This is a genomic window from Azonexus sp. (assembly GCF_049652925.1).
Lineage (GTDB): Bacteria > Pseudomonadota > Gammaproteobacteria > Burkholderiales > Rhodocyclaceae > Azonexus.
Window position 1 is genome coordinate 453157 of sequence record NZ_JBASFI010000040.1, and the last position, 54627, is coordinate 507783.

At 60.1% G+C, this 54627-nt stretch carries 59 protein-coding genes and 2 riboswitches (2 of these 61 cut by a window edge); of the genes, 29 read left to right on the forward strand and 30 right to left on the reverse strand.

From position 1 onward, the window contains the following. Positions 1–762, forward strand: partial view of a PHA/PHB synthase family protein gene (locus WBK19_RS20830; protein WP_511292981.1) — the 3' end only. The gene continues 1074 nt to the left of window position 1, outside the view; 762 of the gene's 1836 nt are visible here — the last part of the coding sequence; its start codon lies beyond the left edge, outside the window; the stop codon is at positions 760–762. A 111-nt stretch (positions 763–873) separates the two neighbouring features. Next, positions 874–1158: a MoaD/ThiS family protein gene (locus tag WBK19_RS20835; protein ID WP_511292982.1), complete on the forward strand. Its 285-nt coding sequence runs from the start codon at positions 874–876 to the stop codon at positions 1156–1158. Positions 1159–1224: 66 nt separating this feature from the next. Here WBK19_RS20835 and ubiT read toward each other — a convergent pair whose 3' ends face one another. From ubiT to ubiU, 3 genes are read right to left on the reverse strand one after another with little or no spacing between them, the layout of a single operon-like run. Continuing rightward, a complete protein-coding gene (gene ubiT / locus WBK19_RS20840; RefSeq protein ID WP_511292983.1) occupies positions 1225–1680 on the reverse strand; it encodes a ubiquinone anaerobic biosynthesis accessory factor UbiT in 456 nt (151 codons plus the stop codon). A gap of 2 nt (positions 1681–1682) precedes the next feature. Further along, on the reverse strand, positions 1683–2585 hold the full coding sequence (locus WBK19_RS20845; protein WP_511292984.1) for a U32 family peptidase: 903 nt from the start codon (positions 2583–2585) through the stop codon (positions 1683–1685). 13 nt (positions 2586–2598) lie between these two features. After that, on the reverse strand, positions 2599–3606 hold the full coding sequence (ubiU, locus tag WBK19_RS20850; protein WP_511293096.1) for a ubiquinone anaerobic biosynthesis protein UbiU: 1008 nt from the start codon (positions 3604–3606) through the stop codon (positions 2599–2601). A 199-nt stretch (positions 3607–3805) separates the two neighbouring features. Between ubiU and WBK19_RS20855 the strand changes: the two genes are divergently transcribed. Next, a complete protein-coding gene (locus tag WBK19_RS20855) occupies positions 3806–4708 on the forward strand; it encodes an ATP-binding response regulator (protein WP_511292985.1) in 903 nt (300 codons plus the stop codon). Here WBK19_RS20855 and WBK19_RS20860 read toward each other — a convergent pair. Genes WBK19_RS20860 through WBK19_RS20885 form a run of 6 tightly spaced genes read right to left on the reverse strand, consistent with a single transcriptional unit; the run spans position 4705 to position 11283 of the window. Beyond that, positions 4705–5715: a septal ring lytic transglycosylase RlpA family protein gene (locus WBK19_RS20860; protein WP_511292986.1), complete on the reverse strand. Its 1011-nt coding sequence runs from the start codon at positions 5713–5715 to the stop codon at positions 4705–4707. The two genes, WBK19_RS20855 and WBK19_RS20860, sit on opposite strands and share 4 nt — an antisense overlap. After that, entirely contained in the window at positions 5712–6824 is a 1113-nt protein-coding gene (gene rodA, locus WBK19_RS20865; protein ID WP_511292987.1) for a rod shape-determining protein RodA, read from the reverse strand. The genes WBK19_RS20860 and rodA overlap by 4 nt, the downstream gene beginning before the upstream one ends. Continuing rightward, positions 6821–8731 (reverse strand): penicillin-binding protein 2, encoded by a 1911-nt coding sequence (mrdA, locus tag WBK19_RS20870; protein ID WP_511292988.1) that lies wholly within the window; start codon positions 8729–8731, stop codon positions 6821–6823. The genes rodA and mrdA overlap by 4 nt, the downstream gene beginning before the upstream one ends. Positions 8732–8749: 18 nt before the next feature. After that, on the reverse strand, positions 8750–9271 hold the full coding sequence (gene mreD, locus WBK19_RS20875) for a rod shape-determining protein MreD (protein WP_511292989.1): 522 nt from the start codon (positions 9269–9271) through the stop codon (positions 8750–8752). Continuing rightward, positions 9271–10209 carry a rod shape-determining protein MreC gene (gene mreC / locus WBK19_RS20880; RefSeq protein WP_511292990.1) on the reverse strand — a complete coding sequence of 313 codons (939 nt, stop codon included), beginning with the start codon at positions 10207–10209 and terminating at the stop codon, positions 9271–9273. Before mreC ends, mreD begins: the two co-directional genes overlap by 1 nt. A gap of 30 nt (positions 10210–10239) precedes the next feature. Then, positions 10240–11283: a rod shape-determining protein gene (locus tag WBK19_RS20885; protein WP_494649312.1), complete on the reverse strand. Its 1044-nt coding sequence runs from the start codon at positions 11281–11283 to the stop codon at positions 10240–10242. A 101-nt stretch (positions 11284–11384) separates the two neighbouring features. On the opposite strand from WBK19_RS20885, the gene gatC reads away from it, so the two are divergent. Genes gatC through gatB form a run of 4 tightly spaced genes read left to right on the forward strand, consistent with a single transcriptional unit; the run spans position 11385 to position 15127 of the window. Next, positions 11385–11672 (forward strand): Asp-tRNA(Asn)/Glu-tRNA(Gln) amidotransferase subunit GatC, encoded by a 288-nt coding sequence (gene gatC, locus WBK19_RS20890; RefSeq protein WP_511292991.1) that lies wholly within the window; start codon positions 11385–11387, stop codon positions 11670–11672. Further along, complete coding sequence (gene gatA / locus WBK19_RS20895) at positions 11669–13123, forward strand: Asp-tRNA(Asn)/Glu-tRNA(Gln) amidotransferase subunit GatA (RefSeq protein WP_511292992.1); 1455 nt, start codon at positions 11669–11671, stop codon at positions 13121–13123. Before gatC ends, gatA begins: the two co-directional genes overlap by 4 nt. A 2-nt stretch (positions 13124–13125) precedes the next feature. Then, positions 13126–13659, forward strand: a complete 534-nt coding sequence (locus WBK19_RS20900; protein ID WP_511292993.1) for a hypothetical protein — start codon at positions 13126–13128, stop codon at positions 13657–13659. A gap of 13 nt (positions 13660–13672) precedes the next feature. Further along, entirely contained in the window at positions 13673–15127 is a 1455-nt protein-coding gene (gene gatB / locus WBK19_RS20905; protein WP_511292994.1) for an Asp-tRNA(Asn)/Glu-tRNA(Gln) amidotransferase subunit GatB, read from the forward strand. On the opposite strand, the gene WBK19_RS20910 is transcribed toward gatB, so the two are convergent. Further along, entirely contained in the window at positions 15128–15823 is a 696-nt protein-coding gene (locus WBK19_RS20910; RefSeq protein ID WP_511292995.1) for a hypothetical protein, read from the reverse strand. It abuts the gene before it with no gap. Beyond that, on the reverse strand, positions 15765–16406 hold the full coding sequence (gene pyrE, locus WBK19_RS20915) for an orotate phosphoribosyltransferase (RefSeq protein ID WP_511292996.1): 642 nt from the start codon (positions 16404–16406) through the stop codon (positions 15765–15767). The genes WBK19_RS20910 and pyrE overlap by 59 nt, the downstream gene beginning before the upstream one ends. 47 nt (positions 16407–16453) lie before the next feature. Between pyrE and WBK19_RS20920 the strand changes: the two genes are divergently transcribed. The 5 genes from WBK19_RS20920 to WBK19_RS20940 all read left to right on the forward strand — a co-directional run bounded on the left by WBK19_RS20920 (position 16454) and on the right by WBK19_RS20940 (position 18636). Then, on the forward strand, positions 16454–17233 hold the full coding sequence (locus WBK19_RS20920) for an exodeoxyribonuclease III (protein WP_511292997.1): 780 nt from the start codon (positions 16454–16456) through the stop codon (positions 17231–17233). Between the two features lie 75 nt (positions 17234–17308). Then, positions 17309–17623, forward strand: coding sequence for an ElaB/YgaM/YqjD family protein (locus tag WBK19_RS20925; protein WP_511292998.1), 315 nt, complete (start codon positions 17309–17311; stop codon positions 17621–17623). 4 nt (positions 17624–17627) lie between these two features. After that, positions 17628–18035 (forward strand): phage holin family protein, encoded by a 408-nt coding sequence (locus WBK19_RS20930; protein ID WP_511292999.1) that lies wholly within the window; start codon positions 17628–17630, stop codon positions 18033–18035. Further along, entirely contained in the window at positions 18032–18325 is a 294-nt protein-coding gene (locus WBK19_RS20935) for a YqjK-like family protein (RefSeq protein WP_511293000.1), read from the forward strand. The genes WBK19_RS20930 and WBK19_RS20935 overlap by 4 nt, the downstream gene beginning before the upstream one ends. A gap of 14 nt (positions 18326–18339) precedes the next feature. Further along, the gene (locus WBK19_RS20940; RefSeq protein ID WP_511293001.1) at positions 18340–18636 is read left to right on the forward strand and encodes a hypothetical protein; all 297 of its coding nucleotides are present in this window, start codon (positions 18340–18342) and stop codon (positions 18634–18636) included. Here the strand turns inward: WBK19_RS20940 and WBK19_RS20945 are convergent. From WBK19_RS20945 to metX, 3 genes are read right to left on the reverse strand one after another with little or no spacing between them, the layout of a single operon-like run. Then, entirely contained in the window at positions 18620–19888 is a 1269-nt protein-coding gene (locus WBK19_RS20945) for an AmpG family muropeptide MFS transporter (RefSeq protein ID WP_511293002.1), read from the reverse strand. The genes WBK19_RS20940 and WBK19_RS20945 overlap by 17 nt on opposite strands. Further along, positions 19888–20487: a methionine biosynthesis protein MetW gene (gene metW, locus WBK19_RS20950; protein WP_511293003.1), complete on the reverse strand. Its 600-nt coding sequence runs from the start codon at positions 20485–20487 to the stop codon at positions 19888–19890. Before metW ends, WBK19_RS20945 begins: the two co-directional genes overlap by 1 nt. Next, positions 20484–21608 (reverse strand): homoserine O-succinyltransferase MetX, encoded by a 1125-nt coding sequence (metX, locus tag WBK19_RS20955; RefSeq protein ID WP_511293004.1) that lies wholly within the window; start codon positions 21606–21608, stop codon positions 20484–20486. The genes metW and metX overlap by 4 nt, the downstream gene beginning before the upstream one ends. A gap of 261 nt (positions 21609–21869) precedes the next feature. On the opposite strand from metX, the gene WBK19_RS20960 reads away from it, so the two are divergent. Together WBK19_RS20960 and WBK19_RS20965 are read left to right on the forward strand one after the other, a co-directional pair. After that, a complete protein-coding gene (locus tag WBK19_RS20960; RefSeq protein WP_511293005.1) occupies positions 21870–22478 on the forward strand; it encodes a PilZ domain-containing protein in 609 nt (202 codons plus the stop codon). Beyond that, complete coding sequence (locus WBK19_RS20965) at positions 22475–24550, forward strand: TonB-dependent receptor plug domain-containing protein (RefSeq protein WP_511293006.1); 2076 nt, start codon at positions 22475–22477, stop codon at positions 24548–24550. Before WBK19_RS20960 ends, WBK19_RS20965 begins: the two co-directional genes overlap by 4 nt. Before the next feature lie 16 nt (positions 24551–24566). Here WBK19_RS20965 and WBK19_RS20970 read toward each other — a convergent pair whose 3' ends face one another. The 9 genes from WBK19_RS20970 to bluB are packed head-to-tail and all read right to left on the reverse strand — an operon-like array spanning position 24567 to position 32913. Then, positions 24567–26654 (reverse strand): EAL domain-containing protein, encoded by a 2088-nt coding sequence (locus WBK19_RS20970; RefSeq protein ID WP_511293007.1) that lies wholly within the window; start codon positions 26652–26654, stop codon positions 24567–24569. After that, positions 26651–27553, reverse strand: a complete 903-nt coding sequence (locus WBK19_RS20975) for an ABC transporter substrate-binding protein (protein WP_511293008.1) — start codon at positions 27551–27553, stop codon at positions 26651–26653. The genes WBK19_RS20970 and WBK19_RS20975 overlap by 4 nt, the downstream gene beginning before the upstream one ends. A 53-nt stretch (positions 27554–27606) precedes the next feature. Next, positions 27607–28197, reverse strand: coding sequence for an SCO family protein (locus WBK19_RS20980; RefSeq protein ID WP_511293009.1), 591 nt, complete (start codon positions 28195–28197; stop codon positions 27607–27609). Continuing rightward, on the reverse strand, positions 28194–28529 hold the full coding sequence (locus tag WBK19_RS20985) for a hypothetical protein (RefSeq protein ID WP_511293010.1): 336 nt from the start codon (positions 28527–28529) through the stop codon (positions 28194–28196). The genes WBK19_RS20980 and WBK19_RS20985 overlap by 4 nt, the downstream gene beginning before the upstream one ends. Before the next feature lie 57 nt (positions 28530–28586). Next, positions 28587–29378: a cobalamin-binding protein gene (locus WBK19_RS20990; RefSeq protein ID WP_511293011.1), complete on the reverse strand. Its 792-nt coding sequence runs from the start codon at positions 29376–29378 to the stop codon at positions 28587–28589. After that, positions 29375–30265, reverse strand: a complete 891-nt coding sequence (locus WBK19_RS20995; protein WP_511293012.1) for a cobalamin-binding protein — start codon at positions 30263–30265, stop codon at positions 29375–29377. Before WBK19_RS20995 ends, WBK19_RS20990 begins: the two co-directional genes overlap by 4 nt. After that, positions 30262–31254: a threonine-phosphate decarboxylase CobD gene (gene cobD / locus WBK19_RS21000; protein WP_511293013.1), complete on the reverse strand. Its 993-nt coding sequence runs from the start codon at positions 31252–31254 to the stop codon at positions 30262–30264. Before cobD ends, WBK19_RS20995 begins: the two co-directional genes overlap by 4 nt. Then, positions 31247–32161 (reverse strand): adenosylcobinamide-phosphate synthase CbiB, encoded by a 915-nt coding sequence (gene cbiB, locus WBK19_RS21005; RefSeq protein WP_511293014.1) that lies wholly within the window; start codon positions 32159–32161, stop codon positions 31247–31249. Before cbiB ends, cobD begins: the two co-directional genes overlap by 8 nt. Next, positions 32158–32913: a 5,6-dimethylbenzimidazole synthase gene (gene bluB, locus WBK19_RS21010; protein ID WP_511293015.1), complete on the reverse strand. Its 756-nt coding sequence runs from the start codon at positions 32911–32913 to the stop codon at positions 32158–32160. The genes cbiB and bluB overlap by 4 nt, the downstream gene beginning before the upstream one ends. A gap of 41 nt (positions 32914–32954) precedes the next feature. Then, positions 32955–33137: riboswitch (cobalamin riboswitch) on the reverse strand. A 163-nt stretch (positions 33138–33300) separates the two neighbouring features. On the opposite strand from bluB, the gene WBK19_RS21015 reads away from it, so the two are divergent. Further along, entirely contained in the window at positions 33301–34776 is a 1476-nt protein-coding gene (locus WBK19_RS21015; RefSeq protein WP_511293016.1) for a cobyric acid synthase, read from the forward strand. Positions 34777–34790: 14 nt separating this feature from the next. On the opposite strand, the gene WBK19_RS21020 is transcribed toward WBK19_RS21015, so the two are convergent. From WBK19_RS21020 to cobU, 4 genes are read right to left on the reverse strand one after another with little or no spacing between them, the layout of a single operon-like run. Continuing rightward, entirely contained in the window at positions 34791–36158 is a 1368-nt protein-coding gene (locus WBK19_RS21020) for a response regulator (protein ID WP_511293017.1), read from the reverse strand. Then, positions 36158–36766: an ATP-binding protein gene (locus WBK19_RS21025; RefSeq protein WP_511293018.1), complete on the reverse strand. Its 609-nt coding sequence runs from the start codon at positions 36764–36766 to the stop codon at positions 36158–36160. Before WBK19_RS21025 ends, WBK19_RS21020 begins: the two co-directional genes overlap by 1 nt. A 37-nt stretch (positions 36767–36803) precedes the next feature. Further along, positions 36804–37229: a Pvc16 family protein gene (locus WBK19_RS21030; RefSeq protein ID WP_511293019.1), complete on the reverse strand. Its 426-nt coding sequence runs from the start codon at positions 37227–37229 to the stop codon at positions 36804–36806. A gap of 50 nt (positions 37230–37279) precedes the next feature. Beyond that, positions 37280–37837, reverse strand: coding sequence for a bifunctional adenosylcobinamide kinase/adenosylcobinamide-phosphate guanylyltransferase (cobU, locus tag WBK19_RS21035; protein WP_511293020.1), 558 nt, complete (start codon positions 37835–37837; stop codon positions 37280–37282). Between the two features lie 28 nt (positions 37838–37865). Then, a riboswitch (cobalamin riboswitch) is annotated at positions 37866–38031 on the forward strand. An 80-nt stretch (positions 38032–38111) separates the two neighbouring features. Here cobU and cobT point away from each other — a divergent pair. The 5 genes from cobT to msbA all read left to right on the forward strand — a co-directional run bounded on the left by cobT (position 38112) and on the right by msbA (position 43017). Beyond that, complete coding sequence (cobT, locus tag WBK19_RS21040; RefSeq protein WP_511293021.1) at positions 38112–39164, forward strand: nicotinate-nucleotide--dimethylbenzimidazole phosphoribosyltransferase; 1053 nt, start codon at positions 38112–38114, stop codon at positions 39162–39164. Further along, positions 39161–39916 carry an adenosylcobinamide-GDP ribazoletransferase gene (locus WBK19_RS21045; protein ID WP_511293022.1) on the forward strand — a complete coding sequence of 252 codons (756 nt, stop codon included), beginning with the start codon at positions 39161–39163 and terminating at the stop codon, positions 39914–39916. The genes cobT and WBK19_RS21045 overlap by 4 nt, the downstream gene beginning before the upstream one ends. 138 nt (positions 39917–40054) lie before the next feature. After that, positions 40055–40663: a DUF938 domain-containing protein gene (locus WBK19_RS21050; RefSeq protein WP_511293023.1), complete on the forward strand. Its 609-nt coding sequence runs from the start codon at positions 40055–40057 to the stop codon at positions 40661–40663. Beyond that, on the forward strand, positions 40648–41190 hold the full coding sequence (gene cobC, locus WBK19_RS21055) for an alpha-ribazole phosphatase family protein (RefSeq protein WP_511293024.1): 543 nt from the start codon (positions 40648–40650) through the stop codon (positions 41188–41190). Before WBK19_RS21050 ends, cobC begins: the two co-directional genes overlap by 16 nt. Before the next feature lie 33 nt (positions 41191–41223). Next, positions 41224–43017 (forward strand): lipid A export permease/ATP-binding protein MsbA, encoded by a 1794-nt coding sequence (msbA, locus tag WBK19_RS21060; RefSeq protein ID WP_511293025.1) that lies wholly within the window; start codon positions 41224–41226, stop codon positions 43015–43017. Here msbA and WBK19_RS21065 read toward each other — a convergent pair. Both WBK19_RS21065 and WBK19_RS21070 read right to left on the reverse strand, forming a co-directional pair. After that, positions 42980–43975: a glycosyltransferase family 2 protein gene (locus WBK19_RS21065; protein WP_511293026.1), complete on the reverse strand. Its 996-nt coding sequence runs from the start codon at positions 43973–43975 to the stop codon at positions 42980–42982. The two genes, msbA and WBK19_RS21065, sit on opposite strands and share 38 nt — an antisense overlap. Beyond that, positions 43972–45042, reverse strand: a complete 1071-nt coding sequence (locus tag WBK19_RS21070; RefSeq protein WP_511293027.1) for a glycosyltransferase family 4 protein — start codon at positions 45040–45042, stop codon at positions 43972–43974. Before WBK19_RS21070 ends, WBK19_RS21065 begins: the two co-directional genes overlap by 4 nt. Before the next feature lie 127 nt (positions 45043–45169). On the opposite strand from WBK19_RS21070, the gene rfaQ reads away from it, so the two are divergent. From rfaQ to WBK19_RS21100, 6 genes are all read left to right on the forward strand, one after another. Continuing rightward, the gene (rfaQ, locus tag WBK19_RS21075) at positions 45170–46273 is read left to right on the forward strand and encodes a putative lipopolysaccharide heptosyltransferase III (RefSeq protein WP_511293028.1); all 1104 of its coding nucleotides are present in this window, start codon (positions 45170–45172) and stop codon (positions 46271–46273) included. Then, a complete protein-coding gene (locus WBK19_RS21080) occupies positions 46263–47474 on the forward strand; it encodes an O-antigen ligase family protein (protein ID WP_511293029.1) in 1212 nt (403 codons plus the stop codon). Before rfaQ ends, WBK19_RS21080 begins: the two co-directional genes overlap by 11 nt. Further along, on the forward strand, positions 47471–48088 hold the full coding sequence (locus tag WBK19_RS21085; protein ID WP_511293030.1) for a CatB-related O-acetyltransferase: 618 nt from the start codon (positions 47471–47473) through the stop codon (positions 48086–48088). The genes WBK19_RS21080 and WBK19_RS21085 overlap by 4 nt, the downstream gene beginning before the upstream one ends. 61 nt (positions 48089–48149) lie before the next feature. Continuing rightward, complete coding sequence (locus WBK19_RS21090) at positions 48150–48803, forward strand: class I SAM-dependent methyltransferase (protein WP_511293031.1); 654 nt, start codon at positions 48150–48152, stop codon at positions 48801–48803. 40 nt (positions 48804–48843) lie between these two features. Continuing rightward, entirely contained in the window at positions 48844–49650 is an 807-nt protein-coding gene (locus WBK19_RS21095) for a glycosyltransferase family 2 protein (RefSeq protein ID WP_511293032.1), read from the forward strand. Between the two features lie 6 nt (positions 49651–49656). Beyond that, a complete protein-coding gene (locus WBK19_RS21100; RefSeq protein ID WP_511293033.1) occupies positions 49657–50535 on the forward strand; it encodes a glycosyltransferase family 2 protein in 879 nt (292 codons plus the stop codon). Between the two features lie 22 nt (positions 50536–50557). Here WBK19_RS21100 and polA read toward each other — a convergent pair whose 3' ends face one another. Further along, positions 50558–53278, reverse strand: a complete 2721-nt coding sequence (polA, locus tag WBK19_RS21105; protein WP_511293034.1) for a DNA polymerase I — start codon at positions 53276–53278, stop codon at positions 50558–50560. Between the two features lie 3 nt (positions 53279–53281). Between polA and WBK19_RS21110 the strand changes: the two genes are divergently transcribed. The 3 genes in view from WBK19_RS21110 to WBK19_RS21120 are tightly spaced (at most 30 nt apart) and all read left to right on the forward strand, a layout consistent with a single transcriptional unit that may run on beyond the window. Beyond that, positions 53282–54010, forward strand: coding sequence for an LOG family protein (locus WBK19_RS21110; protein ID WP_511293035.1), 729 nt, complete (start codon positions 53282–53284; stop codon positions 54008–54010). Positions 54011–54040: 30 nt separating this feature from the next. Next, a complete protein-coding gene (locus WBK19_RS21115; protein ID WP_226403369.1) occupies positions 54041–54370 on the forward strand; it encodes a DUF2782 domain-containing protein in 330 nt (109 codons plus the stop codon). 3 nt (positions 54371–54373) lie between these two features. Continuing rightward, a protein-coding gene (locus WBK19_RS21120; protein ID WP_511293036.1) for a homoserine kinase crosses the window boundary here: on the forward strand, positions 54374–54627 show its start. It continues 673 nt past the right edge of the window; the window shows 254 of its 927 coding nt (coding positions 1–254); its start codon is at positions 54374–54376; its stop codon lies beyond the right edge, outside the window.

Consider the following 54627-nt stretch of genomic DNA (forward strand, 5'->3'; position numbering starts at 1 on the left):
GCCACCTTCTTCACGACCATGCTCGATTTCTCCGAGCCGGGCGAACTGGGCATCTTCCTTGACGAAGGTGCGGTTGAAGGTCTCGAAAAACGCATGGCCGAAAAGGGCTTCCTCGAAGGCTCCGAAATGGCCGGCACCTTCAACATGCTGCGCGCCAACGACCTGATCTGGTCCTTCGTGGTCAACAACTACCTGATGGGCAAGGATCCGTTCCCGTTCGACCTGCTCTACTGGAACTCCGATTCGACCCGCATGCCGGCCGCGATGCACAGCTTCTACCTGCGCAACATGTACCTCGCCAACCTGCTCAGGGAAGCGGGCGGCATCACGCTCGGCGGCGTCAAGATCGACATCAGTAAGGTCAAGACACCGTGCTATTTCATCTCGACCATCGAAGACCACATCGCACCGTGGAAGAGCACCTACATGGGTGCCCGTCTGCCGTCCGGCAACACCAAGTTCGTCCTCGGTGGCTCGGGCCACATTGCCGGTATCGTCAATCCGCCGGTTGCCAACAAGTACGGTTTCTGGACCAATGACGCGACCGATGGTGATCTGCCGGAAAGCCCGGAAGACTTCCTGGCCGGTGCCACGCAGAATGCCGGTTCGTGGTGGACGCACTGGAACCAGTGGGTGACCAGCCTGCCGGGTGGCGATGCCAAGGTCAAGGCACGCAAGCCGGAAGACGGTACCCTCAAGGTCATCGAAGATGCGCCGGGTTCCTACGTCAAGTTCCGTCTTGATACGCAGAAGAAAAGCTGAGGGCGGTATCGCCTGAAGAACCCGACGGGAGGCTGCGGCCTCCCGTTTTTATTGGGCGAACCATGCTTGTTCCGGCCTGTCTTACAAACACAGACCGCGAGGAAGCCCATCATGTTCGATTCTCCCGTCGTATCCGTTCATATTCCGCAGGCGCTACGCAGTTTTGCCGGTGGCCAGCATGAAATCATGGCCAGTGGCGACACCGTGGGCGAAGTGCTTGAAGCCGTGGGGCATGAGTACCCGGCAATTCGTTCGCATCTGATGTCGGCGGAAGGTGATTTGCAAGCCGGCGTCGCCGTCTTTCTCGGGCCGCGCAGCATTCGTGAAATGCAGGGCCTCGAGACCCCCATCGAACTGGCCGAAACGCTCAGTATCGTGCCGATCAGCGGTGTTTAGCGGTTTTCGATTTTGACCGAAATTTCCGGTTGACCGTGGGAGTGCGGTCGGCCGGAGCTGCCTCGTCTAGTGGCGAAAAACCGGCAGTCTGGCCGAGAATTTCGGCCATTCAACCGCGTCGAGCATGTTCTTGACGATCAGGCCAAGCTCGGTGTCGCCGGTAATTTCCAGTTCGCGGTTGAAGAACAGCGTATCCGGATCTTCCTGACGGGAAAGCAATTGCAGGTAGGCCGACAGATTGGCGGCAAAAGCCAGATCGGGTTCCCGCTGCGGCTTGAAGACCGGGCGGAACAGGCCGTTGGCGTAGGTATATGAAGCCTCGCCGCCGGTATCGAGGACGCGGACGCGAAACAGCTTGTCTTCGAGCAGGGCCAGTTCGCTTTCCGGCAGCAGTTTCATTTTGAGCGCGGCGTTGAGGCCGGCGACCAGTACCAGCGCATGCGGCCATTGCGGCAGCTTGTGGCCAAGATTGGCGACGAAGCTGGGCAGGCGGAATTTGGGGATGGTGAAGCTGCCGTTCATGTTCATGCTCCGAGTTGTGCCAGCGCTTGCGTGTGATGCTGGACTATACCCGCATCGCCGAACCAGTAGCCATCGACCAGACCGCTGCTGTTCCAGTCCCGGCTATCGACGTTCACCGGCTCGCCGCGTCGCGCTGTATCGAAAGCAGTGATGATGGCGTTGATGTGATCCTTCTGCGGGCTGATGCGCACGATGTCGATGCCCATTTTCAGCATCTCCGGGATTTCGTGCAGCAGGTTGTAGCTTTGCGCCGACATGGTCTGGATGCCGTTGATGCAGAGAAAATCCTGGCCTTCGCGCGTCTTGAGGGTTAGCCCTTCGGCGTGGTCGAGGCACTTGAACTGGCAGTCGTCCTTGTTCAGGTCGTAGTGGCGAGCGGTGAAGCAGCGGGCCGAGAAGGCCAGCGGTATCTTGCCGAAGGCGAAGACCTCGGTTTCGACGCCGGCCGGCTTGCTGGCATGCAAGGCTTCGATCATCGCCCGCGTGCCTTCGAGCGGCGGCACCCAGCGTTTCAGGCCAAAACGGGCAAAGGTGGCGAGCGTCGTCTCGTTGTAAATATTGAGGTGCGGGCCGGCGACGAAATCCTGGCCGTGCACGAGGTTGACCGCGCCGAGATCGTTGGCTTCGAGCTTGCAGCCTGACTCGTCGATCAGCCGGCGCAGCGCCTTGAGGTCGCTTTCCGATTCGAGCAGGGCCTGGGCCGAAACGACGACCTGCTTGCCGGCATCGGTCAGGTCACGGGCCAGGCCGATCCAGTCGGTGGTGCGCAGCTGCTGGCGGCGCGAGCAGACGACTTCGCCGACGTAGATGATGTCGAGGGCCGGGTTCTCGGCCATTTCGGCGTAGAACTCCATTACCTCGGCCTTGGGCCAGAAATAGAGCAGGGGTCCGAGCGAGAGTTTCATGCTGCGTTGTCCTTCAGCGCCATGGCCGGTTGTAGGCGCCGAGCGTTGCCTGGCTGCCTTCGGAAACTTTGGAAAGCTCCGCCTGCCAAGCCGGTTTGACGTGGAAGCGCTCGCTGCCGTCGCGCAGCGAATCGAGCGCGGCGCGTAGCGTGCTAGTGACCTGGGCGACATAGGTCGGGCTGCGCTGGCGGCCTTCGACCTTGATGGCGCGGACGCCGATCTTGATGATGTCGGGCAGGATTTCCAGCACATTGAGGCTGGTCGGCTCTTCCAGCGCGTAATAGGTTTCGCCCTGGACTTCGAAGCGGCCCTTGCATAGCGTCGGATAACCGGCCGGCTCGTCATCGCCGAAACGGTCGATGAGCACGCCGTTGAGTCGGGTTTCCATGGCGCCCGGCTTCTTGTCCCATTTGACGTACTTGGCCGGCGAGCAGGCGCCGACGGTGTTCGGCGATTCGCCGCAGGCATATGAGGAAAGCCAGCAGCGTCCCTCGTTCATGACGCACAGGCTGCCGAAGCCGAAGACTTCGATTTCGACCGGGGTGTTCTTGATGACGTTCTCGACCTGAGCCAGGGTCAGGACGCGCGGCAGTACGGCGCGCCGGATGCCGAATTCGCGCTGACAGAAATTGATCGCTTCATAGCTCGTCGCCGAGCCCTGCACCGACAGATGCAGACGCTGGCGCGGGTGACGGTTGCGGGCGTAGTCGAGCAGCCCTATGTCGGCCAGAATGATGGCGTCGACGCCCTGATCGACAGCGGCATCGACGGCCTTTTGCCAGTCGGCGACGCGGCCGGCCTGAGGAAAGGTGTTGATGGCGAGCAGAATTTCGCGACCCTTGGCGTGGGCGTAGCGAATGCCGTCGGCCATGGTCTTGGCGTCGAAATTCAGGCCGGCGAAATTGCGGGCGTTGGTGTCGTTCTTGAAGCCGAGATAGACGGCATCGGCGCCGTTGTCGACGGCAGCCTTGAGGGCCGGCAGGCTACCGGCCGGGCAGACGAGATCGGGCAGGGAGGTCATCTGGGACATCCGGAATATCAAGCGCGCGAGTATAGCCAGCCGCGCACTTTTGCCATTGATCCTGGTCAAAGGGATGGCTCATGCTAGGATCACACCTCGCGGATGACCTGTTTGCCTGCGGTGAGCAGCATTCAAATGCGCGATGGGTTTGGCCGGTGGCGGCCGGGAAAAGTGAAGGCTGATGCGGGAAGGCTGATGCATGGATAAGGAACGTGTTCTCGTCGTCGATGACGAACAGTTGAACCTGTTCATTATTGAAGAGTTTCTTGAGCAGGTGGAGATATCGCTCGAGATGCACAGCGATCCGCTGGCGGCGTGGGCCAGCCTGATCGCGCCGGAGAGCAATTTTTCGCTGGTCATTCTCGACCGGATGATGCCCGAGCTGGACGGCATGGAATTCTTGCGGCGCATGAAGCGCGAGGCGCGCTTTGCCGATATTCCGGTCATCATGCAGACTGCGGCGTCGTCGCCGGACCAGGTGCGGGAAGGTCTCGCAGCGGGCGCTTACTACTACCTGACCAAGCCGTACGAGCCGGAAGCGCTGATTTCCATCGTTCGCGTGGCGATGGAAGATCGCCGGGCGCGCAGCCAATTGCGCAACCGGGCGGCCCGTCTGGAAGAAGCGCAAAAGCTCATTCGTACGGTTGAATATCGCTTCGTCACGATGGACGACGTTACCAGCCTGATCCCCGTCCTCGCTGCCATGTGTCCGGTGCCCGACGTGGTTGCCCCCGGGCTTTCCGACTTGATGGTCAATGCCGTCGAGCACGGCAACCTTGGCGTCAGTTATCAGGAAAAGTCGCTGCTCAAATGGGAGGGTGACTGGGAGGCGGAAATTACCCGACGGCTTGCCTTGCCACAGTTTCGCGAGCGTTTCGCGACGATTCGGCTGGAGCGCACAGCGGAGTCCGTGGTGTTTACGATCACCGATCAGGGCCATGGTTTTGACTGGAACAAGTTCCTGACTTTCGATCCGGAGCGGGCTTTTGACCCGAATGGCCGGGGTATTGCCATGGCCAGGATGATGAGTTTTTCCAGCCTCGAATATCAGGGCTGCGGTAACGTGGTGGTCGCCACGGTCAACAACGTGGTTGATGCCTAGCGGCTGACGATGGTCGGTCGGTAGCCGAGCGCGGCGCTGATTTTTTCCGCCACGCGGTCGGCATCGCTGCGGCTGGCGTAGGGGCCAAGGTGAACGCGGTGAATGCCGCCGGCGGGATTGACCCGCATGCTTTCGGTCAACCAGTCGAGCTCGCGCACCAGATGGTTTTTGAGGTTTTCGGCGTTGTCGGCGCTGGAAAAAGCGCCGAGTTGCAGGTAGATGCCCTTGGCTACACCGGCGTCGCTGCTCGTGCTTGCTACAACCGCTGCTGGCCCCGGCTGCTCCTCGAGCGCCATACGTTTGGCCAGTAGCTCGATCTCGTCCTTTTCGGCGTTGCTGCTGGCTATCCGAGACGGCGGCGTGACCTGGGCGTAGGCAGTGCCGGCCAGCTCGCCGGGAATGATCGCTTCGACCTCGACCTGGCCGCTGCCGCCGTTGATCAGGCCGAGCTTGTAGGCGGCGGTGTAGGAGAGGTCGATGACGCGGTCGGCGTGGAAGGGGCCGCGGTCGGTAATGCGGACGATCACCGATTTGCCGCTCTGCATGCTGGTGACGCGCACGTAGGAGGGCAGGGCCAGCGTCGGGTGGGCGGCGGTCATGGCGAACATGTCGTAAGGTTCGCCGATCGAGGTCTTCTGACCGTGGAACTTCTTGCCGTACCAGCTGGCGATGCCGCGGGCCTTGTACGGTTTGAGGGCGTTGTTCGGGATGTATTCCTTGCCGAGTACGACGTAGGGTTTGGTTGCCGGCTTGTGCAGCGGTTCCCACTTCGGTTCGGCATCCGGAATGTCTTCCAGACCATCCGGAATGTCGTCGGCCGGGCCGTCATCCTTGTAGAAGCCGCCACCGCGCTTGAGGACGGCAGTCGGCTTTCTGGTCGGCGTCGGCGATTTCAAATTTGGTTGTTTTTCCCGGTCGACCGTGGAACCCTGTTGCGGGGCAGGTGGCACACTGCCGCAGGCAGCAAGCAACAAAGCGATGGTCAGCGGGACAAGCAGTCGGGTCATTTTTTGACCAGCATCCGATGGGTGTGGATCGACATCAGCATGCCAATACCGAGGAATAGGGTCACCAGCGCCGTGCCGCCGTAGCTCATGAAGGGCAGCGGCACGCCGACGACGGGCAGGATGCCGCTGACCATGCCCATGTTGATGAAGGCGTAGGTGAAGAAACCGAGCGTGATGGCGCCGGCGAGCAGGCGCGAGAACAGCGTCGGGGCGCCGGAGGCAATCATCAGGCCGCGGCCGATGAGCAGGGTGTACAGGAAAACGAGCAGGGCATTGCCGAGCAGGCCCCATTCTTCGGAATAGACGGCGAAGATGAAGTCGGTATGCTTTTCCGGGATGAATTCGAGGTGGGTCTGCGTGCCGTTCAGGTAGCCCTTGCCAAAGGCGCCCCCGGAGCCGATGGCGATGATCGACTGGATAATGTGGTAGCCCGAGCCGAGTGGGTCGGTGGTGGGGTCGATAAGCGTCAGGATGCGCTTTTGCTGGTAGTCGTGCAGCATGTTCCAGAGGAAGGGGGCGGCCGAGGCGCCGGCGACGACCAGCCCGATGATCACCTTCCACGGCAAGCCGGCGAAGAAGATGACATAAAAGCCGACAGCGCCGACCAGCAGCGCCGTACCGAGGTCGGGCTGCTTGGCAATCAGGGCGAAGGGGATGAGCAGCAGCGCGCTGGCAATCAGGTAATGCTTCATTTTGAGCACGGCTTCGTACTTCTGGAAATACCAGGCAAGCATCAGCGGCATCGCGATCTTCATGATTTCGGACGGCTGGATACGGGTGAAACCGAGCGACAGCCAGCGCTTCGCGCCGTTAACCTTGATTCCGAAGAAAAAGACGCAGATGACCAGAATGAGGCCAATGACATAGAGCGGAATGGCGAAGTTCATGAGTTTCTGCGGCGGCAGGCGCGAGACGAACCACATGACGACCATGGCGATGCCCATGTTTCCGGCCTGGGAAAGCATGCGGTGGTTGCTGTCCCAGGTGGCCGAATTGACCGTGGCCAAGCCGACACCCATGATCGCCAGCGTAATGAAAAAGAGCGGAAAGTCGATGTGGGCGATCAGCTGCTGCCAGCTGCGGCGGAGGGTGCCAACGATGTCGATCATTCTTCGTGCTCTTCCTCAATGGCCGCAGGATCTTCCGGTGCAGCACCACCCGGCAGCTTGCCGAGCAGATAGTAGTCGATGACCATGCGGGCGATCGGGGCGGCTGACTGGGCGCCAAAACCGCCATTTTCGACGAGTACGGCGAGGGCGATTTTCGGGTTGTCGGCCGGAGCATAGGCGATGAACAGGGCGTGGTCGCGCAACTCCTTCTTGGTGCTGCCTTCCTTGTACTGGGCGCCCTTCAGCGAGAAGACCTGCGCTGTCCCGGTCTTGCCGGCGGCCTCGTACGGGGCGCCGGCAAAAGCGCGGGCACCGGTACCTTCCTTGTTGACGCCAACCATGGCCCGGCGAATGACATCGACGTTGCTTTGCTTCAACTGCAGGTCGCGAATCGGCTTCGGTTCGACCTGGCGCTTTTCGCCCGTTTTCGTATCGATCAGGTAATGCACCAGATGCGGCCGGAACATCACGCCGTTGTTGGCGACGGTGGCGGTGGCCTGGGCCAGCTGAATCGGTGTGTAGGCGTTGTAACCCTGGCCGATGCCGATAGAGATCGTCTCGCCGGCATACCATTTTTGCTGCTCGGGCTTCTTGAACCGCTGTTTTTTCCACTCCTGCGACGGCAGGACGCCCTTCGATTCGCCGGAATCATCCTTGCCGAGATCGACACCAGTGCGCTGGCCGAGGCCCAGCGAGCCCATGAACTTGGAGATATTGTCGATCCCCATGTCGTTGGCCAGCATGTAGTAATAGGTGTCGCAGGAATGGACGATGGACTTGTACATGTCCACGCTGCCGTGGCCACCCTTTTTGTCGTCGCGGAAAGTATGGTTGCCGAAGGTGAAGTAGCCAGGATCGCTGATCGCCTGATTGGGCGTGCGTTTGCCCAATTCAAGGGCAGCTAGCGCCATGAACGGTTTGAAGGTTGAACCCGGCGGATAGGCGCCGTTGATCGCCCGGTTGACCATCGGCTTGTCCGGGTGCTCGTTGAGTTCCTTCCAGTTGTCGGGTGTGATGCCGTCGACGAACAGGTTGGGGTCGTAGGTCGGTGTCGAGACAAGGGCGAGGATGCCGCCGGTCTTCGGATCAATGGCAACAAGGGAACCCTTGCGGTCGCCGAAAGCCTGCTCGGTGATCTGCTGCAACTTGGCATCCAGGGTCAGGGCCAGGTTGTTGCCGGACACCGGCGGAATCCGTTTCAGGCTGCGCAAGGCGCGGCCACCGGCATCAATTTCGACTTCCTCGTATCCAGTTTCGCCGTGCAGTTCGAATTCGTAGTGTTGCTCCAGGCCAGTTTTGCCAACGTGATCGGTACCCTTGTAGTTGGGTTGTCTTTCCGATTCTTCGATCCATTTCAGATCACGCTCGGTGATCCGGCCAATGTAGCCGATGGCGTGCGAGGCGATAGCGCCAAGCGGGTATTGGCGGAACAGCCGGGCCTTGACCTCGACGCCGGGGAAGCGATAGCGATGGGCAGCAAATTTGGCGACTTCGCCATCGGTCAGGCGCGTGCGAATCGGGATCGATTCGAAATTCTTCGCCTCGTCAAGCAGGCGCTTGAAGCGCTTGCGATCCTTTGACTGGATGTCGATTACTTCGGCAAGTGCATCGATGGTGGCTTCCAGGTCGCCGGCTTGGGAAGGGGTGATTTCCAGCGTAAAGGCTGAGTAATTGTGGGCCATGACCACCCCATTGCGGTCAGTGATGACCCCGCGGTTGGGGACAATGGGGATCAGTGCAATGCGGTTGTCTTCGGCCCGTGTCTGGTAAAAATCGTGCTGGATGACCTGCAGCCAGACAAAGCGGCCGAGCAACAGGCCGAAAGCCAGCAAGACGCAGATGGCGGCAATGCCCAGGCGAAAGCGAAAACGGTCAACATCGGCTTCCGGATTGGTGAAATGGGACACGTACTGCCTGCCTCGGACTTAAATCGGGCGATTGGGGTCCTGCTCGACCGGCCGGTACTGGGGCAGGAGCAGGATGAAGGTTGCCGGAATCCAGAGCAAGGTCGCCACAACGGGACCGATAAAATAGCCCCAGCCCGGAAAATCGGCGCCGACAGCGAGGCGCATCAGGGCCTGGAAGATTTGGGTGGCAACCAGCAGAGGCAGCACCTGCAAAGCCTGCTGGACCAGCGGGAACCACAGGATGCGCCGTGACAGGGCAGAGGCTGTGTAGGCGAGCAGCACGTAGGCGAAGCAATGCTGACCGAGGACGGCACCATCGGCGACATCCATGAGCAGGCCGAGGACAAAGGCCCAGCCCATGCCGACGCGGCGGAATTCGCGGATGCACCAGAAGCACAGCACCAGCGCAACCCAGTCTGGAACACCCGGCCAGTGAGCCGTCGGCAGGAAATTAAGGGCGACGGCGCCGATCAGGCTGAAGAAAATGAACCAGGGCTGAACCGGCTGCAGAATGCGCGAAGAGGAAAAGGTCGGTTGCATCAGTTTCCCTTACCCATGGTTTTCTTTTTCTTGCCACCCAGTCCGGGTTTGTCGCTGCTGCCGGGCCGCCCTGTCGATTCCGGCGGCGCTGGTGGCAAGGGTTGGCGCGGGTCGAGGACCATCACCTCGCCGAAGTTTTCGACACCGGCGATCGGTACACAGAAAATGCGGGCGAATGAATAGGCGCTGTCGCGTTCGATATTGACCACCTTGGCAACCGGGAAGCCGGGCAGGTAGATACCGTCAAGTCCGGACGTGACCAGTACGTCACCGATCTGGATGTCCGCATTGGCCGGCATGTAGCGCAGTTCGAGCTGGCCGTTGCCGAGGCCGAAAACGACCGAGCGCTGGCCGCTGCGCACGATCTGCACCGGCACCACCTGATCCTTGTCGGTAATCAGCGTGATTTCGGCCGAGAACGGGAAGACGCGGGTGACCTGGCCGACGACGCCGGTTTCGTCAATGGCTGGCTGTCCGGTCACGATGCCTGCCTGCTGGCCCTTGTCGACGATAATCTTGCGCGAGAAAGGATCGCGTGCGGTGTACAGGATTTGCGTTACCTGGCCGTTGGCCTTTTCACGTTCCTTGACCGACAGCAGCTTGCGCAGCCGTTCATTTTCAGCTTCCAGTTGGGCCAGCCGCTGCAGGTTGGGAGCGGTGGTGAGCTGGGCGTGTTTCAGCTCGTTGTTTTCCTGCTGCAGGCCGCGCATGCCTTGCAGATAGCTGGCGGCATAGTCGACCAGACTGCCGGGTGTCTGGGCGACGCGCTGCACCGGGTCTACAACCAGTGCAATGCTCTGGCGGAGCAATTCAAGACTCTTGAAACGCAGGTCGACAACGAAAATCGCCAGCGAAACGGCGATGTAGAAAGTCAGAAGGGCCAGCGGCGCTGGCCCTTGCTTGAAGAACGGTGGAGGCGCGTGGTCGATGCCGGCCATCGCTCAGTCCTGTCGTGCTGCGGTCAACGGTCAGTCCGAGGCAAAAATGCTGCCCAGCTTGTCCATTTTTTCCAGAGCCAGGCCACAACCGCGGGCCACGCAGGTCAGCGGCTCGTCGGCAACGATCACCGGCAGGCCGGTCTCTTCCATCAGCAGACGGTCAAGATCGCGCAACAACGCACCGCCACCAGTCAGGACCATGCCCTTTTCGGCGATGTCGGCACCGAGTTCCGGCGGGGTCTTTTCCAGCGCCGACTTGACGGCGGAAACGACCTGGTTGAGCGGATCGGTCAGCGCTTCGAGGATTTCGTTGGAGGAAATGGTGAACTTGCGCGGAATACCTTCGGCCTTGTTGATGCCGGAGACTTCCATCTCCTTGACTTCGGCGCCCGGGAAGGCAGAGCCGATGGTTTTCTTGATGTTTTCGGCGGTGTTCTCGCCGATCATCATGCCGTAGTTGCGGCTGATGTAATTGATGATCGCTTCGTCGAGCTTGTCGCCGCCGACGCGCACCGAGCCAGCGTAAACCATGCCGCCGAGCGAGATGACGCCGACTTCGGTGGTACCGCCGCCGATGTCGACGACCATCGAACCGGTTGCTTCGGAAACCGGCAGGCCGGCACCGATCGCGGCAGCCATCGGCTCCTCGATCAGGTAAACCTGGCTGGCGCCAGCGCCGAGGGCGGATTCACGAATGGCGCGACGTTCAACCTGAGTCGAACCGGAAGGGACGCAGATGATGATGCGCGGGCTCGGGCTGAACAGCTTCGAGTCATGCACCTTCTTGATGAATTGCTTGAGCATCTGCTCGGTGACGGTGAAGTCGGCAATGACGCCGTCTTTCATCGGGCGGATGACGGTAATGGTGCCCGGTGCCTTGCCAAGCATGTCTTTGGCTTCACGGCCGACAGCCTGGATGGTTTTTTTGGCGTTGGGGCCGCCTTCGAGACGGATGGCAACGACTGACGGCTCGTCCAGGACGATGCCGCGCGCACGCACATAGATCAGCGTATTGGCGGTACCAAGGTCAATGGCGAGGTCATTCGAGAAGTATTTGCTGAGGAAACCGAACATGTATGCTCCGCTTGGGGGGTGCGGTAGAGAAAACTTTTATGATACCTTATAACGCTTTCCATTTTAAGACTTTGTGCGCTGCAATAAAGTCTCCGGACCCCATGTCGCTCACACTAGAACAGGTTAAACGCATCGCCCATCTCGCCCGAATCGAGATCAGCGATGACGAGGCACTGACCACCCAAGGTCACCTCAATGGCATTTTCCAGTTGATCGAGGAGATGCAGGCTGTCGATACCCGCGGCGTCGAACCGATGGCGCATGCTCAAGATGTCAGCCAGCGCCTGCGCGAGGATGCCGTTACCGAGGGCGACCGTCGTGCCGCCTATCAGGCCGTTGCCCCGGACGTCGAAGCCGGACTCTATCTCGTGCCGAAGGTGATTGAATGATCAACAAAAGCCTCAAGGAACTGGCGCAGGCGCTCGCCGCCAAGCAGATTTCGAGCGTCGAGTTGTCGACGCTGTTTCTTGATCGTATCGAGCGCCTGAATCCGACGCTCAACGCCTTTGTCACGGTCGACCGGGAAAAAAGCCTGAAAATGGCATTGGCCGCCGATGCCCGTATCGCCGCCGGCACGGCCGGCCCGCTGACCGGCATCCCGATTGCCCAGAAGGACATCTTCTGCGCCGAAGGCTGGACGACGACCTGCGGCTCGAAAATGCTGGCCAATTTCGTTTCGCCCTACGATGCGACGGTCATTCATAAAATGCACGCCGAAGCCGGTCTGGTTTCGCTCGGCAAGACGAACATGGACGAATTCGCCATGGGTTCGTCAAATGAAACCTCGTTTTTCGGCCCGGTGCGTAATCCTTGGGATACCAGCCGCGTTCCCGGCGGATCGTCCGGCGGTTCGGCCGCTGCCGTTGCTGCCCGTCTGGCGCCAGCGGCGACCGGTACCGACACTGGTGGCTCGATCCGCCAGCCGGCTGCGCTATGCAACCTGACCGGCCTCAAGCCGACTTACGGAGTCGTTTCCCGTTACGGCATGATCGCCTTTGCGTCATCGCTCGATCAGGGTGGCCCGATGGCGGCCAGCGCCGAAGATTGTGCGTTGTTGCTCAATACCATGGTCGGCTTCGACGAGCGCGATTCAACCTCGCTGGACCGTCCGGTTGAGGATTACACCCGCGATCTGGAAAAGCCGCTGAACGGCCTGCGCATTGGCCTGCCCAAGGAATTCTTCGGCGAAGGCTGCGATGCCGAGGTGATGGCTGCCGTGCGCGCCGCGATTGCCGAATACGAAAAACTCGGCGCCACGACCGTTGAAGTATCGCTGCCCAACTCGCATTTGTCGGTGCCGGCCTATTACGTCATAGCGCCGGCCGAAGCGAGTTCCAACCTGTCGCGCTTCGATGGCGCCCGTTATGGTTACCGCGCTCCCGAGTACGACAATCTCGAGCAGATGTACGAAAAGACCCGCGCCCAGGGCTTCGGTGCCGAGGTCAAACGGCGCATTATGATTGGCGCCTATGTGTTGTCGCATGGCTATTACGATGCCTACTACCTGCAGGCGCAACGCATCCGCCGCTTGATCGCCAATGATTTCGTCGAAGCCTTCAAGTCCTGCGACGTGATCATGGGGCCGACCTCGCCGTCGACCGCCTTCAAGCTCGGCGAAAAAGCCGCCGATCCGGTCCAGATGTATCTCTCGGACATCTACACGATTGCCGTGAATCTGGCCGGTCTGCCCGGCATGTCGATTCCCTGCGGTTTCGTCGGCGGTTTGCCGGTTGGTCTGCAATTGATCGGCAATTACTTTGCCGAAGGTGCTTTGCTCAACATAGCTCATCGTTATCAGCAGGCGACCGACTGGCATCAGCGTCGGGCGGCCATCGAATAGGCATGCTGCGGCGTCTGCTGCTTGTTGTCGTTCTGGCAGCGGCCGGTTGTGCCGAGGTCGAAAAGCAGCCGGAAATCGTTGCTGCCGAAGAGCCTGTGATCGACAAGCCGGCGGCAGAAAGCAAGGAGCCGAAGTTCAAGAACTCGACGCTCAAGTATCTGGCCAACCGTAACCTCAAACCGCAGCCGACACGACCGCTCAATGTCCGCTCGCGCTGTACGCATCGCGATGCCATTGGCACGCAGACGCGACTCGACCTGCTGGTCAAGGAAGCCCAGGTCAAGACCTTTGTCGCCCAGGTCAGCATGAAGGGGCACGGCACTTGCCGCTTTGACCTCAACGAGTTCGAGCAGATAGAAAAAATGCCGCAAGCCTTGCTGCGCCACAAGAAACAGTCGGATTGCCTGGTTCGCATGTGGGAGCAGGGGCCAAAAGTAACGATTGCATTCAACAGTTGTCCCAAGTCCTGCGATGGGCAGGCCTTCGACTATCTCTGGCCGATCATGGTCGAGGCGAAGAGCGGGCAGTGTTTCTGAAACGGAAAAAGCCATGAATCAGTGGGAAGTAGTCATCGGTATCGAAACGCACGCGCAACTGGCGACGGTTTCGAAAATTTTCTCGGGCGCCTCGACGGCCTTCGGCGCTGAGCCGAATACCCAGGCGTGTGCGGTCGACCTCGCCTTGCCGGGTGTTTTGCCGGTGCTCAACAAGAAGGCCGTCGAGTGCGCCATTCGCTTCGGCCTGGCCATTGGTGCCGAAGTCGCGCAGAAATCGGTCTTTGCCCGCAAAAACTACTTTTACCCGGATCTGCCCAAGGGCTACCAGATCAGCCAGATGGACCTGCCGGTCGTCGTTGGCGGCAACATCACGCTGCAGGTTGGCCAGGGTGACAAGGCATATGAAAAAGTTGTCCGTCTGACGCGCGCCCATCTCGAAGAAGATGCCGGCAAGTCGCTGCATGAAGACTTTCAGGGCAAATCCGGCATCGACCTCAACCGGGCCGGCACGCCGCTGCTCGAAATCGTTTCCGAGCCGGACATGCGTTCGTCCGACGAGGCTGTCGCCTACGCCAAGTCGCTGCACGCGCTGGTGCGCTGGATCGGCATCTGTGACGGCAACATGCAGGAAGGTTCGTTCCGCTGCGACGCCAACGTTTCCGTGCGCCCGAAAGGCCAGGCTGAATACGGCACGCGGCGCGAAATCAAGAATCTGAACTCCTTCCGTTTCCTCAAGGAAGCCATCGACTTCGAAGTCCAGTGGCAGATCAACGAAATCGAAGAGGGTCGCAGGATTGAGCAGGCCACCGTGCTGTTCGACCCGGATAGCGGTGAAACCCGCATGATGCGCAGCAAGGAAGACGCGCATGACTACCGCTATTTCCCCGATCCTGACCTTCTGCCACTGGTCATTTCGAGCGAATGGATTGCCCGCGTCCAGAGCGAACTGCCGGAATTGCCGGTGCAGATGCGCGAGCGCTTCGTCAGCGAATTCGGGCTGTCGAATTACGATGCGACGACGCTGACGGCAAATTCCGAAATTGCCGCTTTTTTCCAGTTGACCGTGAGAATCGCCGGAAAGCAGAACGCCAAGCCCTGCGCTAACTGGGTGATGGTCGATTTGGCTGCCCGCCTCAACAAGGATGGCAAGGATATCGCCGAATCGCCGGTGTCGGCAGCCCAACTGGCCGGTCTGATCCTGCGTATCGCCGACAACACCATCTCCAACAACATTGCCAAAAAGGTTTTCGAGGCCTTGTGGAGTGGCGAGGGATCGACGGCTGACGAGATTATCGACAAGCAGGGCCTGAAGCAGATCACCGACAGCGGCGCTATCGAGTCATTGGTTGATGAAGTTCTGGCGGCCAATCCCGCCAATGTCGCCGAGTTCAAGGCAGGCAAGGAGAAGGCTTTCAACGCCTTGGTCGGTCAGGTCATGAAGGCGGCGAAGGGCAAAGCCAATCCGCAGCAGGTCAATGACCTGCTCAAGCAGAAGCTGGCTGGCTGATCAGCGAACGGGCTGCGCCGTACCGCTTGGTGCGGGCGGCGACCGGCGGGTCAGTTCGTAATAGCGTTTGCGGTCGGCGTCATACTTGGCCTTGATAACGGCGAAGTCCCGCCTCTTGATGTCGAGCAACTCCTGCTGGAGCCTGATCTCGTGGTCAATGGCGCGCAAATCCCGCTCCAGGTCCGGCGGCAATGCTTTCTTTTTGTAGAACTCGGCCTCATCCTCAAACTTCTTGCGTTTGGTTCGCGCTTCGTCAATGCGGCCAATCGTCGCCAGAATGGCCAGGTTAACGTCAGCCTCGGCCTTGCGCTGAGCCAAATCGATGTCCTCCGGCATTGCGTAGGTATCGAGCAATGCCTGATCACGCCGCCGCTGCTCGCGACTGGCGTTTTCAAGCTGTTTGCGCCGCTGGTTTTCAAGAGCCTGTTCGGCTTTCTGTTCGGGCGTCAGCGCAGCACCAACTTCCTTGACGATATTGCCACCGCTGTCCAGCACGCGATAGGCGCGCCCCCGGCACTGCTCCGGCAACGTGTCGCCGCAGACGCGGCGACCTGTGCTTGGGTCATGGCAGCAGTAAAATTCTCCCGCCGCCTGCGCCGAGCCAAGCGAAATCAACAACAGTGGAGCAAGGAGCCATTTACGCATGGATACCGTACTGCTCCCGATAGCGGGTGACGGCATCGCGGTGCGTGGCAAATTCCGGGTGGTGGGCCAGGAAGGACATCAGGTCGCTGAGCCCGGCCACTGCGATGACCGGGATGCCATAGTCGCGCTGGACTTCCTGAACCGCCGACAGTTCGCCCTGGCCGCGTTCCTGGCGGTCCAGCGCAATCAATACGCCCGCCGGGGTGGCACCGGCTGCACGGATCAGTTCGACTGACTCGCGGACCGAGGTGCCGGCCGAAATTACGTCGTCAACGATCAGCACCCGGCCGGTGAGGGGGGCGCCAACAATGTTGCCACCTTCGCCGTGATCCTTGGCTTCCTTGCGGTTGTAGGCGAAGGGATAATTTCGGCCTCGCTGGGCCATGGCCATGGTGATCGTGGCGACCAGCGGAATGCCCTTGTAGGCCGGGCCAAACAGCATATCAAACTGGACACCGCCGGCTTCGGCGGCTTTCGCGTAGAATTCGGCGAGGCGGCCAAGCGAATTGCCGTCGTTGAACAAACCGGCATTGAAGAAGTAGGGCGAGAGCCTTCCCGCCTTGGTTTTGAATTCGCCAAAGCGCAGTACCTGGCAGCCCAGCGCAAATTCAATGAAATCCTGACGAAAATCCATATTTTTCCAATCTATCCGACCGGGAAAACCGGGCCGATCATTGCACAATGTTACGCATCATCTCCCTGAATCTCAATGGTATCCGCTCTGCCTGGAGCAAAAATGTCTTGCCCTGGGCGTCTTCTCAACACGCTGACATTTTTTGCTTGCAGGAACTGAAGGCCCAAATACCCGACTTGACTTCGGAAATGATGACTCCGGATGGCATGCAGGCCTTCTACCACTGCGCCGAGAAAAAAGGTTACAGCGGCGTCGGGATTTGGAGCAGACAGAAACCAGACCGTGTAGTCGAGGGTTTCGACGGAGGCGAGTTCGACGCCGAGGGGCGCTATATCCGGGCGGATTTCGGGAATCTGTCGGTGATTTCGCTTTACCTGCCCTCTGGTTCTTCTTCGCCTGAGCGGCAAGAAGCCAAGTTCCGCTTTCTCGAAGTGTTTCTGCCGCACATGCTCGCATTACGGGCGGAAGGGCGGGAAATAGTCCTGTGTGGCGACTGGAATATCGCGCATCAGGCTATTGATCTGAAAAACTGGAAATCGAACCAGAAAAATTCGGGTTTCCTGCCAGAGGAGCGTGCATGGCTCAGCCGGGTGTTTGATGAACAAGGTTGGGTTGACGTCTATCGATCCCTTTACCCTGAAGCTGGCGAGGCCTGTTACACCTGGTGGAGCAATCGTGGCCAGGCCTGGGCGAAAAATGTGGGGTGGCGGATCGATTACCAGATTGCCACGCCGGGTATTGCCGCTACAGCCCAGAAGGCTGAAGTCTACAAGGCCGAGCGATTCTCCGACCATGCCCCGCTATTAATTGATTACGACTTCAAATAAGCATTCATGCGAATTGATTTCGCTGCGCCGTAGGGATAATCTGTATCTCTGCTTAACTCACTAACGAGGTTAAAAATGTCCGAAGAAATGACTGCAGCCAACAAGGAAAAGTTGGTTACCGATTTGAAGGTAGTGATCTCCGACACCGAAGAGTTGCTGCGTGCCACCGCCGGTGCTGCTGGTGAAAAAGTGAGCGAACTGCGTGAACGTCTGGGTGTTCGTCTGCGCGATACCAAGGAGCGTGTTCTCGATCTGGAAGCCGCGCTGGTCGACAAAACCAAGGCCGCTGCGCGCGCTACCGATGATTTCGTACACGAAGAGCCTTGGAAAGCCGTCGGTGTTGCTGCGGCACTGGGTCTTGCCCTTGGTGTGCTGATCGGCCGTCGCTAAGCGAATGACCGAACAAGCAGGCGGTGAAGCGGGTCGCGAAGGCCTCTTCGCCGCGCTGAAAGGTAGCGTTGCGACGCTGATCGCGATCGCCAAGACGCGCGCCGAACTCTTCGTTACAGAGCTTGAGGAAGAAAAACTTCGTCTCATGTCGCTCTGGTCGAAGGCGATCGGCGCCGCGTTTATGCTCGCGGTCGGGGTTGTCTTGGCGATTTTTTGTCTGTCGCTGGCTTTCTGGGAGCACCGGGTTTTGGTGTTGGGCATCTTTGCCGTGATATTCATTGGCGGTGCCTTGTATCTGATCGCTTCCCTGAAACGGCAGACCTCTCAGCCCAGCAAAATGTTTCGGGCGAGCCTGTCTGAACTGGAAGCTGACATGGCCCTTTTGCGTCGTTATCGCAACAAGTCTGAATGAACCCGAAATTACTGGAGTTGGCTACCCGGCATGGTGCTCTCAAGGCCCGTATCGATGAGCAGCGCCGTGTTCTTGCACACCATTCAGTGCCACTTGAAGCGGCTCTTGCGCACGGCGATGCTGTCCTCAAGGGCGTAGATTGGCTCAAACACCATCCAGTTGCTGTCGGTATAGCTGTTTCGGTCGCCGTCATTGCCCGCCCGCGGCGGGCTTTGCGCTGGGCTCGGCGTGGTTTCTTTCTGTGGCGAGGCTGGCGGGCCATCCGGACTACCCTGATCGGTGCGCGTTAACCGTGGGTGAATCGGTGGGTGACGAAACCGCGCTGCCAACCTGGTGGCGTCAGATGGTTTCTTCTCAGCGGCGGCAGGCACGCAGGGTTCTGGCCGAGCTGCTTGCGACGCGCGGCATCATGCCGCTGTTGATGAAAGTGCGCAATGGTGGCCAGTGGACGCCGGATGAAAAGCTGGAACTTATCCGGCATTTGCGCCGCTTGGTCCGTCTATCGCCCTATCTGATCGCCTTGCTTTTACCGGGATCTATCCTGTTTCTGCCGATTTATGCCTGGTGGCTGGACCGGCGTCGGGTCAGGCGGGACGATTAGTATTTGCTGCGGTCTCGTTCCATGGTGCCACTTTCAGTAATAGCACCATTCCCGGAACGGCCAGTGCCGCACATAACCAGTAAAAACTGCTCCAGCCCAGCGTTTCAACCAGCCATCCGGCCGAGGCATTGATGAAAGTGCGCGGCACGGCGGCCAGGCTGGTGAAGAGCGCCATCTGTGTGGCTGTGTAGGCCGGGTGGGTCGAGCGTGCGATGTAGGCGACGAAGGCTGCGGTTCCCAGACCGACGCCCAGTGCCTCGAGGCTGATGACAAAGGCTAGCGCGATGCGCTCTTCGGCGCCGATGTTGGCATAGTGTCCTTGCGATGCCAGCCAGGCAAAGCCGAAAATGGATACCAGTTGTACAGCGCCGAACAGCCATAGTGCCCGGTTGATGCCCAGTCGTATCATCCACAAACCGCCGAGCAGGGCGCCAATTACGGCTGGCCAGAGGCCGGCATGTTTGGCGATGAGGCCGATGTCAGTCTTGGTAAATCCCATGTCGAGATAAAACGGAGTGGCCAGCGCCGTGCACAGGCTGTCCCCGAGTTTGTAGAGGAAGATGAAGCCGAGAACCATCAGTGCTCCGCGCCAACCTTGTCGCCCGATGAATTCGTGAAACGGCTCTGTAACTGCCTGGCGCAGGGTTTTGGGAGCCCCCTTGATGAGTGGTTCGCTGACCAGCCAAGCCATCACCATGCCGGGGATCATGAAGGCGCCGGTTATCCAGAAGACTTCGTTCCACGGCAGGCGATCTGCAAGAATCAGCGATAGCGAACCGGGGATCAGGCCGGCAATACGATAGGCGTTGACGTGAACTGCATTGCCAAGGCCCAGTTCGTTATCATTCAAAATCTCGCGTCTGAAGGCGTCGACCGCAATATCCTGGGTGCCCGACAGGAAGGCGAGCAGCGCGGCGAGCCACAGGATCGGCCAGATACTTTCTTTGGGATCGAGCCCACCGAGCGAACCGATAACGAACAGCAAGGCAATCTGGGTCAGCAGCATCCAGCCCCGGCGCCGGCCAAATCCGGGAACGCTGAAGCGGTCAAGGAGCGGCGACCAAAGAAATTTCCAGGTGTAGGGGAACTGAATCAGGGCAAAAAAACCGATGGTCTTCAGATCCACGCCTTCGCTGCGCAGCCAGGCTGGCAGCAGGTTTAGCAAGAGGTAGAGTGGTAGTCCGGAACTGAAGCCGGTAAAGATGCAAATCAGCATCTTCCGGCTGAGCAGAGCGGCAAGCCAGGTTGGCATCAACGGTTTTGCGTCAGGCGATAGACTGCCAGGCTGCCGAGAAAATTGACCTCGCTGGTAACAGGATTGCCTTCTTCGTCAAGAACACTGCGTTCGCGGATGATCAGTCCCATTTTGTTGCACAAGTCCTCGAAATCGAGAAGGGTGAAGAAGCGCACGTTGGGCGAGTCGTACCACTGGTAAGGAAGATCCTCGGAAACCGGCATGCGGCCATCAAGTACCGAACGCAGGTTCTTCCAGTAGGCAAAGTTGGGGAAAGAGACCACTGCCTCCCGCCCGACGCGCAGCATTTCGCGCAGGATTCCCTCAGTGTGACGAACGGTTTGCAGTGTGCGGGACAGCACGACGTGGTCGAAAGCCTGATCGGCAAACTCGTCGAGGCCGCGCTCCAGGTTGCCCTGAATAACATTGATGCCGTTCTTGATGGCAGCGAGCACGTTGGCATCATCGATTTCGACGCCGACACCCTGCACTCCGCGCAGGTCGATCAGATGTTTGAGCAGCGTGCCGTCGCCACAGCCAAGATCGAGCACACGATGGCCAGGCTCAATCCAGCCAGCGATCAGTTCGAAATCAGGGCGCCCCAGGGTATGCGTCATAGCTTGATATTCCGCAGATAGGCATCGACCACGCCGTGATAGTGGGCGTCTTCCATCAGGAAAGAGTCGTGACCGAAATTGAGGTCGATTTCGGCATAGGAAACATTGCGTCCATTGGCCAGCAGGGCAGCGACAATCTCTTTCGAACGCGCCGGGGTGAAGCGCCAGTCAGTCGTAAATGAGGCAATCAGGAAGTTTGCCTTGCTGCGTGCCATGGTGGCAATCAGGTTGCCGTTGTCCTCTCGCGACGGGTCGAAATAGTCGAGCGCTTTGGTCATCAGCAGATAGGTATTGGCATCGAAGTAGCCGGCGAACTTGTCGCCCTGGTAGCGCAGATAGGATTCGACCTCGAATTCGACATCAAAACCGAATGAAAACGCACTATTCCGCAGTTCGCGGCCGAATTTTGCACCCATCTGGTCGTCGGAGAGATAGGTGATGTGCCCGAGCATCCGGGCCAGGCGCAGGCCGCGTAGAGGTCGCGTGTTGTGTTCATAGTAATTGCCGCCATGGAAATCCGGGTCGGTCAGGATGGCCTGGCGGGCGACATCGTTGAAAGCAATATTTTGCGCCGACAGCTTCGGCGCAGCCGCGATGACGATTGCATTACGCACCCGCTCCGGGTAGGTGATACTCCAGCGCAACGCCTGCATGCCACCCAGACTGCCGCCCATGACGGCGGCCCAGTTGTCGATTCCAAGCCGGTCGGCCAGTCTGGCCTGGGCGTGCACCCAGTCGTTGACTGCAACGATCGGAAAATCGGCTCCCCATGGTTTGCCGGTGGCCGGATTGATCGAGGACGGCCCGGTCGAGCCATGGCAACCACCCAGATTGTTCAGGCCAACGATAAAGAATTTGTCGGTATCCAGTGGTCGCCCAGGGCCGATGATGTTGTCCCACCAGCCGATATTTTCCGGTTGGTCAGCGTAATAACCAGCGACATGATGATGGCCGGAAAGCGCATGGCAGACCAGGATGGCATTCGACTTTGCGGCATTTAGCGCGCCATACGTCTCATACACCAGGTCGTAGGCCGGCAAAACTCCGCCGCTGCGCATATGCAACGGCTGGTCGAAGTGAGCGCGCTGTGATTCGACGGCGCCGACGGATTGTCCTGGCATGCTGTTCCTGAATACAAAAACCCAGTTGGCCTTAAACGTGAACTCGTCGGGCGAACTGGGTGGTTCCCGTTTTAGCTGAATTTATTTGGCGCCCGCAATCAGAGCTCAAATCGGCGCAGCTGGAGTGTTTCCAGCGTCGGGAGACAATACCGAGCAGGGCGCAAAAAGTCAATGTGACGATCTGCTTATGCAATAGGTGGTAGCGTGCTCAACATTTGATAAAATCCCAAGAAAACAAATTTCTAGAAAGCTTTGGCCACAATGCTGGATCAACGGCGGCATCAACGGATTCGTTTCGGCAACTTGCCTAAAGTCAGGATTGGCTTCGGGGGGGCGATTGGCGAAGGGCTAATCGAAAATCTATCCCTGTCCGGACTAATGGTGCGGACGGAGATGCCGCTCGAGATTTCGCACAACATCGGTTGTGAATTTCGGGTTTTTGGCTCGCCGTTGATTGACGTTCCGGCTGCGGTTGTCAGCCGGGTCGGCAATATGTTTGGCGTTCGCTTCCAAACCGGGCCGATCAATCAGATTCTTATCGACGATGCCATCAACGCAGCATTGGCCTCGGGGAATGCCTCGATTCTCGGCGTTCGCGAGCTAGGGGGGAAAAAAATCATGCGCATTACTGGCGGCCTTGGTAACTCCCTGCGCAATGATTTCATGCATGCCTTAACGAGGGTAGGGGTCGACGAAATTGACCTCGAGGGCGTTACCGTGGTCGATCAGGCAGGATTGGCCTTGTGCCTGGTTGCCTGTAACCGGCATGGGGTAAAGCTCGGCGCGCAGTCTCAGTGTTTTTCCGAGGCCTGGAAGCTGGCTTTGGCGGTGCCGGGTGAGATCGAAAAAATGGAGACGCCGGGGTTGTGACCGGTAAGACAGGCAAATTACCATGCGCATCGTTGGCTATCGTGCTGGCGGGGGCGGGGATGAGCGGCAATGCCTGGTCGGTTGACGAGGATGCTTATTTCAGCGAGTTGCCGATCGTGGCATCGGTCAGCCGCTTGCCACAGAGACTGGCGGATGCCCCTGCTGCGGTCACGGTTGTCGACCGCGACATGATCAAGGCTTCCGGGGCGCGCGATCTGAACGATATTTTCCGCTTGGTGCCAGGCTTCCAGACCTATCCGAACAACACCGAGGCCGCGCGGGCAACCTATCACGGTCTGGGCGATGGCGATTACGCGCCCCGGGTTCAGGTGCTCATTGACGGGCGTTCAATGTTGTCGCCGCTGTTCGGGAGTGGCGTCAATTGGGCCACGTTGCCGGTCGCGCTGGAGGATATTGAGCGGATTGAGGTCGTGCGCGGCACCAATGCTGTCTCCTATGGCAGCAATGCCTTTCTTGGTGTTATCAATATCATCACGGTTGATCCTGCGCTGGTTCGGGGAACATCTGTGTCCACCAATTACGGCAACCAGAATGTCCGCGACTACACATTCAGGATGGGCGGCAAGATCGGCGAGGTTGGGGATTTTCGTTTTACCTATCGACATCAGAATGATGATGGGCTAACCGACCGGCACAACTGGATTGACTCCTACAGGACTCGATTGTTCGATTTTCGTGCGGATTTTGTCCTGAGTGAAAGAGATAGTCTGCAATTCAGCGCAGGGCAAATCGAAGGTGTTACGCAGAGTGGCCGACTGGACAAGGCAACATTGTTGCCGGATCCGACGAATCCCTTTCGTGACGTGAAGCAAACTGATAGTTACGCCCAACTATTGTGGCGTCGTGCCCTGTCGAGCGATTCGGACATTCAGTTACGCTATTCGTACGTGAATGATGAGTCTACTGACGCATTTGTTGTTGCTTTGCCAACTTTGGCGCCCGTAAACGTCAATCAGTCCGGTGATCAGGGAACGCGGCACGAAATCGAGTTGCAGCACAGTTTGCATGCTTTCGAGACTGCGCGATTGGTCTGGGGGGGGAGTTGGAGAGCCGACGCGCTGCGCTCGGAGTGGACGCTGCGTAATCAGGGAACCGTGCGGCGCGATGTCGGACGAATTTTCGGCAATGTCGAATGGAAACCGGTTAAGTGGTTTACCGGTAACGTCGGCCTTGCCGGCGAGAGCGACTCGTTGGCCGGGGCGCATGTATCGCCCCGGATCAGTACCAATTTTCATTTCAATAACCAAAATACTGTGCGCCTCGGCGTTTCACGCGCCTATCGCACCGGGAGTATCCAGAACTATCGCGGGCACGAGGAAACGCCGATTCCGAATGTGGGCCCCTACCGCCCATACTATGAGTTCGTCTATCGAGGAACTCCGGATATGGCGGCGGAGCGGCTCGATACGCTGGAGATCGGTTATCTGGGTGACTGGCGCGACTGGCGCTCCAGTCTTGATGTCCGGCTGTTTAGTGAGAGGGTTTCAAATCGTCTGTACAGGATGGATTTGGGGGCCGGCGATCAGGATGTCCCAAAATCGACAGTGCCGATTCAGGATGTCCGGATTGCAGGTCTGGAGTACCAGTTCAAATGGCAACCGTTTGAGTCGACACGCCTGGTGTTAAATCAGACATTCGCGCGAATCACCAGTGATTTTCTGGCATCGGCACTGGCGTACCCGAATTCCGAGCTGTCTTCTTCTCCGAAACGGCTTGATGTGGCCGAGTTTACGGAAAATTCAATGCCCAGCCGTGCAACATCATTGATGTGGATGCAGAAATTACCGCTGGGTCTCGAGTTTTCCCTGATGGGCTACGCGCAGCAGGCCATGCAATGGTCGAGCAACACCGTATCGCTCAAGTACCGTCGGTTGGACGCCCGCTTGGGTTACCCGTTTCGCGTTGGGGCAATCGGCGGTGAACTCGCTCTGACCATTCAGAATCTGAACGGTGCGCACAACGAGTACAAATCACCAAAACCCACCGACAGCCAGCTTGATGGACGCATTGTCGAGCGTCGTCAGTGGGTCAGCCTGCGTCTCGATTTCTGATGGGGTTTCTGGCGGGCTAGGCGGAGCGCATGACTGCGCCCTCGAGCCAGACGTCAAAAGGTTCGCTCGGGGCGATGGCCTTGCCTTCGGCAAAATCGACTCCCAAGCTGCGAAGTTGTTCCAGCGTATCCAGATCGTCAACACCGTCGGCGATCGTGTGGATGTTCTGATCTGCGGTAATTTCCTGAACAGCCCGCAAAAGTGCCGTGGAGGCTCGATTTCCACCCAGTTCGCGGGTCAGGCTCCTGCTGAGTTTGACGTAGCTCGGTGTGATGCTGCGCAAATGGGTGAATGATGACAAGCCACCACCGAAATCGTCCAGGCCAATCTGGCAGCCAAGGGCACGCATCTGGCGGGAAAACTCCATGGCTTGGCTGGTGAGGAGCGTCAGTGTGTCTTCGGAAAATATGAAGCACAGCCTGTTTCCCGGCAAGTTGCGGCTACTCAGGCTGCGCGTGATGAACTCGACTGTTTCGCGGTTGCCAACGGAGGCGCGGGAAAGAGGGACAAGGCAGTGCAGCTGTTTTTGCTGATTCTTGGCGCGCGACAGTGCCGCGATGGCCGTTTCGATCAGCCGTTGGTCAATGGCCGGTGCGAGATCGTAACGCTCAGCCGCATCGCTTAGTGCAGCGAGCGTCACTGGTGGCTGGCCGGGCTCGTTGAGGCGTGCCGTCAATTCGACGAGATGGTTGCCTGACGGATGTTGCAGGGCGCGCAAGGGCATGGCTTCGACAAGAAGCCTGTCATCGGCCAGGGCGCTGGCAATGCGGCTGGCCCAGTTGGCAGTTTCCTGGCGACGATCGGGGATGAGCTGTGCCTCCTGTTCGCAAACGCGGTTACGACCGCTTTCCTTGGCCCGATGGCAGGCGGCATCGCCGGCGGCGAGCACTTCATTGATGTTGCGAACTTTGCGGTTGACCGTGGTCAGTCCGATGCTGGCGCCGATCGCGAAGACCTTGTCCTGCCAGATAAAGCGGTAGGCCGCGGCGAGGCCACAGATGTCTTCTGCAACCTGGTTGGCGCGTGGGCCACTGCAGTTGGCCAGCATGATGCTGAATTCGTCGCCGCCGAGGCGGGCCAAGGTATCTTCTTCACGCAGACGACCCTGAAAGAGCAGGGCCATCTGGCGCAGCAATTCGTCGCCGGCCAGATAGCCACAATTGTCGTTGACCTGCTTGAAGCGGTCGAGGTCGAGGAAAAGCACGGCGAATTCATCACCGCCAGCCTGAACACTGGCCAGTGCTTTCTCCAGCCGATGTTCGAATTCACGACGGTTGAGGAGGCCGGTAAGTGCATCGTGCCGGGCCTGGAAGGCAAGCTGGGCCGTCGCTTCCTCGATGCGGGATTGCATCGAAAAATGCACCTCCTCGATATGCGTGGCCATTTCGTTGAAACCGTTTTCGAGAATGCCGATTTCGCCACTCGATGTTGCGGGCACGCGGATATCCAGTCGGCCTGAGGACATCCCGTGAATGGCCTGGACCAGGCGCATCACCGGCCGGGCGAGATTGTCAGCCATGGCGATGGCGAGTGCGGCCAGTATGAGCAGACCGGATAGTACGATCATCAACCCGCGCAGCAGCAATTGGCGTTGCCGGTTGGACAGTTCGGTCTTGTCGAATTCGACAAAAACGTGGCCGATGATTTCCTGGGAAATGACCTTGTTGTCGGCACTTGGCTCGAACAGAACATCGGATTCGCTGATCGAGCGTTTGACTGGGGCGGCAAAGGCAATCCAGAGGTCGTTTTCGCCGACCTGCATGGGTTCGCTCATGGTTCGCCGCAGTTCATCGGCGGCCAGCGAAACGCGTCCGCTGACGGCGATGGTGCGGCCTTTCTGGTTGACGATGACGGCAGCCTTGACCCCCGACTCCTGGACGGTAGCCTGGGCGAGTCCGTGCAGGCTTTCGAACTGCCCGGCGATAATGCCGTACTCGCTGACCGGCGCCAGATAACGGACCGTGGCCATGCCTTTGGCGCGCAATTCGCCTTCCAGCGTGCGGATGCCGCTGTAGGTGAAATAACCGACCAGCACGATAGCGATCAGCATGCTGGGCAGTAGTGTCAGCAGCAGCAGGCGATGGCGGAGGGTAAGGTGGCTCATCGGCCCTCCCTGTCGGCGACCATGGCACGCCGGATGGCGGCCTCATCGGTAATGTTGAGACCAAGTGACTGAGCGACATTGCTGTTGATGGCAATGGCGAACTGACTCGGTCCACTGGGGTTGGGCAGATTGGTGCCGTGCGCCACGATCATCTCAGCTGTCTGGCGGGCGATCTGGGCAGGTGTGCTGTGCAGCGCGGCGAGGGCGCCGGCGTTCACGAAGGCCGGGGAGTACCCGATGACTGGCCGCTGGTAACGGAAGGCGGTAATCAGAATCGGTTTGATATTGTTGCGATGGTAAATCTTGCTGTCGGGAACCGCGATCAGGACATTGGTGCGGCTGAGCAGGGAATTCAGTGCTGGCAGCAGCGTGCTGTCGGTGTCGGCATCTTCGCTATCCAGAAACAGTCCGGCGCTGCTGAGCGCCTGACGGTACTGTCCGGCGACATTTCTCGTTTCGCTGCTGAACAGCATTCCGACTCGTTTCTGGCCGGGGAGCAGATGATTGATGAAGGCTGCCTGGCGGGCTGGTGGCTGATCAAGGTAGATTGCTGTGCTGCGGCCGGGTCGGCGAAATTCGGCAAGAATCTTTTCATAGCTTTGCCGCGGCAGCAGGGTGGCAATGATCGGCGGGTTGTCGGCGCGGCCCAGCGTCTTGCGCAAGGCTTCGCTACCGACGGTAACGACCAGATCCACCTGTCCGGCCAGTATCGGGAGAAGACTGGCCTGATGTCTGGCTGAAATGCTCCAGCTTGTCCCGGCCAGCGCCTCTTCCAGCGTACCCGAAAAATCGGAATAGGCGCCTCCCTGATCGCTCAGGACGAGCGCAACAGTTCCTCCCCAAGCCGGCAGGGCAAGGGAAAACAGGGAAATGAGGGCAAGCAGGACAAACCTCGGCATTGCCCGAATATTGCCTTAGCGACTATGCCAAAGCAATTGTGGTTTTACACAATTCAGGGATTTTTGATGAAATTTCGGAGCTCATCCGTGATATTTGTCACGGGCATGGCAAAAGCGAATTTCTTGATGACCGAGCCATCCGGTCCGAGCAGGATCATGCCGGCGGAATGGTCGACCGTGTAGCGGTCGGGTGCGGTGCCCGGTTCGCGTACTTTGGCGTAGCGGATCTTGAAATTGTCCGCGGCGCGGCGGACCAGGGCTGGTGAGGCGGTCAGGCCGAGAATGCGGGGATCGAAGAACTCGGTGTAGGTTTTCAGGATCTTGCCGGTGTCGCGTTCCGGGTCTACCGAGATGAAGATTGGCTGGACACGGCTGGCGTCGTCGCCCAGTTGCTTGAGGATTTCGGCCATCTCGACAAGCGTGGTCGGGCAGATGTCCGGGCAGTAGGTGTAGCCGAAGGCGATGAGCTGGAAGCGGCCGCGGAAATCCTCGCTGGTGACGGAGCGGCCGTTCGGGTCCTGCAACAGGTAGCGCGGGTTGATTTCCTGGTTCACCTCATTGAGCAGCTCAAGGCTGTGGGTAGCCTGGGCGAAAGCCGGGCTGGCGCAGAGCAGGGCGAGGAGTAGCGCGCCGCGATGGATCATTTGGCTGCGGCGAAGCTGGTCTGCAGGCGTTTTTCGGCGGCGGCCATATTGCTGGCCAGTGTTGCGGCATCGGGGCAGGTGGCGCCCTTGCCTTGTTCCAGATAGGCGGCGTTGGTGGCGTTTTCGAAAACTTCGCCATAACCGCGGGTTTTTGGGGCAATGGTGATGACGGCGTTGCGGGCGCGGGCGACCAGGGCGGGTTGCTGGCAGGCGAGGGCGATGCCGTTGAGACGGCCGATGGCTTCGACGGCGGCTGTACCGTCATCGGCGGCCAGGCCGGTGTTGGCGATGGCGCACAGGGTCAGGGCGAGCAGCGGGGCGGCGATCTTCATGGCACGAATCCTCAAGTTTGAAGGACGATTATAGGGAAGCCGCCGTGGACGACCTTTTCACAGATCAAAAATGGCGAGTAATTGTGGCAGGCCTTCGCTGATCGCCACCGGGCCGGGGGTCAGGATGATGGCTGATTTGATTTCATGCATGTTTTTCCGGTTGACCGCAGGAATGGCGTCCCAGCCTGGCCGGGCGGCGACGCGTTCGGGGCGGAAGTGCTTGCCGCACCAGGAGCCGATGATGATGTCCGGGGCGCCGGCGATGACGTCTTCGGGTGTCGGCCGGCGATCCTTGGCCAGCGGTGAGCGGGCCTGTTCGGCGAAGATGTCTTCGCCACCGGCGATCTCGATCAGTTCGGAGGCCCAGCGGATGCCGCTGATCAGCGGTTCGTCCCATTCTTCGAAGTAGACGCGCGGCTTCTTGCCGGTTTTGGCGTAGCGTTCGGCCGCGATGGCGCGGGTTTGGGCGATCTGCGTTTCCAGTCCGGCGACGATGTCCAGCGCCTTGGCCTCGGCGCCGACCAGCCGGCCGACTGTTTCTACCATGCCGAGAATGTCCTCGACACTGCGCGTATTGAAGGCGTAAACCGGCACGCCGGCCTTGATCAGGTCGCGCGAAATCTCGCTTTGCAGGTCGGAGAAGGTCAGCACCAGATCGGGCTGCGTCGCCAGAATCTTGTCGATGTCGCCGCTCGTGAAGGCGAAGACCTTGGGCTTTTCCTTGCGCGCCTCGGGCGGCCGTACGGTGTAGCCGGAAATGCCGACGATGCGGTCCTGCTCGCCGAGGGCGTAGAGCACCTCGACGGTTTCGGTGGTCAGGCAGACGATGCGTTGCGGCGTGCGGCTCATTTGGCGGGTCTCCGGCTGCGGGCGACGTCGAGATGGGCGCAGAGCTTTTCGGTGCCGTCGAGGATGCGCGGCGTGTGGCGTTGCATGATGTCCGGGTTGATGTGGAAGAGGTTGTCGCGTTTGACGGCGGTCATCCGCGTCCATTTGTCCCAGTCGTGCAGCCATTCCGGCTTGGCATCGCCCATGCCGGTGGCGACGATGGCCTCTGGGTCGGCTTCGAGCACGGCTTCGACGGTGACGTTGGGGGCCATTTGCTTGAGGTGGCCGAAGACGTTGTCGCCACCGCAGATCTTGATGGCGTCGCTGATGATCTGCGGGCCGCCGACGGTCATCAGCGGCGTTTTCCAGATCTGGTAGAAGACGCGCACTTTTGGCTTGCTGGCATTGGTTGTGCGCAGGCTGTCGAGGCGCTTGCGGAAACGATCCGCCGTGGCGTTGGCGATGGCCTCGGTACCGGCCAACTGGCCCAGCCGTTCGATCTGGTTGGCGATGTTGTCGATGGTGTTCGGCTGCGAGACATAGACCGTCAGGCCGAGCGCCCTGAGTTTGTCGACCTGCGTCATGTTGTTGCCGCTTTCCCAGGCCAGCACGAGATCGGGCTTGAGGGCGGCGACGGCTTCTAGGTCGATGCGCGAATAGCCGCCGACGCGCGGCACTTTCTTGGCTTCCGGCGGGTAGTCGCTGTAATCGACGGTGCCCACCAGCTTGTCTCCGGCGCCGGCTGCGTAGAGGCTTTCAGCGGCATGCGGGGCGAGGGTGATGATGCGTTTGGCCGGCGCCTTGAGGCGGACTTCCTGCCCGCTATCGTCCTTGACGACGAGATCGGCATGGACGGCGGTGGAAACGAGCATTGCCACGGTCAACCGGGAAAAAGGGCCAAATTTCAAATGTTTCTCCAGGCAGAAAGGGCGTCGGTCAAGCGCTGCCAGCCGGCTTCGTCGCCGGGCAGGCCGAAACGCAGCAGCGGTTGCTGGTCGTAATGGCGGGTCAGGATGCCTTGGCGGGCAAGGGCTTCGTGCAATTCAGCCGAGCTGGCGCTGGTCAGCGTCGCGAACAGGGCGGTCGATTTGACCTCGCCGAGCGGCGCCAGCAGTTGATGCAGGCGGGTGCTGGCGGTGATCAGGCGAGGCCGGGTGGCGGCTTGCCAGGCGCTGTCCTGCAGGGCCAGCCGGGTGACTTCGCGGGCCGGGCCGCTCACCGTCCATGGCCCCATCGCCTCGTTCATGCGGTGCAGGATGTCCGGCGCGGCGAAGACGAAACCGACGCGCGCCCCGGCCAGCCCGAAGAACTTGCCGATCGAACGCAGCACGATGAGGTTCGGCGCCTCGTCGGTGCCGGCCAGCGGCGTCAGGCTGTCCTCCGGCGTCGGGTCCATGAAGGCTTCGTCGATGATCAGCCAGCCGCCGCGTTTTTTAAGCTGGTGGGCGGCGTCGATGGCGATATCGCGCGGATGACGGTCGGCCGTCGGGTTGTTCGGGTTGCAGAGCAGGACGTAGGGCGTCGCCGTGGCCAGCGCGCGCGGCAGCGTGGCGTTCTGCAGGAAGCGCATTTTGTGGCCGGCCCGTTGCCAGGCTTGCGGGTGCTCGCTGTAGATCGGCGAAATGCAGGCCACCACGGCGCGCGGCAGTAGGGCTGGCAACCAGTGGATGGCGGCTTGCGAACCGGCGACGGCCAGCAGGTTGGGGTTGCCGAAGTAAGCCGCGGCGGCCGCTTCCAGTCCGTCATTTTCCTCGGGCAGGCGATGCCAGGCTTCGGGCGACAGCGCGGGCACCGGCCAGCCTTGCGGGTTGATGCCGGTCGATAAATCCAGCCAGTTTTCCAGCGGGATGTTGTAGTGCGCCGCGGCTTTGCGCAGGCCGCCACCGTGTTCAAGCATTGACGAATCCAATCACGAAAAAGATGGCCAGCCACAGCCACAGGCTGCGCCGGATCAGGGAAATCGCCCGGCCGAGGTCGGCGGCCACCGGAGCCGGGCCGGCGCCGAGCGGCGGGCGGATTTCTTCCTGCCCATGATAAATCGCCGCGCCGCCGAGCAGTACGCCGAGGCTGCCGGCGCCGGCCGACATGACCGGCCCGGCGTTCGGGCTGTCCCAGTCCGGCGCCTGCGTCCGCCAGCAGGCCAGCGCGCTGCGCGTCTGGCCGAGCAGGGCGTAGGTCAGCGCGGTCAGGCGGGCCGGAATGAAATTCAGGGCATCGTCGAAGCGGGCAGCGAAGCGGCCGAACAGGTTGAAGCGTTCGCTGCGGTAACCCCACATTGCGTCCAGCGTGTTGGCCAGCCGGAACAACACGGCGCCCGGCCCGCCGAGCAGGGCGAACCAGAACAGCGTGCCGAAAATGGCGTCGTTGCCGTTCTCCAGCACCGATTCGACGCCGGCCTTGGCGACGCCGGATTCGTCGAGCTCTGCCGTCTCGCGCGAAACGATCCAGCCGACGCGTTGCCGAGCTTCATCCAGCCGACCTTCCTGCAGCGGCTTGGCGATGGCCTCGGCGTGCTCGCACAGGCTTTGCGCGCCGATGGCGAAATAAAGCAGAACGACATCGACGGCAAACGGCGCCAGCGGCCGCAACCAGAAAGCCAGCGCCACCCACGGCCCGACGGCGAGCAGCCAGGCCAGAACGCCGCCGGCCAGGGAACGCCGGTTGAGCCGCTTTTCGATGGCCGAGGCCAGATTGCCGAAGCCGACCAGCGGGTGAAAGCGCGATACCTCGCCGAGCAGGCGGTCGAGCAATACGGCGCTCAGCGCGGCCTGCGGCATGGCGAAAGCGTCGAAACCGAGATTCATTTCGGAAAAATGCCCTTTTCCTGAATGTCGGCCTGCAATTCAGCCAATGCCACGGTCAACCGGGAATTTTGCCCAAAATCGGAATCGCCCCACTGCTCGAAATAAACCAGATCATTGATCGGCAGACGCGGCAGCCAGCCGGCCTTTTCGAGCTCCGGCTTGTCGTTGAAATGGCTGACGTAGCCGATGCACAAATAGGCAATCGGCACGATGTGGTGCGGAATGCCGAGCGCGTCCTGCAGCGCCTTCTCGTGGAAAATGCTCACCCAGCCGACGCCCAGCCCCTCGGCCCGCGCCGCCAGCCAGAGGTTCTGCACGGCGCACACGCTGGAGTACAAATCCATGGTCGGCATGTGTGTGCGGCCGAGCACCACCGGCCCGCTACGCGAGCGGTCGCAGGTGATGCACAAATTGATCGGCGCTTCGAGAATGCCCTGTAATTTGAGCTTCGAATAAATCTCGCGCTTCTCGTCCGGGAACATTCGTGCGGCTTCGTTATTGGCCTCGGCGAAGACGTTATGAACGCGCTGCTTGACCTCGTCCGAGCGCACCAGCAAAAAATTCCACGGCTGCATGAAACCGACCGACGGCGCATGGTGCGCGGCCATCAGCACGCGGCTGAGCAAGTCGTCCGGAACGGGCGTCGACAAAAACTGGCCGCGCACGTCGCGGCGGCTGAAAATGGCCTGATAAACCGCCGCCCGGTCGGCGTCGGAAAAAGCTTGCGCCTGCGGCGCAGAAAGATTTTCCATGGAGTCCCCTTCTGGAAAAACAAAGGCTGCAGTCCACGCCGCCCTCAAACGATCTCCCGGCCGGTCTTCTGACTCGGATTCAACCAAACGATGCGCCTTCCCGGCTTTCACCAGTGGCAAATGCATCGCCCGTCATCCTCACAGCGTTGGGCACGTGGCGGAGTCACACCGCCTTCCCGATTCTCCCCGGGATTTCTGCCACAGCCAACGCCTGACTTTGTCGACATCGCCTCGCCGTGCAAATTGCACTGTCTTCGGCTCGTCTTCGCGTCAGGCATTGCCTGTGGCAGAAATCCGTCACTGGGGCACCTGGAGATACCTCCCGAAAACAAATTCGGGAGCGCCGATGGTGCCATAATTACGCCCTTTTTACACCCCGGATCCGCCATGCCCTGTGTTTCCCTCATGGTCCAAGGGACCACCTCCGACGCCGGCAAGACGACGCTGGTCGCTGCGTTGTGCCGCATCCTGCAGCGTCGGGGCGTGCGTGTGGCGCCGTTCAAGCCTCAGAACATGGCGCTCAATTCGGCGGTGACCGTTGATGGCGGGGAGATCGGGCGGGCGCAGGCGTTGCAGGCGCTGGCTTGCGGGCTGGCCCCGCATACCGATTTCAATCCGGTGTTGTTGAAGCCGACCACCGATAAGAAGGCGCAGGTCATCATTCATGGCAAGGTGGCTTTCGATCTCGATGCCAAGGCGTATCACGACTACAAGCCGCGGGCGATGGGGGCGGTGCTGGAGTCGTGGGCGCGGCTGACGGCGGCTTACGAATGCGTGGTGGTCGAGGGGGCGGGGTCGCCGGCCGAGATCAATTTGCGTGACCGCGACATTGCCAACATGGGTTTTGCCGAGGCGGTCGATTGCCCGGTGATCATCGTTGCCGACATCGATCGGGGCGGGGTGTTTGCCCTTCTGGTCGGCACGCTGGAGCTGCTGTCGCCGACCGAGCAGGCGCGGGTCAAGGGCTTCGTCATCAACCGTTTTCGTGGCGACATCGCGCTGCTTGAATCAGGCCTGACCTGGCTGGAAGAGCGCACCGGCAAACCGGTTCTCGGCGTTCTACCCTATCTGCACGGCCTGATGCTCGATGCCGAGGATGCGATTGCGACTGCCACGGTCGACCGGAAAAAAACGCCAAAACTGAAAGTCATTGCGCCAGCCTACCCGCGCGTTTCCAACCACAACGACCTCGATCCGCTGCGTCTGCATCCGGAAGTCGATTTTCGCTGGATAGGCCCGGGCGAAACGCCGCCGGCGGCCGATCTGATTGTCCTGCCCGGTTCCAAGGCGGTGCGTGCCGACATCGACTGGCTGCGCGAAAAAGGTTGGGCGACGGCCGTTCAGAAACATCTGCGCTACGGTGGCAAGGTGGTCGGGCTGTGCGGCGGCTACCAGATGCTGGGCCGGATGATCCACGATCCGCAGGGGCTGGAAGGCCAGCCGGGCAGTACGCCGGGGCTGGGCGTGCTCGACGTGGAAACCACGCTCGAAGCCGAGAAGCAGTTACGGAATGTGAGTGGTCACTTGTCGCTGCCGGGCCGGCCGGCCATGACCGGTTATGAAATTCACCTCGGCGTGACGCGTGGAGCTGGACTCGTGCAAAGCGCCGTTGAGTTGGCCGACGGTGTCCGCGATGGCGCCATTTCGGCCGACAACCAAATCTTCGCGACTTATTGCCATGGCGTCTTCGATCACCCGGAAGCGCTGACCGCCTTACTTGCCTGGGCTGGCATGCAGGAAACCGAGCAGGTCGATTTCGCCGCCCGGCGCGAGGCCGATCTCGACCGTCTGGCCGATTCGGTCGAGGCGGTGCTCGATTGGGAAAAGATGGATGCCCTGTTGCCGCGCCACGCCGGCAGCTAACCCGAATTAGCTGTTTAGGCCGCAACCGGGCCGGCTGGCGGCACGTCCTCGTCATGTTTGATGCGCAGGAGGGCAACCTGGCGCTGAATTTCGCGGAAATCCTTTTCCCGGCCATGCAGTGCGTAAAGCGTGCGCGCCACGCTGAATGCCTTCTTGGCATCGGGGCTGGCCATCAGTTGTCCGGATTGCAGGTCGGCCAGTTGGTGGTCGTCGAGTGAGAGGGCGGCGCGCATGATGTCGAGGCGTGTCGTGGTGTTGAACTCGGTGACGAGCATGGCGGGGCGCAGGCCGGCGAAGCGGATTTTGCCCTTTTCGACTGAGCTGATGGCGAGCAGGGCGGCAAAACTGGCCTGCTCCATAAGCCCCATTTTCTGCAATTCGGAATCGCGGATGCCGAGCAGCACTTTTTCGGCCGTGATCTTGTCGCCGGCGTTGATGTGGCTGCGCGCCGTGGCCAGTCGGTCTTCGGCGGAAATGGCACCGGGCATGGTGTCGTTGGCGATGACGTCGGCCATCGCGGCCAGGGCTGTCCCGGTGTCGCCGTTGAGCGTCGCGGCCTCGGCCAGCAGGCGTTTGCGCAGATAGTTGCGAGGCGTTTTTTTGGCTATTTCGTCGAGGATTTGCTGCGCCTCGGCATGCTCGCCCTGGGCCATGCAGATGCTGGCCTTGAGGTCGCCGGCATCGAAGAAGTGCGGGGTGCTGGCGACTACCCGGTCGATTTCCTCGCGGGCTTCCTGCAGGCGGTTCTGCTTGTGCAGCGAACGGGCAACGCCGGCTCTGGCCCACGGGAATTCGTAGTTTTCGAGGATGTTGCGGTAGGCGGCTTCGGCCGATTTGACGTCGCCACTGGCGAGAAAAACCTCGGCCTGCTGGCGTAGGATTTCAAAGCGGTAGGGCCGCCCGGCTTCGCTGTCGCGCGAGGCTTCAAGAATGGCCAGGGCGTTGGCGTACTCCTGCTTGCGTTTTTCCTTGTAGTAACCGGCAAAGAACAATTTCTTGGCGACGATTCGCTCGAGACGGAACAGCAGCTTGTCCGGCGAAAACGGCTTGATGATGTAATCGTCAGGGATCAGCTCGACGGCGGAAACGACCTGCTCATAAGACTGTTCGCCGGTAACCATCATGAAAATGGTCTCGTCGGGGAGAAGGTTGAAGCGCCGCAATTCTTCGAGCAGTTGCTGGCCGGAACGCCCCTCTCCCAGCATGTAGTCGCAGAGGATGACGTCCGGCATGTTGTTGCGGATGCGGAAGATGGCATCCTGATAGTTGCTGGCGAATTCGACGGCAAAGGCGCCCAGTTGCTGGGCGACGGTACGCAGGGCATCGCGGGCCTGTGCCTGATCGTCGATGACGAGAAAACGTTTCTTGCTGTAGTCGGTCATTATGGCAAGCGAAGTTCAAAGCGGGCGCCGCCCAGGGCTCCTTGGTTGCTCAACAGCAGGCTGCCCTGGCGTTCGTGACGGTTGTGGAGCATGGCCAGACGCTCGGCCACCATGAGGCCGGTGCCGCTTGCCGGGGGCAATGTGGCGAAGCCCGGGCCGTCGTCGTCGACGCGCAGGCAAAGCCAGCCATCGTCGGTCGCGGCGCTGACATGCACCGCCTTGCCGGCGAAACGGCCGGCGTTTTGTACGGCGTTATTGAGCATGTCGGTGACCAGATCGCGGTCAAGCGGCCATTCGTCGAAGACCTGGCAATCGATGCTCAGTACGATGCCGCGTTCGGCCAGATGCTTTTTCTGGGCGAGCATGACTTCGTCGCAAACGTCGCCGACGATGGTCGGTGTGACGGCCGCTGTGGCGTCGTGGCGCATCAGGTGATAGGCGGTCAGCGTGCGCGACAGCCGGTTGGCGGCCGATTCGATGGCGTAGCGTGCTTCGCCGAGCGGGATGCCGTGTGCCGCTTCGGCGGCGGCGATGATCGATTCGGCGATGAATAGCTGGTTCTTGGCGTCATGGACGCCGGAGGCCAGGATATCCAATAATTTGTGCATGCTTTGTCTCCACTTTTTTTAGTGAAGCATAGCTTGTTCAGCCTGTCGAGCGCAGCGTATAGGCCAAACAAAGGCGTAGCGGAATCGCGGCGGCGGTGAACAGGTCGGTCAGCTCGCTGGTGCTCAAGGTGGCCGGCATGACGCTGACCCGGCCGTTGCCAACCTCGAAAACGGGTGTTTCGAGCAGGGACCGGCGGGCCGACTCAAGGGCGGCGATGGTCTCGCCATCGAGGTCGGTGCTGGCCAGCACAAGAAAGTGAATGGCCGGTGCAGGGGCGCTGGTCAGCGGGTCGTTGTCGGCCGAGCGCGGCAGCGGCGTGCTACGCACGCGGGTATCTTCCTCAATGCGCCAGGGCCAGATAAATAGGCCGGGGGTGTCGTCCGGCCGGCTGATGCGGACGGGCAGGGTGGCGTGCTTGGTGATGACTTCGCACAGGGCGGTGAGGCGGGTGAAAAGAGGCATGGCGTTCTCCTGAACGTGCCGAATGGATATTCAGGCTAGCACAGTGCTGCTCAGTTGGCTGTTTGCTTGAGGCACAGTGGCAAACCGGCGGCGACCAGTGTGACCTGCTGGCAAACCGCTGCAACGCGCTGGTTGAGGCGACCCTGTTCGTCGGCAAACAGGCGGGAAACCGGATGCATGGGCACGATGCCCCAGCCGACTTCGTTGGAGACGAGAATGATGTGGCCGGGCAGGGCGGGCAGGAGGTCGATCAGGGCGGCAGTTTCATCGCGGAACAGCGGGCAGTCGATGGCTTCGCCGGCGTCGGCCTGAGTGGCGGCGATGCCAGCGAAGAGCAGGTTGGACAGCCACAGGGTCAGGCAGTCGACCAACACGCAGGTGTCAGTCGCGGCCAGTTCGCGCAGGCGGGCGGCGAGGTGCAGGGTTTCTTCAGTGCACCCCCACTCGGCCGGCCGCCGTTCGCGATGGTGGGCGACGCGGCGGGCCATTTCGCCGTCCAGCGCCTGCGCCGTGGCGAGGTAGACGACCTTGAGGCCGGATTCGCGGGCGCGTTGTTCGGCCAAGATGCTCTTGCCCGAGCGCGCGCCGCCGAGGATCAGTTCTTTCATGGGGATGCATTGTCGGCGAACGGGTCGGTATAATCTACCCCGATTCGACGTAACGGAACCCGGTTTGAATCCGGGGCGGGCCCGCCGCTGTAATCGGGGACGGACGCTGCAACAGGCCACTGGTGAAAACCGGGAAGGCGCAGCGCTCCGGCTGATCCGAAAGCCAGAAGACGTGTTGAATCCTCTTGGGAAACCTGTGGACAGGGTTTCGCGGCAGCGTTTTGGCGAATTCGCCAGACGTCGTCGCGAGGCCCTTTTTCTTTTGGAGAATCGGATGCATTCGTTGGAATTCAAGATCACCACCCCCGACCGGGCAATTGAAAATTCGCTCAAAAATCGCGTTGACCGCAAGACCAAGCCGCTCGGCGCGCTCGGCCTGCTCGAACGCACGGCCATCCAGATCGGCCTGATCCAGCAACGCCTCGACCCGGAGTTCGGTCAGCCGCACCTGCTGGTTTTTGCCGGCGACCACGGGGCGGCCAAGGCCGGCGTCTCGGCCTATCCGCAGGATGTGACTTGGCAGATGGTCGAGAACTTCCTGGCCGGGGGTGCCGCGATCAACGTTTTCGCCCGGCAGAACGACCTGCATCTGGCCATCATCGACGCCGGCGTCGCGCACGATTTCGGCAAGCGCGCCGGTTTGATCAACGCCAAGATCGCCGCCGGTACGGCCAATTACATCGAAGAGCCGGCGATGTCCGCCGAGCAATGCGCCCAGGCCATCGCCCGTGGTGCTGAAATCAGCCGCAATCTGTCGGCCAACGGCTGCAATGTCGTCGGTTTTGGTGAAATGGGCATCGGCAACACCGCTGCCGCCTCGCTGATTACCCATTGCCTGACCGGCCTGCCGCTCGCCGAGTGCATCGGCCGTGGCACCGGGCTCGACGATGCCGGGCTGGCGCGCAAACAGGCGCTACTCGAAACCGCATTGAACCGCTATCGCGCCGCCGGTGGCAGCAACGAGCCGCTGGCCGTGCTCGCCGAATTCGGCGGCTTCGAAATCGCCATGATGGTTGGCGCCATGCTCGGCGCTGCCGAAGCGAAGATGACCTTGCTCATCGACGGCTTCATCGTCGGCTCGGCGGCCCTGACTGCCACCCGGCTGGCCCCGGCGCTCGCCGAATACAGCGTGTTCTGCCATCGCTCGGCCGAAGCCGGGCATTCTGCCCAATTGGCGGCGCTCGGCGCCGAACCGCTGCTCGATCTCGGCCTGCGCCTCGGCGAAGGCACCGGGGCGGCGCTGGCATTCCCGCTCGTTCAGGCTTCGGTCAATTTCCTCAACGAAATGGCCAGTTTCGAGTCGGCAGGCGTTTCCGACAAAGCATGATCCGCCGCGAACTGGCCACCTTCTTCGCTGCACTTGGCTACTTCACCCGGCTGCCGGTGCCGGGCTGGGTCGGCTATTCGCCTGACGGGCTGGCCCGGGCGGCGCGCTACCTGCCGGCCATCGGCCTGCTCGTCGGCGGTGTCGGTGCGCTGGTGTTCTGGCTGGCAATGCACGTCTGGGCGCAGCCGGTCGCCGTCGTGCTCAGCGTGGTTGCCACCATCGCCTTGACCGGAGCCTTCCACGAGGACGGCCTTGCCGACACCGCCGACGGTCTCGGCGGTGGCTGGGACAAGGCGAAAATCCTGGCGATCATGAAGGATTCGCGGGTCGGCAGCTATGGCGTCATCGCCATCGTCCTCGCCCTGCTCGGCAAGTTCACATTGCTTGCCACGCTGCCGGCCGGGCAGGTCGTGGCAGCGCTGATCGTCGGCCACGCCGTTTCCCGCTTCTGCGCTGTCAGCATGATGGCTACGATGGATTACGCCCGCGACGACGAAACCAGCAAGGCCCGTCCTGTCGCTGCTCGGCTTGGCCTTGGTCCGTTCCTCTTCGCGCTGGTTTTCGCCGCCCTGCCGTTGCTGCTGTTGGCGCCCGAGCCGGCACTGACCGCCGTCGCCCTGGCGGCGCTGGCCACCCTCTGGCTCGCCGCCAAATGCCGCCGCTGGCTGGGTGGATACACGGGCGACTGCCTGGGGGCTGTGCAGCAGTTGGCAGAAATTGCCTTCTACCTCGGCTTGGCCGCGCGGATTTAGCGTCGCCAAGGGCAAAAACCGGATTCCCACGGTCAACCCGAAAAAATGCCCAAAATTGAAATGTTGGCGAGCGCGCTGATTGATACTTGCCGGCCAATTAGCCGTTAAGCTTCCGGCATCGTCCGAACGCCCACGACCATGGAAAAACGCCACGCCCCCTCGACCGAAAAGAACCGCGAACCGATTCTCGCCGTGCTCCGCGAGGTCTTCGCCGACTGCCGGAATGTGCTCGAAATCGGCAGCGGCACCGGCCAGCACGCAATCCATTTTGGCGCCCATCTGCCGCACCTCAGCTGGCAAACTTCGGACCGTCCGGATTTCCTGCCCGGCATCCGCGCCTGGCTAGCCGAAGCCGCCCTGCCCAATGTCCTGCCGCCCCACGAATTCGACGTCCTCGGCCAATGGCCGAACGGTCGCTACGACGCGGTGTACAGCGCCAACACGCTGCACATCATGTCCTGGGAAGCTGTCGAAGCCTTCTTCGCCGGCCTGCCGACCGTCCTGAAACTAGGCGGCCTGCTTTTGATCTACGGCCCCTTCATGTTCAATGGCCGCCATACCAGTGACAGTAACGCCGCTTTTGACCAGTCATTGCGAGAAAAGGCGCCGTATCAGGGCGTGCGCGACGTTGCAGCCGTCGATGCGCTAGCCCGGCAAAGGGGGCTGGAGCTGGTCGAACAACGGGCCATGCCATCAAACAATTTTGTCCTGCTCTGGCGAATGAGTGAAGTGTGCGCCTCCACCTGATCCGCCACCCGAAGCCGACCATCGAAGCGGGCATTTGCTACGGTCAACTGGAAATTTCGGCCAAAATTGAAATTGCCGAAGTCGCCCGCCTGCGAGCCGAATTGCCACCTGGTCTGCCGCTGTGGAGCAGTCCGTTGTTGCGTTGCCGGCAACTGGCCGAGCAGCTTCACCCGCAGCCGATCATCGACGCGCGGCTGGCCGAAATGAATTTTGGCGACTGGGAGGGCCGGCTCTGGAATGACATTTCGCGCCACGAGCTTGACGCCTGGGCCGCCGACGTTGCCGGCTACGCGCCGCCCGGCGGCGAATCGCCGGCCGCCTTGCAACAGCGGGCGCTGGCATTTGTAGCCGGGCTGGATGTGCCGGAAGCTGTGATCGTCACCCACGCTGGCATCATCCGCACCTTGCTCGCTCATTGGCAGAACCTGCCGCCGACGCGTTGGAGCGAACTGCAAATAGGCTTTTCGACGGTGACGACCGTCGCCTTGTCGCGCGACAGCGCCGACCTGATCCGCCTGAATCGGTAGAATGTCGACTTTCGCTTTCGACGACCGCCACCTGTGACGCAAAACTCAAGCTCGGCCTATTCCAACAGCCAGATTTATCGCCGCCTGCTGACCTGGGTCCGGCCGCACTGGCGCGTTTTTGCCCTGGGCGTGCTCGGCATGGTGATGACCGCGGCGACCGAACCGCTGTTCCCGGCGCTCATGAAGCATCTGCTCGATAGCGGGTTCGTCGCCAAGGACGAGACTGACATCATCCTGATTCCGGCTGCGATGATCGGCATTTTCATCATTCGCGGTGTTTCGACTTACGCCAGCGGCTACTCGATGGCCTGGGTCGCCGCCAAGGTCGTGCTCGATCTGCGGCAAGCCATGTTCCGACGCCTGCTCTCCCTGCCGACCAAGTTCTACGACGACCAGTCCACCGGCACCCTGATCTCCAAGGTGGCCTACGACGTGACCAACGTCACCCAGGCCGCCACCGGTGTGCTCACCACCGTCATCCGGGACACCCTGACCATCCTCGGCCTGCTCGGCTTCCTGCTTTATCTCGACTGGAAACTGACGATGATTGCCCTGACCGTCGGCCCGGTCATCCTTGGTGTCATCAAGATCTTCAGCAAACGCCTGCGGGCGGCCAGCCGTTCCGGCTATTCGGCCATGGGCCTGATCACCCACATCCTCGAAGAAGCCGTCGGCGCGCACAAGGTCGTCAAGATTTTTGGCGGCCAGAAATACGAGGCGGCCCGTTTTGACGGGGCGACCAACGTCTACCGCCGCGCCACCATGCGCGAAGCCGCTGCCGCTGCCGCCACCGTGCCGCTGACCCAGGTCGCCGCGGCGACCTCGGTGGCCATCATCACCTACATCGCCCTGCGCCAGTCGGCCGGCCCCGGTGGTACGACCGTCGGCGAGTTCCTCTCCTTCATCACAGCCCTGCTCATGCTGCTCGCCCCGGTCAAGCGCCTGACCGACGTCAGCAATCCGCTGCAGCGCGGCCTCGCCGCCGCCGAAAGCGTCTTCCAGGTGCTCGACGAAATGCCGGAGGATGACAACGGCGGCGTTGAATTGCAGCGGGCCAGCGGCCACCTGCAGTTTGATCAGGTCAATTTCAGTTATCCGGGCACCAGCCGCCCGGCGCTCCAGGACATCAATCTAGAGATCATGCCGGGCCAGACGGTCGCCCTGGTCGGTGCCTCGGGCAGCGGCAAGACGACCATGGCCGCGCTGATTCCGCGCTTCTATCACCTGACGACCGGCCGCCTGCTGCTCGACGGCCACCACGTCGACGAGCTCAAGCTCGAAAGCCTGCGCAACAATATTGCGCTGGTCAGTCAGGATGTCGTGCTGTTCAACGACACCGTCCGCGCCAATATCGCCTACGGTTTCGCCGGCCAATCCACCGAGGAAGAAATCATCGCCGCCGCCAAGGCCGCCAACGCCTGGGAATTCATCGGCCAGATGGACAAAGGACTGGACACCGAAGTCGGCGAAAACGGCGTCAAACTCTCCGGCGGCCAGCGCCAACGCCTCGCCATCGCCCGCGCCTTCCTGAAAAACGCCCCCATCCTGATTCTCGACGAGGCCACCTCGGCCCTCGACACAGAGTCCGAACGCCTGATTCAGGCGGCCCTCGATACCCTGATCCAGGGCCGCACGACCATCGTCATCGCCCATCGCCTGTCTACCGTCGAGCGTGCCGACCTGATTGTTGTTCTCGATCAGGGGCGGATTGTCGAACGTGGTCGCCATGCCGAATTGCTGGCGCAGGATGGCGTCTATGCCAAGTTGCAGCGCCTGCAGCGCGAATCGCTTACGGGCGAGTCGCTGGTCGATAACGCAGGCGTTTGAGGAAAAAGAAAGGCGCCAGCAGCCAAGGGGCTGCGGCGTAGGTCAGGATACGCAAGCGAAAATCGACAGGAAGCATGGCGTATTGCTGGCAGAGACCAATTTTCCCGCCGAGCCCTTGGGTGGTGAACATGCTTTCGATGAACAACTCTTTCTTGAGTTTCTCGTCCAGCACCGCCAGCGTGGCCGGACTGGCGCCGAGTTCGCGGGCATTGTCCAGCATGCAGCGCAATTCAGTTTTGGTGCTGTTGATTTTCCGGGTCAGTCCCTTGATGACGGTGGCTGCGTCCAGAACTTTTCGCTTGCTTGTCAGACCGCCGCGCCGGTAATTTACCAGCGGAACCGGTAGCGTGATGGCCGTTGCCAAACCAATCGCCCGGAAGGCCATTACCATGTCCTCACCAACTGCACCTTTGGGCATGCCACCAAAACGGTCGAACAGGCGACGCGTCCAGGCCTGGGCCGCCCCGATCACGTGGGGCGGCGAGCGGCTCCAGTCATCCAGCGATCGATATTTCTCCAGTTGGCCGATCCGGATTGTGCCCAGAATTTTGCCTGACTGATCCATGTCGAATAGATAGGCGCCGATCAAATCGGGTTTGCATTCGTGAGCCAGCCAGAACTGGACAACGGTGCTGACACGCGTCGGAAGTGAAACATCGTCGCCGCCGGCGATGAAGATCAGTTCGCCGGTGGACTGTCTTACTGCCTGATCGATGTTGCCACCAATGCCAAGATTTTCCGGGTTGCACAACAGTTTTATGCGATGTGGCCCGGTATAGCCGTCAAGACAGGCCTTGATCTGTTCGACAGTGCCATCTTTTGAGGCGTCATCAGCGATGACTATTTCCAGGTTCGGGTAATCCTGGGCCAGAGCGCCGGCGATTGCTTCGTCAATAATGTCCTGCTGGTTGTAGCAAAGCAGTAGCAGGGTGACGGGGGGCAGAGGGGGGGGGGTCATTTTGACGAGGTTGCTGCCAGCAGTTCGAACAGGACATCGAAGTGTTGCGGCAGAGAGTAGGGGTAGTTGATGTACTGCCCGGGATTGTCGAGAAGACGCAGTGTGCCGGAATCCAGGCGCTCCAGTGCTTTTTGCAGGGCTGCACGCAGCGCTGGCATGGTGCGCTCGAAACGCAGGCAGGCTTGATCTGAAAGGACTTCAGCGGCGCCGACAGTCGTGGAAAAAATGGCCGGCGTTCCGCATAGAATGGCCTCCGGCCCGACCAGGCCAAACGCTTCGTAATGTGAAGCGAGAATGACGGCATCGGCGGCTGCGTAAAGTGCCGGCATGTCGTCGCGGAAGCCGAGGTTGATTACATTGGGTGCGTTCAGAGGTGTTTTTCCGGCAACCACGAGGCGAACCCGTGGGTCGAAACCCTCAAGAGCCTCCAGAATCAGATCTGCACCCTTGAGAGTGTGGTTGTTGGAAGGGAAAAGCAGCATCAAATCACTGGAAGAAAGGCCCAGAAGCTGTCTCGTTTGCTCCCGGTTACTCCGCGCGGCGAGCGAGAACTTGTCGGTATCCACCGGCGGATAAAGCGTGACAACCTTCTCCGGATCGATTCCGTAGTGTTTGACGATTTCCCCGGCAACCTTGGCCGAGTGGGAAACGATGCGTTTTGCCTGACGGTAGAGTGCGGTTTCCCGGGTAACGGTGGCACGGTCAAAAAAACCGATCTTTTTTTTGCCGCGATCAAGTAAATGGCCAAGGTGCGTGCCGCCAACAATGCACAAGTCAGGGCCTGGGGCGCGCGAAATGCCGATGGACGGCCAGTCGTTGCGGCATTTGCCAAAGGCTCGCGACTCGAACAGGTAGTTGTTCAGGCGGGAAAAAGGTGTTCTGTCGGGCATGACAACAAATTCGACCCCTTGCGGAGCGGTGCCGGGCCATTCGAGCTGACGGGTAACGATGCGGCAGGGAATATCTTGTGTTGCGGCATAAGCGATCAGGTCGAGCACATGCCGCTCCATGCCGCCGCCGGATCGAATGGAGTGGAAAATGAGATTGAAGCCTGGCAACGGGGTCATGTTGAGTTCGGGGGTCGAAAAGCCTGCGGCCATGTTGGCAGGCAGAGCTAGGCTCGCGTCGGCGAAAGTGGGCTGGAAAGTGTATCATCCGGCCACCTCCGAGAGCCGCCGGTAGCCATACGACTTTATGATTGCGTCCGTTTTTCCCTCACCCAAGCGTGTATTGGTGATTCGCTTGCAGAATCACGGCGATGTGCTCCTGACAACGCCGATTTTTTCGGCTCTCAAACAGCATTTTCCCGGGGTTGAGGTCGACGCACTGGTGTTTGCCGAAACCGTTCCCATGCTTGCCGCGAATCCGGATCTGACGAAAGTGTGGGCATTGCCGCGTGGCAAGCAGGTTGGCCGGGGGCTGCGTCGGGCGAACGCATTCATTCAATTGATGCTGGGTATTCGCCGCCGTCGCTACGATTGGGTCTTGCACCTCAATGATCAATGGCCGGGTGCTCTTGCGGCTGCCGTCAGCGGAGCTTCGGTGCGCTTTGGCTACGAGATGGAGAAACGGGATTTCTGGCTGTGGCGGAAGATCTTCCCCGTGCGTATCGTGCCGACTTTTGCCGGGCATATGGTCGAAAAAAACCTGGCTGTGCTGGAGGCGCTTGGCGTGCCTGTCGATCCACGGCGCGCACCGTGCACCATGGGCTTCTCCGGACAGGATGCTGAACTGGTAGGCAGGAAACTCGCCGAGGCGAGCGTGGCAGGAAAGTATGTCCTGATTCACCCGACCTCGCGATGGTTCTTCAAATGCTGGGAGGATGATCGCTTTGCCGAAGTAATCTCGGCGCTTGCCGGTTCAGGTTGGCAGGTGGTGCTGACTTCAGCGCCAGATCAGCGCGAGGTTGACCTTGTTGATAGCTTGCTGCGTCGGGTAAGTCACCCCGGGGTTGTGTCGTTGGCCGGACAGCTTACCCTGCCGCAACTGGCGGCGGCGATTGCCGGGGCGACATTGTTCATCGGTGTGGATTCCGTGCCGATGCATATGGCGGCTGCGCTTGGTGTACCACTCGTTGCTCTGTTCGGTCCGACTCATGTCCACATCTGGCGGCCCTGGGGTGATCGTGCCGAGGTGATTCATGCGGCAGACTACGGCCCCCTGATCGCTCCGAATGACGTAGATACCTCGACATCCGAGCGTTATCTCTCGAATATTCCTGTGCAGCCCGTGCTGGATGCTGTGTGGCGGCAATTGGCGCATTTCGCCAATCAGAGGCAGGTGGCTGATGTTGCCTGATCGTTCCGGGCTGGGACTTTGGCGCGTTGTAGCGCTGGGTATATTGCTTTCTTACCCGATCATGGTCGTAAAATGGTTCCCTTTTGGCGGTGGGGCGCGTTACTTGAATGTGCTGGCTGCGCCGGTCAGCCTGATATTGCTGTGGCAGGCGCCGCGCGACGAGATCCGGGGGCTCTTGCTGGCTGCGATACGCTGGGGGATGCCTTTTCTGCCCTTTGTCCTGATCTGGACTTTTGCTCAGCTATGGCATGGCTACGATCCACTGGACCTTAATCCTCCGATGCGCCTGCTCTGGTGTTCATTGTTGTTTCTCGGAGCTCGCCTGGCCGGGGTCGGCTATCGCCACCTCGCAATCGCCGCTGCGATTGGGGGGACAGCCTATTGCGGCGTCGCGCTCTTCGAGGTCTATGGACTCGGCAGGGAGCGGGCTTGGGGGGGCACCTATGAAAATCGGTTTGGACAATTCTCGATCTGGGTCGCTTCGCTCTGTTTTCTTCACGTATTTCTAGAAAAAGCGAAAGGCGAATCACGTTCGGTGACCGCCCTGCTACTGCTGGCTGGTATTCTCGGGTGTATTTCCACATGGCTCAGTGGATCGCGAGGAGCCTTGCTGGCTTTGTTGGTGTTGATCGCGATTGCATTGTTTAGCTCCACTAACCGTAGGCGAGGCTTGCTGGTTGCAATAGCGCTGACGTCAGTCGTGCTTGCCTTCAGCCTTCTTTACGCTCCGATGTATCAGCGGCTTGAATTGACATTCGGAGAGGTGACGGACTACTTCAGCGAAACAGAGTTCTCCCCGACATCCGTCGGTATTCGGCTCGAGTTGTTCCGTATCGCATTTCTGACCTTGCTTGATCACCCCCTGATCGGTCCCGGTTACACCACGCTCAGACAGTTGTATGAGACGCATCCGGCATTAGGTGTTGCCAGTCAGCAGTTACTGGATATCCCCAGTTTTCACAACGATTGGTCGCAGGCGATTGGCATCGGCGGCGGCCTGTTGTTAATTTCACTATTTTGTACTTGTCTATGGATGGCTAGGTCTGCGCGTAGAAATGTATACCAACTGGCACTTCTAGGATTTGCGGTCATATTTAGCTTCAGCGAAATATTTTTTACCAACAAAATGGGCTTGAGTTTGTTGATGGCAAGTTGGGCCTTATATTCAGCAGCCGAGCAGAATAAAGAGCGAAGCGCATGAAAATACTGAAGAAATTTCTATTTCGACAAGCTGAGCGGCGGTTGAAAAATATCCACCCCCTTCACCGTGGACAGGCCAGATTCAAACTCCATTATCCGGGAAAGTATTCGTTCGGGATTGGTAGCTATGGGCTACCACAGATTCATGATTGGAATGAGGGTTCTACATTAAAGATCGGCTCTTTTTGTTCGATTGCAAGCAACGTTCAAATATTGCTAGGTGGCCACCACCACGCCGAATGGCTGACCACATATCCTCTATTGGATATGCTGATTGAATCTAAAAATGTTGCAAGTTGTGGCTTTACTCGTGGAGATGTTCTGATTGGCAACGATGTTTGGTTGTGTTCAAACAGTATCGTACTCTCAGGGGTTTCAATCGGAGATGGTGCAATAATCTCCGCCGGTGCAATTGTTACCAGAGATGTTGCTCCTTATTCTGTTGTTGCAGGCAATCCTGCTCGTCATATCCGTTGGCGGTTTCACGATTCGACGCGTAAAGCACTACTTGCGATTGCATGGTGGGATTGGCCTGAGGACGAAATAGTCCGCATTGCCTCCATTTTGTGTAGTGATGACATTAATTTACTATTTGAATATGCTAGTAAACGTTAATGATTAGGTTGCTGCTTTAGAATAATAACCAATTAATTTTTTTGCATGGAAATTTTATTAAATGGCACACAAAGAGCAACAGGATTTTATTGAAATTGTTCGGGCTAGTTTCCCGGAGTATTTTTCTGGGAAGAGGGTGTTGGAAATAGGAAGCCTCGATATCAATGGATCGGTTCGTAAATTATTTCAAAACTGTGACTATATCGGAGTTGATGTGGCTCCGGGGCCTGGGGTTGATGTGGTGTGTCAAGGGCAGGATTACGATGGACCCGATAATTCATTTGATGTCGCAATCAGTTGTGAAGTAATGGAGCACAATCCTTTTTGGGCGGAAACCGTAAAGAATATGGTTCGTTTGTGTAAGCCGGGAGGCTTAGTTGTCATGACCTGCGCTACGCTTGGCCGGCGGGAGCATGGTACTGCTCGCACAAGCAAGGTCGACTCGCCATTAACGGTCGGCTTAGGCTGGAGTTATTATAATAATCTTACTGCCGCCGATTTTTTAGATAAGCAAGCGACTGAGGGCCTTAGCCATATATTTGTGCGCAATTGGTCTGAGTACGACTTATATATGGTTGGTATTAAAGGAAAGGTGGATAGTCGTATTCATGCGGTTTTTAATAAAATTCGTTTGGAGTACAACAAGATATTTTGGAGCTCATGGAGGTGTATTCGCCATGCGACCAAAGCAATTTTTCTTAATAAGAGAAATTGATTTATAAATTCAATAAGTGCCAGTTTATACAGAAAGCACTATGAGCCTCTCAGCTAAGCCAAAAATCACCGCCTACATCATCGCTTTCAACGAAGCGCAGAAAATCGCGGCGGCGGTGAATAGCGTCTTGTGGGCTGATGAAATCATCGTCGCCGATTCGGGCAGCACGGACGGCATGGTGGACATCGCCGAGAGCCTTGGTGCGCGCGTCGTGCAGGTGCCGTTCAAGGGCTTTGGCGATTTGCGCAATCAGGCGATTGCTGCTTGTAGCCACGACTGGATTTTCAGCCTCGATGCCGACGAGCGGTGCACGCCGGAGGCACGCGATGAAATCCTGCGCGTCATCGCCGACCCGGCGAGCCTCGACATGTATTGGATGCCGCGCCGCAATTTCTTCATGGGGCGGTGGATCAAGCATTCCGGCTGGTATCCGAATTACCGCCAGCCGCAGCTCTTCCGGCGGGGCAAGATGAGCTACACGATGGAGCCGGTGCACGAGGGTTACGTGCCGCATAGCGACCGGCCGGTCGGGCATCTGCAGAATCCGATCTGGCAGGTGCCGTTCAAGAACCTGCACGAAGTTGTGCATAAGGCCAACCGCTATTCGACGCTCGGTGCTGAAAAGCTCACCCTGCGCGGGCGCAAGGGCAGCATGGGCAAGGCGCTGACGCATGGCCTGTGGTCGTTCATCAAGCACTACATTTTCAAGCGCGGGTTTCTCGATGGCTGGCCGGGGTTCATCATCGCGTTTGGCAATTTCGAGGGCACGTTCTACCGCTACGCCAAGGGCTACGAGATGGATCAGGCCTGGAAGGTGCCGGAAACACCACCGCTGCGCCGGCCCTGAGGTCCTATGCCGCCGCGCCTGATTTCAATTGTTGTTACGACCTATAACCGGCCGGAGGCGTTACGGGCGGTATTGGCTTCGCTTGCCGCGCAGACTGACTCCGCGTTCGAGGTGCTGGTGGCCGACGACGGTTCGCGTCAGGAGACGGCGGCGGCAGTGGCCGAGGTTGCGGCTGCGGTCAATTTTCCGGTCCCGCTGGTCCATCTGTGGCAGTCCGATGACGGGTTTCGTGCTGCCGCTGCCCGCAATCTGGCAGTAGCGGCAAGCCGGGGCGATTACCTCGTCTTCGTCGACGGCGATTGCGTGCTGCGCCCCGATTTTGTCGCGCGACACCGGGCGCTGGCCGAGCCGGCCTGGTTCGTGGCCGGAAACCGGGTCTTGCTGTCCGAGAGTTTCACGAAAAAGGTGCTGCAGACACCGATGATCGAGCTGCACGGCGACAGTCGCCTGAGCTGGCTGGGGCGCCGGTTTTCCGGGGCGATCAATCGCTGGTTGCCGCTCTGTTTTGTGCCGGGAAACGGCTGGCGCAAGCGCCAGTCGCAGCGCTGGCAAGGCGCGCGGACCTGCAATCTGGCGCTGTGGCGGAGCGATTTCGACACGGTGAATGGTTTCGACGAGGCTTTCCAGGGCTGGGGCCATGAGGATGCCGACCTCGCCATCCGTCTGCTGCATGCCGGCGTGCAGCGCAAGGATGGGCGTTTTGCGACGGCCGTCCTGCATCTCTGGCACCATGAAAACGACCGCAGCAATCTGGCCGAGAATGAACGCCGGTTGGCCGAGATTCTGGCTGCCGACCGGCGGCGCGCAGCGGTCGGTATCGATACCTACAACCCCGAGCGGGTCAGCGCTGCCGCGATTCAGAAATTGGGCAAAATTTCCGGTTGACCGTGGGATTCACCCACCGGCCTTAGTGCGCCGCTTCCCAGTTTGGCCCGACGCCAACTTCGACGACCAGCGGCACCTTGAGCTGCGCCACCTGGCTCATCAACCGGGGCAGGTGGGTGCGGATTTCCATGAGTTCTTCGTCCGACACTTCGAGCAGCAGTTCGTCGTGCACCTGCAGGACCAGCTTTGATTTCAGTCCCGATTTTTCCAGCCAGTTCTGTACGGCGACCATCGCCAGCTTGATCAGGTCGGCCGCTGTGCCCTGCATCGGTGCGTTGATCGCGGCGCGTTCGGCGCCCTGGCGGCGGTTGCCGTTGCTCGAACGGATTTCGGGGAACCACAGGCGGCGGCCGAAAGCGGTTTCGACGTAGCCTTTTTGCCGCGCCATTTCCCGCGCTTCTTCCATGTAGGCGGCAACGCCGGGGTAACGGGCGAAATAGCGGTCGATGTAGGTCTGCGCGGCGCTGCGTTCCAGCCCGAGCTGGCGGGCCAGGCCGAAGGCGCTCATGCCGTAGATCAGGCCGAAGTTGATGCTCTTGGCGACGCGGCGCTGGTCGGGGCCGACTTCGAGCGGCGTGACGCCGAAGATTTCGCCGGCCGTGGCGCGGTGCACGTCCTCGCCGTGGGAGAAAGCGTGGAGCAAGCCTTCATCGCCGGAGAGGTGGGCCATGATGCGCAACTCGATCTGCGAATAGTCGGCCGAGACGATGCTGCTGTCCGGCGGGGCGATGAAAGCGGTGCGGATTTTCCGGCCTTCCTCGCTGCGTACCGGGATGTTCTGCAAGTTGGGGTCAGTCGAGGCAAGGCGCCCAGTAACAACAGATGCCTGCGAGAAGTGAGTATGCACTCTCCCTGTCTGCGGATTGACCATGCGCGGCAGCTTGTCGGAGTAGGTGCCCTTGAGTTTGGACAGGCTGCGGTGTTCAAGCAGCAGCTTGGGCAGCGGGTAGTCGAGGGCCAGTTCGGAAAGCACTTCCTCGTCGGTGGACGGGCCACCGGAGGGCGTTTTTTTCTTGACCGGCAGACCCAGCTTTTCAAACAGGATGTCGGCCAGTTGCTTCGGTGAGGCGAGGTTGAAGGGCTGGCCGGCCAGTTCGTAGGCTTGCCCTTCGAGGGCCATGATTTTCTGGCCCATTTCGTGGCTCTGCCGGGCAAGAATTTCGCTGTCGATCAGGATGCCGTTGCGCTCGATCTGCCAGATGACCTGGCGGGCCGGCATTTCGATGTCGTGGTAGATGCGCGACAGGCCGGGCTCATCGGCGAATTGCGGGTGCAGCACGTTATGGACGCGCAGCGTGACGTCGGAATCTTCTGCGGCGTAGGTAGCGGCGCGCTCGATATCGACCTGATCGAAGGTGATCTGCTTGGCGCCTTTGCCGCACAGGTCTTCGTAGGCGATGGTGTCGAGGCCGAGGTGGCGCGTGCATAGCTGACCGAGGTCGTGGCCCTTGTCGGATTCGATGACGTAGCTTTGCAACATGGTGTCGTGTTCGATGCCGGCCAGCGTGATGCCGTGGTTGGCGAAGACGTGCTGGTCGTACTTTGCGTTTTGCAGCACTTTTTTCCGGTTGACCGTGGAAAGCCAGGGTTTGAGTCTGGCCAGCACTTCGTCACGCGGCAGTTGGTCGGCGACACCGGGGGCGGTGTGGGCGAGCGGGATGTAGCAGGCTTCACCCGGTTTGACTGACAGCGAAATGCCGACAATGCGGGCTGCGAAGGAATCGAGGCTGGTCGTTTCGGTGTCGAGCGCCGTTAGTTCGGCCGCTTCGATCTTGGCCAGCCAGGCATCGAATTGCGGCCAGCTCAGGACGGTTTCGTAGGCAACGTCAATTTTGCCTTGGAGCGCTGGCGCGGCAGCGTCGGAAACCGTGCGGGCCGGGATGTCGGCGGCCGCTTCCGGACCGTCGATATCGGCCAGCCACGAGCGGAACTGGTAGCGGGTGTAGAGCTCACGCAGCGTGGCGACATCGGGCGGTATTGCGTTCAGCGTGGCCGGCGCAGGCAGGTTCGAAAGATCGCAGGCGACGGTGACCAGTTTCTTGCCCAGCGGCAAAAAGCCGAGATGGTCGCGCAGATTCTGGCCGACGACGCCGCCGATTTCATCGGCATGGGCGACGATTTCATCGAGCGAGCCGTATTGGGCCAGCCATTTGAGAGCAGTCTTCGGGCCGCATTTGGCGACGCCCGGTACGCCGTCGACGGTATCGCCAACCAGGGCCAGGTAATCGACGATCTTGTCCGGCGGCACACCAAACTTGGCCTCGACGCCGGCCTCGTCGAGCAGCTCGTTACTCATCGTGTTGTACCAGCGGACGAGCGGATTGACCAGTTGGGTCAGGTCCTTGTCGCCGGTCGAAATCAGCGTATTTATGCCGTCGACCGCAGCATTCTTCGCCAGCGTGCCGATCACGTCGTCGGCTTCGACGCCATCGACCATGAGCAGCGGCCAGCCGGCGGCCTTGATGGCGGCGTGCAGCGGCTCGATCTGGCCGACCATTTCGGGCGGCATCGGCGGGCGGTGGGCCTTGTATTCCGGGTACCAGTCGTCGCGGAAGGTCTTGCCCTTGGCATCGAAGACGACGGCCTTGTAGTCTGCCTTGTAGTCGCTCTCGAGACGACGTAGCATGTTCAGAACGCCGTAGATGGCGCCTGTCGGCTCGCCGGCCTTGTTGCGCAAGTCGGGCAGGGCGTGGAAAGCGCGATAGAGATAGGACGAACCGTCCACCAACAATAAGAGAGGCATAAATTGACCGAGAGCGACAAGCTGGTAATGGGCGTCGAGACCGAGGCCCTGCTGAAAAACGCGACGGCCCGCGAGTCCTGGCGGATTTTCGGCATTATGTCAGAGTTCGTCGAGGCAACTGAGCGTCTGGCCGCGATCAAGCCGGCCGTGACCATGTTCGGCAGTGCCCGCGTTCGGCCGGATTCGCCGTATTACGCGCTGACTGAACAGACCGCCCGCCTGCTCTCTGATTCGGGCTTCTCGGTCATTTCCGGTGGCGGCCCGGGCATCATGGAGGCGGCCAACAAGGGCGCCTTCTTTGGCAAATCGCCGTCGGTCGGTCTCAACATCCAGTTGCCGCACGAGCAGCAGAACAATCCCTATCAGGATATCTCGCAGACCTTCCGCCACTTCTTTGCCCGCAAATACATGTTCGTCCGCTTCGCCAGCGCCTATGTCGTGATGCCCGGCGGCTTCGGCACGCTCGATGAACTGATGGAAGCGCTGACCCTGATCCAGACCGGCAAGGCGCGCAAGATTCCGCTCATTCTGGTCTGCTCGGACTTCTGGGGCGGCATGATCGACTGGTTCAAGGACCGGTTGGTCGCCGAAGGCATGGTCGACGCCGAGGACATCAATCTGATTCAATTGATCGATGAGCCGGAAAAAGTCGTCGAAGCCATATTCAAGCACTACGAAGCTCGTCCTTTCGGCCCCTTGCCGAACGAACACGAGATGCTGCTCAACCTGTAAAATCAAAGCATCGTCATCGAGGATTCAACCATGCGCCGCCTTCTTCCCCTCCTGCTTCTAGCCGCCTTGCCTGCCTGGGCGCAGAAAGGCGATCTTCAGCCCCTGCCCGCCGTGCCGCCCCCGCCGCCCGGTATGGAAGCTTTCGACGAAGCGCTTGAGCCGCAAGTCACCATCGTCAAGCGCGAGACGGAAACCCGCGAGGAATACCGCATGAAGGGCAAGCTCTACATGGTCAAGGTCACCCCGGCTGTTGGCCCCGCCTACTACCTCGTCGATAACCAGGGCGACGGCCAGTTCGTCCAGGCCGACATTACCCATCCGGTGACCAAGCCGCCGATGTGGATCATTCATAGCTGGTAAATCTTGTCCGTCTATACCAAAGTCGGGCGCGATGAACTCACCGCCTGGCTTCAGCCACTCGGGCTGGGTGAGCTGATCGATTACGCCGGTATCGCCGCCGGCATGCAGAACTCCAATTATTTCGTGACGACGGCCAGCGGCCGTTTTGTGCTGACGCTGTTCGAGCGCATCGATACCTCGGCCCTCGATTTCTATTTGGCCCTGCAGGACAGCCTGGCGCAAAGCGGGATTCCCTGCCCGCGGCCGCTGGCCGATGA

Coding starts and splice junctions, on each gene's coding strand:
- WBK19_RS20835 (WP_511292982.1), top strand. CDS start 874: ATGTTCGATTCTCCCGTCGTATCCGTTCATATTCCGCAGGCGCTACGC.
- ubiT (WP_511292983.1), bottom strand. CDS start 1,680: ATGAACGGCAGCTTCACCATCCCCAAATTCCGCCTGCCCAGCTTCGTC.
- WBK19_RS20845 (WP_511292984.1), bottom strand. CDS start 2,585: ATGAAACTCTCGCTCGGACCCCTGCTCTATTTCTGGCCCAAGGCCGAG.
- ubiU (WP_511293096.1), bottom strand. CDS start 3,606: ATGACCTCCCTGCCCGATCTCGTCTGCCCGGCCGGTAGCCTGCCGGCC.
- WBK19_RS20855 (WP_511292985.1), top strand. CDS start 3,806: ATGGATAAGGAACGTGTTCTCGTCGTCGATGACGAACAGTTGAACCTG.
- WBK19_RS20860 (WP_511292986.1), bottom strand. CDS start 5,715: ATGACCCGACTGCTTGTCCCGCTGACCATCGCTTTGTTGCTTGCTGCC.
- rodA (WP_511292987.1), bottom strand. CDS start 6,824: ATGATCGACATCGTTGGCACCCTCCGCCGCAGCTGGCAGCAGCTGATC.
- mreD (WP_511292989.1), bottom strand. CDS start 9,271: ATGCAACCGACCTTTTCCTCTTCGCGCATTCTGCAGCCGGTTCAGCCC.
- mreC (WP_511292990.1), bottom strand. CDS start 10,209: ATGGCCGGCATCGACCACGCGCCTCCACCGTTCTTCAAGCAAGGGCCA.
- WBK19_RS20885 (WP_494649312.1), bottom strand. CDS start 11,283: ATGTTCGGTTTCCTCAGCAAATACTTCTCGAATGACCTCGCCATTGAC.
- gatC (WP_511292991.1), top strand. CDS start 11,385: ATGTCGCTCACACTAGAACAGGTTAAACGCATCGCCCATCTCGCCCGA.
- gatA (WP_511292992.1), top strand. CDS start 11,669: ATGATCAACAAAAGCCTCAAGGAACTGGCGCAGGCGCTCGCCGCCAAG.
- WBK19_RS20900 (WP_511292993.1), top strand. CDS start 13,126: ATGCTGCGGCGTCTGCTGCTTGTTGTCGTTCTGGCAGCGGCCGGTTGT.
- gatB (WP_511292994.1), top strand. CDS start 13,673: ATGAATCAGTGGGAAGTAGTCATCGGTATCGAAACGCACGCGCAACTG.
- pyrE (WP_511292996.1), bottom strand. CDS start 16,406: ATGGATTTTCGTCAGGATTTCATTGAATTTGCGCTGGGCTGCCAGGTA.
- WBK19_RS20920 (WP_511292997.1), top strand. CDS start 16,454: ATGTTACGCATCATCTCCCTGAATCTCAATGGTATCCGCTCTGCCTGG.
- WBK19_RS20925 (WP_511292998.1), top strand. CDS start 17,309: ATGTCCGAAGAAATGACTGCAGCCAACAAGGAAAAGTTGGTTACCGAT.
- WBK19_RS20930 (WP_511292999.1), top strand. CDS start 17,628: ATGACCGAACAAGCAGGCGGTGAAGCGGGTCGCGAAGGCCTCTTCGCC.
- WBK19_RS20935 (WP_511293000.1), top strand. CDS start 18,032: ATGAACCCGAAATTACTGGAGTTGGCTACCCGGCATGGTGCTCTCAAG.
- WBK19_RS20945 (WP_511293002.1), bottom strand. CDS start 19,888: ATGCCAACCTGGCTTGCCGCTCTGCTCAGCCGGAAGATGCTGATTTGC.
- metW (WP_511293003.1), bottom strand. CDS start 20,487: ATGACGCATACCCTGGGGCGCCCTGATTTCGAACTGATCGCTGGCTGG.
- metX (WP_511293004.1), bottom strand. CDS start 21,608: ATGCCAGGACAATCCGTCGGCGCCGTCGAATCACAGCGCGCTCACTTC.
- WBK19_RS20960 (WP_511293005.1), top strand. CDS start 21,870: ATGCTGGATCAACGGCGGCATCAACGGATTCGTTTCGGCAACTTGCCT.
- WBK19_RS20970 (WP_511293007.1), bottom strand. CDS start 26,654: ATGAGCCACCTTACCCTCCGCCATCGCCTGCTGCTGCTGACACTACTG.
- WBK19_RS20975 (WP_511293008.1), bottom strand. CDS start 27,553: ATGCCGAGGTTTGTCCTGCTTGCCCTCATTTCCCTGTTTTCCCTTGCC.
- WBK19_RS20980 (WP_511293009.1), bottom strand. CDS start 28,197: ATGATCCATCGCGGCGCGCTACTCCTCGCCCTGCTCTGCGCCAGCCCG.
- WBK19_RS20985 (WP_511293010.1), bottom strand. CDS start 28,529: ATGAAGATCGCCGCCCCGCTGCTCGCCCTGACCCTGTGCGCCATCGCC.
- WBK19_RS20990 (WP_511293011.1), bottom strand. CDS start 29,378: ATGAGCCGCACGCCGCAACGCATCGTCTGCCTGACCACCGAAACCGTC.
- cobD (WP_511293013.1), bottom strand. CDS start 31,254: ATGCTTGAACACGGTGGCGGCCTGCGCAAAGCCGCGGCGCACTACAAC.
- cbiB (WP_511293014.1), bottom strand. CDS start 32,161: ATGAATCTCGGTTTCGACGCTTTCGCCATGCCGCAGGCCGCGCTGAGC.
- bluB (WP_511293015.1), bottom strand. CDS start 32,913: ATGGAAAATCTTTCTGCGCCGCAGGCGCAAGCTTTTTCCGACGCCGAC.
- WBK19_RS21015 (WP_511293016.1), top strand. CDS start 33,301: ATGCCCTGTGTTTCCCTCATGGTCCAAGGGACCACCTCCGACGCCGGC.
- WBK19_RS21020 (WP_511293017.1), bottom strand. CDS start 36,158: ATGACCGACTACAGCAAGAAACGTTTTCTCGTCATCGACGATCAGGCA.
- WBK19_RS21025 (WP_511293018.1), bottom strand. CDS start 36,766: ATGCACAAATTATTGGATATCCTGGCCTCCGGCGTCCATGACGCCAAG.
- WBK19_RS21030 (WP_511293019.1), bottom strand. CDS start 37,229: ATGCCTCTTTTCACCCGCCTCACCGCCCTGTGCGAAGTCATCACCAAG.
- cobU (WP_511293020.1), bottom strand. CDS start 37,837: ATGAAAGAACTGATCCTCGGCGGCGCGCGCTCGGGCAAGAGCATCTTG.
- cobT (WP_511293021.1), top strand. CDS start 38,112: ATGCATTCGTTGGAATTCAAGATCACCACCCCCGACCGGGCAATTGAA.
- WBK19_RS21045 (WP_511293022.1), top strand. CDS start 39,161: ATGATCCGCCGCGAACTGGCCACCTTCTTCGCTGCACTTGGCTACTTC.
- WBK19_RS21050 (WP_511293023.1), top strand. CDS start 40,055: ATGGAAAAACGCCACGCCCCCTCGACCGAAAAGAACCGCGAACCGATT.
- WBK19_RS21065 (WP_511293026.1), bottom strand. CDS start 43,975: ATGACCCCCCCCCCTCTGCCCCCCGTCACCCTGCTACTGCTTTGCTAC.
- WBK19_RS21070 (WP_511293027.1), bottom strand. CDS start 45,042: ATGACCCCGTTGCCAGGCTTCAATCTCATTTTCCACTCCATTCGATCC.
- rfaQ (WP_511293028.1), top strand. CDS start 45,170: ATGATTGCGTCCGTTTTTCCCTCACCCAAGCGTGTATTGGTGATTCGC.
- WBK19_RS21080 (WP_511293029.1), top strand. CDS start 46,263: ATGTTGCCTGATCGTTCCGGGCTGGGACTTTGGCGCGTTGTAGCGCTG.
- WBK19_RS21085 (WP_511293030.1), top strand. CDS start 47,471: ATGAAAATACTGAAGAAATTTCTATTTCGACAAGCTGAGCGGCGGTTG.
- WBK19_RS21090 (WP_511293031.1), top strand. CDS start 48,150: ATGGCACACAAAGAGCAACAGGATTTTATTGAAATTGTTCGGGCTAGT.
- WBK19_RS21095 (WP_511293032.1), top strand. CDS start 48,844: ATGAGCCTCTCAGCTAAGCCAAAAATCACCGCCTACATCATCGCTTTC.
- WBK19_RS21100 (WP_511293033.1), top strand. CDS start 49,657: ATGCCGCCGCGCCTGATTTCAATTGTTGTTACGACCTATAACCGGCCG.
- polA (WP_511293034.1), bottom strand. CDS start 53,278: ATGCCTCTCTTATTGTTGGTGGACGGTTCGTCCTATCTCTATCGCGCT.
- WBK19_RS21115 (WP_226403369.1), top strand. CDS start 54,041: ATGCGCCGCCTTCTTCCCCTCCTGCTTCTAGCCGCCTTGCCTGCCTGG.